The sequence below is a fragment of the Pseudomonas sp. BF-B-26 genome (assembly GCF_019956495.1).
Classification (GTDB): domain Bacteria; phylum Pseudomonadota; class Gammaproteobacteria; order Pseudomonadales; family Pseudomonadaceae; genus Aquipseudomonas.
Map to the genome: position 1 here is coordinate 57,467 of NZ_JAHBDP010000135.1, position 56,787 is coordinate 114,253.

Consider the following 56,787-nt stretch of genomic DNA (forward strand, 5'->3'; position numbering starts at 1 on the left):
CGGCGAAAAACTGCTTGGCCTTCTCGGCCCAATAACCGATGTACATGCCACGAATACAGACAAAGACGAACAGCGCTACCGTGCATAAAGAACCGACGGCACCCAGTTCTTCGGCCAGGACCGAGAACACGAAGTCGGTGTGGGCTTCCGGCAGGTAGAACTGTTTCTGCACGCTGTTGCCCAGGCCAACGCCCAGCCATTCGCCGCGACCAAAAGCGATCAACGCTTGAGACAACTGATAGCCGGCACCGAACTGGTCGGCCCACGGATCCGCAAAGTTGGTCAGGCGCGCCATTCGATACGGCTGCACTTGAATCAGCAACACCACCGCTGCGACCGCCAGGACAACCATCAAGGAAAAACGGAACAGGCCGACCCCGCCAAGGAACAGCATCGCAGCAGCAGCCCCCATCATCACGACGGTGGCACCGAAGTCCGGCTCCATCAGCAACAGACCCGCCATTGGCAGCAGAACGATGAACGGCTTGAAGAAGCCCATCCAGCTTTCACGCACTTCTTTCTGGCGACGCACCAGGTAACCGGCAAGGTAAATAACGACAAATACCTTGGCGATTTCCGACGGCTGAACGTTGAAGAAACTGAAGCCGATCCAGCGCATCGAACCGTTCACTTCACGGCCGATCCCCGGGATGATCACCATCACCAGCAAACCGAACGCACCAATCAGCATCAGCCAGCCCAGGCGTTGCCAGGTGGCGATCGGAATCATCATGGTGACGACGCAGGCGCCCAGCCCCAGCACGATGTAGATAAGGTGGCGGATCATGTAGTACAGGGCGCTGCCTGACTGCACAGCCGCCACTTCGGTCGAGGCCGATGCAATCATGACCAGCCCGAGGCCGATCAATGCCAGGCAGCCGGCGAGCATCGGGAAGTCGAGGTCGATGCCGCGCCCGGTGATGATCGGCGACGGGTACGGCTTGATGATGTTTCTCAGGCTCATACCAGATCCTCCACAGCGCGGACGAACTGGTGACCACGGTCTTCGTAATTCTTGAACATGTCGAAACTGGCGCAGGCCGGCGACAACAACACGGCGTCGCCCGTCTCTGCGATGGCGCGGCATTGCTCGACCGCTTCGATCAGCGAGTTGACGCGAATCAGTGGCACGGCATCGCCGATGGCCTGAGCGATCAGCTCGGCGTCACGCCCCATCAGCACCACGGCGCGGCAGTTGGCCGCCACCGGATCACGCAAGTCCTTGAACTCGGCCCCCTTGCCGTCGCCACCGGCGATCAGCAGGAGTTTGCCGTCAATGTCCGCGCCCAGGCCTTCGATGGCAGCCAGTGCGGCGCCGACGTTGGTGGCTTTGGAATCGTTGTAGTAGCTCACGCCATTCAGGTCACGGACCCACTGGCAGCGATGCTCAAGCCCGGCGAAGGTACGCAGGCTCGACAGCATGGCGTCGAACGGCAGGCCGACGGCGTGGCCCAGGGCCAATGCCGCCAGGGCATTGGACTGGTTGTGGGCGCCGCGAATTTTCAACTCGCGCACCGGCATCAGGTTCTGGAATTCGAAGGCCAGGTACTTCTCGCCGTCTTCTTCGCGGATACCGAATGCCTTGAAATCAGGTTTGCTCAAACCGAAGGTCCAGCATGGCTGACCTTCGCCAATCAGCGGACGGCTCAGGGCATCCTGGCGGTTGACCACAAACTGCTTGGCCCCCCGGAAGATCCGGTGCTTGGCCAGGTGATAAGCCGGCAGACCGCTATAGCGGTCCATGTGGTCTTCGCTGACGTTGAGCACGGTCGCCACTTCGGCGTTGAGTTGATCGGTGGTTTCGAGCTGGAAGCTCGACAGTTCCATCACGTACAGCTCGACGTCGTCGCTGAGCAGGTCCAGTGCCGGCGTACCGAGGTTGCCGCCAACGGCGACTCGCTTGCCGGCCGCCGCAGCCATCTCGCCGACCAGTGTGGTGACGGTGCTTTTTGCGTTGGAACCACTGATGGCGACGATCGGCGCCTTCGCGTTACGTGCGAACAGCTCGATGTCACCGGACAATTTCACGCCACGGGCGGCGGCAGCCTGCAGGGCCGGGGTCGCCAGCGCCAGGCCGGGGCTCACGTAGAGCTCGTCGGCGCGGCACAGGAATTCGACGTCCAGCTCGCCACAACGCACTTCCACGTGCGGATAGTCACGCTTGAGCGTGGCCAGTTCCGGTGGATTTTCCCGCGTGTCGGCGACAGCAAACGACGTGCCCCGGTTCGCCAGGAAGCGAACCAGGGACATGCCGCTCTTGCCGAGGCCGACAACGATGCGGAAGTGGTCAGAAGCGATCAGAGACACTCGTTCTACCTCAGCTTCAGGGTGGCAAGGCCAACCAGCACGAGAATCACGGTGATGATCCAGAAACGGACGATCACGCGTGGCTCGGGCCAGCCCTTGAGTTCAAAGTGGTGGTGAATCGGTGCCATGCGGAACACACGGCGACCGGTGAGCTTAAAGGACGCCACCTGAATGACGACTGACAGGGTCTCCATCACGAACACGCCGCCCATGATGAACAGGACGATTTCCTGACGGACGATCACCGCGATGGTGCCCAGTGCAGCGCCCAGCGCCAGTGCGCCGACGTCGCCCATGAACACCTGAGCCGGATAGGTGTTGAACCAGAGGAACCCGAGGCCCGCACCGATCAAGGCGCCGCAGAACACAATCAACTCGCCTGCGCCCGGTACATACGGGATCAGCAGGTATTCAGCGAATTTCACGTTACCCGACAGGTAGCAGAAGATCCCCAACCCGCCGCCAACCATTACGGTGGGCATGATCGCCAGACCGTCGAGGCCGTCGGTCAGGTTGACCGCGTTGCTCGAGCCAACGATCACGAAGTAAGTCAGGACGATGAAGCCCGCGCCCAGAGGAATGCTGTAGTCCTTGAGCATCGGCAGGATCAGGGTGGTTTCTACCGGTGTTGCCGCGGTCATATAAAGGAAGATCGCCGCGCCCAGGCCGAACACCGACTGCCAGAAGTACTTCCAGCGGCTCGGAAGGCCACGGGAGTTCTTCTCGATCACTTTGCGGTAATCGTCGACCCAGCCGATCGCGCCGAACAGCAAAGTCACCAGCAGCACGGTCCAGACATAACGGTTGCTCAGGTCAGCCCACAGCAAAGTACTGACGCCGATGGACGACAGGATCAGCGCGCCGCCCATGGTCGGGGTGCCGGACTTGGACAGGTGCGATTGTGGACCGTCGTTGCGAACGGATTGACCGATCTGACGGTTCTGTAACGTGCGGATCATCCACGGGCCGTAGCACAGCGACAAAACCAACGCGGTCAGCACACCGAGAATCCCGCGCAGGGTCAGGTACTGAAAGACCGCGAAGCCTTTGTAGAACTGTTGCAGATACTCCGCTAGCAGCAGCAGCATTAATGTTTCTCCAGGCTGGTCCCGCACAAAGCGGCGACGATGTTTTCCATCGCGGCGCTGCGCGAGCCCTTGATCAAAATGGTGGTGTTTGTGTCTTGCTCGGCGCCCAGGGCCTTGATCAGTTCAGCCTGAGTGCTGAAGTGAAAGGCCTGTGGACCGAAAGCGTTCACGGCGTGAGCCATCATTGGCCCGACAGCGTAGAGCGCGGAAACCTTGCCACGGGCGTACTCGCCCACATCGCGGTGCCCCTGCTCCGCCCAATCGCCCAACTCGCCGATATCCCCGAGCACCAGAACGGTGCGGCCGGAAAAGCCGGCGAGTATATCAACGGCGGCGCACATGGAGGTGGGGTTCGCGTTATACGTGTCATCGATCACACGCATGCCATTGCTGGCCAGTTGCGCGACGGTGCGGCCCTTGACCGGTTGCACCGCGCCCAGACCGGTGGCGATGCCGAACAGCGACACGCCCAGCGCATGGGCAGCGGCGGCGGCGGCCAGGGCATTGGCAACGTTATGGGTGCCGAGCAGGTTCAGTTGAACGCGCTCCATACCTTCAGGACTGTGCAGGTTGAACGCCGGGCAACCGCGCGCGTCGCGGTCCAGATCGCTGGCGTAGAAATCGGCACTGACATTGCTCAGGGCGAAGGTCAGCACTTTGCGACCGGCAGCGCGGGTCTTCCAGATGTCGAATGCCTTGTCGTCAAGATTGAGAACGGCGACGCCATCGGCATCCAGCCCTTCAATAATCTCGCCCTTGGCTTCAACGATTTTTTCCGGCCCGCCGAACTCGCCGACGTGGGCGGTCCCGGCGTTGTTGAGCACGGCCACATGGGGCTTGGTCATGCCGACGGTGTAGGCAATTTCGCCGAGACGCGAAGCACCCAGTTCGATCACCGCTGCGGTATGTTCCGGTGCGAGCTCGAGCAGGGTCAGCGGAACGCCGAGGTCATTGTTCAGGTTGCCGCGGGTCGCCAACACCGGACCGCGCGTGCGCAGGATGCTGGCGAGCATTTCCTTGACCGTGGTCTTGCCGCTGGAACCGGTGATCGCTGCGACAGGATGGATGTAAGCCGCACGATTCAACGCGCCGAGTTGCCCCAGCGCCTGACGCGTATCTTTGACCAGCAATTGCGGCAGTGCGCTGTCGGCGACTTCGCGCTCGACCAACGCCGCTACGGCGCCTTTTGCCGCTACGTCATTGAGATAGTCGTGACCATCGAAACGCGGGCCGGTCAGGGCAATAAAGAGTTGGCCTGGTTTGATCGCGCGGCTGTCGATGCTGACGCCGTCGAAGCTGGCATCGGCAGTGACCAGGCGGGCATTCAGCGCGCCGGTCAGTTCGCTCAGTTTCAAGGCTTTAAGCATGGGCCACCTCCCACGTGGTCAAGGCGTGATCGGCCTCGACCAGATCGGAGAAAGCGTGGCGCTGGCCGTTGATTTCCTGATAGTCCTCGTGACCTTTACCGGCCAGGACAATCACGTCATCCGCCGAAGCGCTGGCGATCAATTGGGCAATCGCCTGGCCACGGCCGGCGACGAAGGTGACTTTATCCACAGCGGTAAAACCGGCGCGGATGTCGTCGAAGATCACTGCCGGATCTTCGGTGCGCGGGTTGTCATCGGTCACCAGCACGCCGTCAGCCAGACGCTCGACCACTTCAGCCATGAGCGGACGTTTGCCGCGATCGCGATCACCACCGCAACCGAACAGGCACAGCAAACGGCCTTTGGCGTGAGGACGCAGGGCCATCAAGACTTTTTCCAGCGCATCCGGAGTGTGGGCGTAATCGACCACGACCAGCGGCTGAGTACCGCCGCCGAGGCGCTGCATGCGTCCCGCCGGGCCTTCGAGTTTTGGCAGCACGTTGAGGATTTCGTCCAGCGCGTAGTCCAGGCCCAGCAAGGCGCCGACCGCGGCCAGCACGTTGCTCAGGTTGAAACGACCGAGCAAGGTGCTGCGCAAGTGATGCTCACCCTGCGGCGTGACCAGCGTGGCGCGCACGCCTTCGTCATCGAACTGTGCTTCACGGCAATAAAGGTAGGCACTGGAGTCTTCCAGGCTGTAGGTGATCAGGCGCGACTCGAGTTTGTCCGCAGCCAGTTGGCGGCCGAATTCGTCGTCGAGGTTAACCACCCGGCACTTCAAATCGTTCCAGGTAAACAGCTTGGCCTTGGCTTCGCCGTAGGCTTGCATGGTGCCGTGGTAATCCAGATGATCGCGGGACAGGTTGGTCATCACCGCCACATCGAACGCCAGTGCGGTCACGCGTCCCTGATCCAGACCGTGGGAAGAAACTTCCATGGCGACGGCTTTGGCACCGGCCTTTTTCAGGTCGGCGAGGGTTGCCTGCACGGCAATCGGGTTCGGCGTGGTGTGCAAGCCGCTTTCGAGCGCGCCGTAAAAACCGGTGCCCAACGTGCCGACGATGCCGCAGTGCTGGCCGAGCAAATCCATGGCTTGCGCAACCAACTGCGTCACGCTGGTTTTGCCATTGGTGCCGGTCACGCCGATCAGGTTCAGGTGGCGACTAGGGTCACCGTAAAAACGCCCGGCGATGTCCGACAGCTGCGCCGCCAGGCCTTTGACCGGAATCAGCGGAACATCGGTAATCGGCAATACGGTCGCGCCTTCGACTTCATACGCCACAGCGGCAGCGCCGCGTTGCAGGGCGTCGGCGATGTGCGCGCGTCCGTCGAACTTGCCGCCAGGGACGGCGAGAAACAGATCGCCAGCCCGCACGTTGCGGCTGTCCAGGGTCAGTTCGCGGATCAACAGATCGCGGCCGGCGTGGGCGAAAATCTTGTTCAGACTCAGAGACATCAGCCTCGCCCTCCATTGGCTTTCAGCGGAACGACCGGTGCTGCGTTCGCTTGTTGAGTAGGTGGCAGGTTATCCGGGGTGATGTTCATCAGGCGCAAGGTCCCGGACATCACTTTGCTGAACACCGGGGCCGATACCAGACCACCGAAGTAACCGGCCTTGGTCGGCTCATCGATCACCACCACAATGGCGTAGCGCGGATCGTTCATCGGGCCGAAGCCGGCGAACAGCGAACGGTAGGAGTTCTCGGCGTAGCCTTTGGTGCCGACCGACGTTTTACGTGCGGTACCCGACTTGCCGCCCACGTGATACGCCGGCACTTGCGCACGGAATACACCGCGCGGGGCTTCGATCACTTGTTGCAGCATGGTTTGCATGGTCTTCGCGACAGCTTCCGGCAATACCTGCGTGGTTTGCGGCGCCTTGTCCGTTTTGATCAGGGTCAGCGGCGCGAGGCGACCGTTGTTGGCCAGGGCCGAGAAGGCGTGGACCAACTGGATCGCGGTCACGGAAATACCGTAGCCGTACGACAGCGTGGCGGTTTCAGCCTTGCGCCATTCGCGGTAGTTCGGCAGGTTGCCGACGCGCTCGCCTGGGAAGCCCAGGCCGGTGTCCTGGCCGAGACCGACTTTTTGCGCCAGACGGAAAATCGTTTCGCCGCCGATATCGAAGGCGACCTTACTCATGCCGACGTTACTGGAGTTGATCAGGATGCCAGTCAGGTCGAGCACCGGGCCTTCGGATTTGGAGACGTCCTTGATGGTGTATTTACCAATCTGCAAGGTGCCTGGATAAACCTCAACGGTATCGGTCGGCTTCCAGCGCCCGGTTTCAATGGCGGCGCTCATGGAAATCGCTTTCATGGTCGAACCCGGTTCGAACACGTCGATCATGGCGCGGTTACGCATCATCGCCGGTTGCAGGTTGCGACGGTTGTTCGGGTTGTAGGTCGGCTGGTTGACCATGGCGAGGATCTCGCCGCTCTTCACGTCCATGATCACCAGGCTGCCGGCCTTGGCGCCGTTCTCGATGATCGCGTTACGCAGTTCACGGTTGGCCAGGTATTGCAGACGCAGGTCAATGGACAACGCCAAGGGCTTTCCGGCCTTGGCGTTTTTGGTGACCTGAACATCCTTGATAAGTCGGCCACGCCGATCCTTGATCACCTGCCGCTTGCCAGGGACCCCGGCCAGCCATTCGTCGTAGGCCAGCTCGACGCCTTCACGACCGTGATCATCGATGTCGGTAAAACCGACCATATGGGCAGTGACTTCACCGGCCGGGTAGAAACGACGAAATTCTTCGATGCCATAAACGCCCGGCACTTTCAGGTCGAGCACGGACTGGCCCTGCTCGGGGGTCAGCCCGCGCACCAGGTAGATGAATTCTTTGTTGGCTTGCGCCTCGAGACGTTCGGCCAGGGCTTTCGGGTCCTGCCCCAAGGCAGCCGCCAGTGCAGGCCACTTCTCTTTGGCCGTTTGCATTTCCTTGGCATTGGCCCAAAGGGTGGTGACCGGGGTACTCACGGCCAAAGGCTCGCCGTTACGGTCGGTGATCAGACCACGGTGAGCCGGAATCGGGATATGACGAACGCTGCGCGCATCACCCTGACCTTTAAGAAAGGCACGGTCGACCACCTGCAGATCGATAATGCGCCAGGAAATCGCCGCGACCATGACGCCGAGCAAACCCAGCACCAGGCGGAACCGCCATGGAAAGAGTGCGCCCTCGAGTTTCATCATGGCGCCACCATCTGCACTTCAGCTGCGCCTGGAATGCGCATCTTCAGTTGCTCGGTCGCCAGGACTTCGATACGGCTGTGGGCGGTCCAGGTGCTCTGTTCGAGAATCAAACGGCCCCACTCCGCTTGCGCCTTGTCGCGCACGCTCAACTCGTTGTACAGGGAGTTCAACAGTTGACGGTTCCAGTGGGCGCTATAGGAAACGCCGATGGCCGACACGAGCACGCCAATAAACAGCAGAAACATGAAAAAGCTTCCGCCGGGAAGTGGCTTGGCGAAAAGCTTGCTCACCGCAGCTTCTCCGCGACGCGCATGACGGCGCTACGGGAACGTGGGTTGGCTTTGAGTTCGGCCTCGGAGGCGGACTGCGCTTTGCCATGGATTTTGATTATTGGTTCGAAGGCGACGTGACGTACCGGCAGGTTGCGCGGCAAGTTGTCGGCTTCGCCTTTCACCAGTTTGCGCATGAACAGTTTGACGATGCGGTCTTCCAGCGAGTGGAAGCTGATGACCACCAGGCGGCCACCGACTTCCAGGCATTCCAGTGCGGCTTCGAGGCCGGCTTCCAGATCACCCAGTTCGTTGTTGACGTGAATTCGCAGGCCCTGGAACGCACGGGTCGCCGGGTTTTTGCCCTTTTCCCATGCAGGGTTGGCGACTTTCAGGACTTCAGCCAGATCGGCAGTGCGCTCGAACGGCTTGATGTCGCGACGCTCGGCCACGGCACGGGCCATCCGGCCGGAGAAACGTTCTTCGCCGTATTGCTTGAACACCCGGGCGATTTCTTCCACCGGGGCGGTATTGACGAATTCGGCAGCGCTGATCCCGCGGGACGGGTCCATGCGCATGTCCAGCGGGCCATCGTTGAGAAAACTGAAGCCGCGCTCAGGGTCGTCGAGCTGCGGCGAGGACACGCCGAGGTCGAGCAAAACGCCGCTGACCTTGCCGGCCAGACCACGTTCGGCGACTTCCGAACCGAGCTCGGCAAAGCTGCGCTGTACAACGACAAAGCGGCCGTCTTCGGCCGCTAGCGTTTGCCCGGTGGCAATCGCTTGAGGATCTTTGTCGAACCCGAGTACCCGACCCTCGGGGCCGAGCTGGCTGAGGATCAACCGGCTGTGTCCGCCGCGCCCGAACGTACCGTCCAGATAGCAGCCATCAGGACGTACGGCGAGAGCCTCCACGGCTTCGTCAAGCAGTACGGTGATGTGGTTAAAGCCGCTATCAATAGTCACAGGATCAAATCACGCAGTTCATCAGGCATGGCGCCCGGTTGTTGAATGGCAGCCAGGTCAGCGGCAGAAACCGCATCCCAGGCATCCTCGTCCCACAATTGGAACTTGTTCAGTTGGCCTACCAACATCGCGCGCTTATCCAACTTGGCATATTCACGAAGACGCGGTGGGACCAGAAAACGACCACTGCCATCGAGCTCGAGGTCGACGGCATTACCAATCAGTAAACGTTGCAGGCGGCGGTTCTCTTCGCGAAGCGAAGGCAGTGCGCGCAGTTTGGTTTCAATAATTTCCCACTCATCGAGGGGGTAAACACACAAACACGGATCAACGGCATCAATTGTGACGATTAACTGACCGGAACTACGCGAAACGAGCTCGTCACGGTACCGGCTCGGCATAGCGAGACGGCCCTTTGCGTCGAGACTGATAGCGTTAGCTCCGCGAAACACGTCAGCGTTTCTCCAAATATTAGCGTTTTGAGCTCAAAAAACCCACTTCATGCCACTTTCCGCCACTTGCGCACACTATAGGAATGCGGCCACCGCACCGTCAAGGCGCGGATTAAAGGAAAAGCCTTACAGAACTGAGATTTAGGAGCGCAAAAGGAGGGGCAGCGAGAATCTGACGTGTCGTTCTGTTCAATAACTTGAATCAGCACTGAAGGCTGCGTTCGAAAGTTAAAGTAATTTGTTAAGAGTAAGATTTTTTCGGTATTAGGAAAGTGCTTCTGCTGTTGATTCTGTAAGGAGGGGAATTGCTACTACAGGCGCCCTGCTCAATCATTAAAGCAGGGAGGGGAAAAAGGTGGAGAGTCGATCTGTAAGCCGGGTTCTGTCTTGAACAGTCATTCGTCTACGATGGCCATCACTGGACATCTTTAGCAACCTACCCGGTCCCAGCGCGGGCCACGCCTTGGGACCCTATTTGGTCTTGCTCCAAGTGGGGTTTACCTAAGCCACGAACTGTTGCCAGACGTGCGGTGCGCTCTTACCGCACCTTTTCACCCTTACCGGCGCCGAAGCGCTTAGGCGGTTATTTTCTGTGGCACTTTCCGTAGGCTCACGCCTCCCAGGCATTACCTGGCACTTCGCCCTATGGAGCCCGGACTTTCCTCCCCCCCCTAATTTTCATAGAGGGCAGCGACTGTCCGATCGACTCTCCGCCGCGAAGATTAACGGCAGAGCAGCCGAAGGACAAGCGCTAAACGCCTTGGGCTGCGCCTGCACGTCGGTTTCTACTCGCCCTTCTGTTTATCCAGCGCAACCTGATAGAGCACATTCTTGCGCTCGCCGGTAATTTGCGCCGCCAACGCTGCGGCTCGCTTGAGCGGCATTTCTTCAAGCAACAGATTCAGAATGCGCATCGCTTCACTGCTGACGGCGTCCTCGGTCTCGGGGGCAGACCAACCCGCCACCAACACCACGCACTCGCCGCGCTGCTGATTGCTGTCTGACTCGACGAACTCGCGCAACTCAGCCAGAGGCAAGCCTTTAAGGGTTTCGAAAGTCTTGGTCAGCTCGCGCGCCAGCAACGCCGGACGCTCACCACCAAACACCAACTCCATGTCTTGAAGGCACTCAAGGATCCGGTGCGGGGCCTCATAAAAAATCAGCGTGCGCGGTTCTTCCTTTACCAACTCAAGACGGGCGCGCCGACCGACTGCCTTGGCCGGCAGGAAGCCTTCGAAGATGAAACGGTCCGATGGCAGACCCGCCGCCGACAACGCGGCGATCAACGCGCAGGCGCCCGGGACCGGCACCACATTGATCCCCGCCGCACGGGCCTGGCGCACCAGGTGATAACCCGGATCGGAAATCAACGGCGTGCCGGCATCTGAAATCAGCGCCACATCGTCGCCGGCAAGCAAACGCGTGATAAAGCGGCTACCTTCATCCCGCTCATTGTGTTCATGGCAGGCCGCCAGCGGCGTAGGAATGCCGAAATGTTGCATCAATCGCTGGGAGTGACGGGTATCTTCGGCGGCGATCAGGGCGACGTCGCGCAGGATTTTCAGCGCACGCGCACTGATGTCGTCCAGGTTGCCGATGGGCGTCGCCACCACATAAAGCGAGCCAGCAGCGGAATTCAAAGCACCTGGAGCAGTCAAAGCGCACACCTCATGATCGGTAAAAGCCGCCATTGTAGCGCGTCGTGACGTTCGCGATACGCGCAAGCAACCCTCGGTTTTGCAGCCTTTTGTGCAGTGCCGCAACATTTGCACGAGCTAAATTGATCGATTCACACCAGTAACATCGCGCCCCGGCCAGTGCTTGGGTACAATTCCACGCTAATTTGATCGAGTATCAGGAACACTACATGATCGCTTGCCTGCGGCTGTTCACTGCCCTCTGCCTTGCTGCCTTGCTGGCGGCTTGCGCCAGCTCGCCCTCCTCCAGCCTTGGCGAACTTCCACGGACCCCGGATGCCAGTATCGAGCAACTGCTCGCACAGGCCGCTCAAAGCAAAGACCCGGAAAAAGCCTCCCTGTTGCGCCTGAGCGCGGCAGACCTGGCCTATCGTCAGGGGAATGCCGGCCAGTCCGCGCAAATCCTGCAACAAGTCCCGGTCGAAACCCTCAAGCCTGGCCAACAGGTGTTCGCCAGCACCCTGGCGGCTGAACTGGCCATGGTTCGCAATCAGCCCAAAGCGGCGCTGACAGCCTTGAGTCATCCGAGCCTGCAACGCCTGAGTGAACTGCCGGTTGAGCAACAGGTTCGCACCGGCACTGTTCATGCCCGCGCCCTTGAAGCCGATGGCCAGACGCTGGCCGCCGCACGGGAGCGCATCTTCATCGCACCAATGCTTGAAGGTGAAGCCGCCAGCAAAAACCACGAAGCGATCTGGACCCTGATCGCCTCGCTGCCGACTGATCAATTGCAGCCGAGCACCACCGACGACCTCGGCGGCTGGATGGGCCTGGCACTGGCGGTGAAAACTGCCGGCACCCTGGAACAGCAGCAAGCCGCGATCGACAACTGGCGCGCACAGAATCCAAAGCACCCGGCCGCCATTCAATTGCCGCTGCCACTGACCAAACTCAAGGAACTGGCCAGCCAGCCCCTGAGCAAAATCGCCCTGCTGCTGCCACAAGACGGCCCGCTGGCATCGGTTGGCAAAGCACTGCGTGAAGGTTTCATGGCTGCTCACTACCAGGCCCAACAAGCCGGGCAGAAGCCGCCAGCGATCGAGTTCTATGACAGCTCGCGCCTGACGTCCCTCGACGAGTTCTATCGCAAGGCTCAGGCCGACGGCGTGCAACTGGTCATCGGCCCACTGGAGAAACCGCTGGTCAAACAGCTCAGCGCTCGCCCGCAACTGCCGATCACCACCCTGGCACTGAATTACAGCGAAGGCGCACAAGGTCCGGCCCAACTGTTCCAGTTCGGTCTTGCGGCTGAAGACGAAGCCCGCGAAGTGTCCCGCCGCGCTCGCGCCGATGGCCTGCATCGCGCAGCCATCATGGTGCCGAAAGGCGAATGGGGCGATCGCGTCTTGAAAGCGTTCAGCCAGGATTGGCAGGCTAACGGTGGCAGCATCGTCGCTACCGAACGCGTCGACCAACCGGTTCAACTGGCCCAGCAGATCGCCGATATGTTCCAGCTGCGTCAGAGCGAAGGTCGTGCCAAGAGCCTGCAAAGCACCGTTGGCGGACAGATCGCCGCCCAGCCTTCGCGTCGCCAGGACATCGAGTTCATCTTCCTGGCTGCAACGCCTCAGCAAGCCCAGCAGATCAAGCCGACCCTGAACTTCCAGTACGCCGGCGACGTGCCGGTTTATGCCACTTCCCACGTGTTCAGCGCCAGCGGCGATGTGAACCAGTACAACGACATGAACGGCATTCGCTTCTGCGAAACCCCATGGTTGCTGGAGGCTAACGATCCACTGCGCAAGCAAGTAACCGCTCAGTGGCCGCAAGCTGCTGGCAGCCTGGGCCGTCTGTACGCGATGGGTGTTGACGCCTATCGCCTGGCACCACGCCTGGGGCAACTCAAGGCTCTGCCGGACAGCCGCATCGAAGGTCAATCGGGCAGCCTGGGCATGACTCAGAACCAACGCGTGGTCCGCCAGTTGCCGTGGGCACAGTTCGTCAGCGGCCAGGTTCAACGCCTGCCGGACACCCCGCACTGATGCCCGACCGATCACGCCAGCAAAGCGGCAAAGATGCCGAGCGCCATGCGCTCGAGCATCTTCAACAACAAGGTCTGCGCCTGCTGGCGCAGAACTGGTTGTGTAAACGCGGCGAGCTTGATCTGGTCATGCTTGATGGCGATACAGTAGTATTCGTTGAAGTCCGCTACAGAAAAAACACTCAATGGGGTGGCGCGCTCGGTAGCATCGATGAGCGCAAACGGCAGAAACTGATAATTGCCGCGCAATATTTTCTTCAGCGCGAGTCGCGTTGGGCCAATTCCCCTTGCCGTTTCGACGTGGTTGCCATCGACAGCAACCTCGATCAGTTGAACTGGTTGCAGAATGCCTTCGACAGCTGATCGCGTGCGCCCCGAACCGGACACTTTCACCCAACACTTTTGCTCTTTGCTTTGCGGGCTGCACATTCATGTGCCGAGTAGCCGCGCTAATTAAGGTCACACAGATGGACATGCAATCCCGAATTCGCCAGCTTTTTCAGGCCAGTATCGATACCAAGCAAATGGCGATGGACGTACTTGCACCGCACATCGAGCAAGCCAGCCAGGTGATGGTCAACGCCCTGCTCAACGAAGGCAAAATGCTGTCCTGCGGCAACGGCGGCTCTGCCGGTGATGCCCAGCACTTCTCGTCCGAGCTGCTCAACCGTTTCGAGCGTGAACGTCCGAGCCTGCCAGCGATTGCGCTGACCACCGACAGCTCGACGATCACCTCGATCGCCAACGACTACAGCTACAACGAAATCTTCTCCAAACAGATCCGCGCCCTTGGCCAGCCGGGTGACGTATTGCTGGCGATTTCCACCAGCGGCAACTCGGCAAACATTATTCAAGCGATCCAGGCCGCACATGATCGCGAAATGGTTGTCGTAGCATTGACCGGTCGCGATGGCGGCGGCATGGCGTCGCTGCTATTGCCCGAGGACGTCGAGATTCGCGTACCGGCCAACGTCACCGCACGTATTCAGGAAGTCCACCTGCTGACGATCCATTGCCTTTGCGATTTGATCGACAGCCAACTGTTCGGGAGTGAAGAATGACCCCTAATCGCCTAGGCCTTCTGGCCTTGACACTGTGCCTCGGCATCAGCGGCTGCACCTCGGTGGTTAACGCCAGCCGTGAAGCACCGATTGAAGATGACCGCGGCACCCGCACCTTCGGCAGCAAGATCGACGACTCTCTGATCGACACCAAGGTCGGCGTGAACATTGCCAAGGCCGATCCAGCCCTGGATAACGACTCGCACATCGTCGTCACCAGCTTCAATGGCGTCGTGCTGCTTGCCGGGCAAACTCCGCGTGCCGACCTCAAGGCCAAGGCCGAACAGGCCGCTGCGGCTGTTCAGCGCGTGAAGACAGTCCATAACGAACTGCAAGTCCTGCCACCTTCCGGCTTCCTTGCCCGCCAGAACGACACCTGGCTCACTTCCAAGATCAAGACCCAGATGCTCACCGACCCGAACATTCCGGGCTCGCGCATCAAGGTTGTCACCGAGAACGGCATCGTCTACCTACTGGGTCTGCTGACCAAACAGGAAGCTGCCCAAGCCACCAATTTGGTGCAGGGTGTTTCCGGCGTGCAGAAGATTGTGAAACTGTTCGAATACATCGACTGACACGCAACACGCAGGCACAAAAAAGGCGATCCTTTCGGATCGCCTTTTTTATTACTTCACCACTTTCAAACTGGGTCGACCGCTGGGACGCGGCGGCTCACTGTCGGGTGGCGGAATATCGTCATCCGGCTCGATCTCTTCCTCGTCTTCCATAGGCGATTCCAGATCGAACACCATGCCCTGACCGTTCTCCCGGGCGTAAATACCCAGGATCGATGCGATAGGCACGTACAGGGTGTGTGGCACGCCACCGAAACGCCCTTCGAAGCTGACCGCTTCGTTGTCCATGTGCAAATGACGCACGGCTGCCGGCGATACGTTCAGGACAATCTGTCCGTCACTGGCAAAACCCTGAGGCACCTGCACCGACGGATACTCGGAATTGACCAGCATGTGCGGGGTGCAATCGTTGTCCACAATCCACTCGTAGAGCGCGCGGACCAGATAAGGTCGACTGGAGTTCATAGCGGCTCCTTAAGCCTTAGCGCATATCGCGTTCGACACCAGACAGACTCGCCTGGAAAGCCTCACGCGCAAACGAGCGCTCCATATAATCAAGCAGCGGCTTGGCAGGCCGCGGCAGTTCAATACCCAGAATCGGCAATCGCCAGAGTATTGGCAATAGGCAGCAATCCACCAGACTTTGTTCCTCACTGAGGAAAAACGGCTTGTCGGCGAACAACGGCGACACGCCAGTCAGGCTTTCGCGCAGCTCTTTACGAGCCACGACACGGGCTGCTTCCTTGGACCGGGAATCCAGGATCAGATCCACCAGACCACACCAGTCACGCTGAATACGATGAATCAGCAGACGGCTGTTGGCACGCGCCACTGGATAAACCGGCAGTAAAGGCGGGTGCGGGTAACGCTCATCCAGATATTCCATCACCACGGTCGACTCCCACAACGCCAGGTCACGATCGACCAGGGTGGGCAAGCTGCCGTAAGGGTTCACTTCAATCAGTTTAGGCGGCTGGCGACCAGCTTCCACGTAAATGATCTCGGCGCTGACACCCTTCTCTGCAAGTACGATACGCACTCGGTGGGAATAGTGGTCGGCGGGGTCGGAGTAACAGGCCAACCGATTGGTCACGCCCATGGCGGTCCTCCTCGCTTGTTGAAATTATCGGAAACGGAAAAACGCGCGCGCCCAGAGAGCGCCTCTCGTAACGCCTGGATCACCAGGCTCGTTACACCTTCAGAGACGCCCTTGGGCGCGCGCGATTGACAGCAATTTTACAGCAATATCAATGGACGTCTTTCCAGTATTCACGCTTGAGCAAGTATGCGAATACGAAGAAGAACGCCAGGTACAGCAACACATAGGTACCGATGCGCTGATGCTGCAGCTTCACCGGGTTGGCCGAGTAGGCCAGGAAGGTCACCAGATTCTTGACCTTCTCGTCGAACTGCTCTTCGTTCAGCGTGCCGGTTTTCGGCAGTATGGTCAGCTGGTCGCAGGCTTCATGCGTCAAAGCCGTGCCGGTCAGCGGATCGTATTGCTTCTTGCCGTCATCGACGATTTGAACTTGTTTACAGCCTACCACCTGACGACCCTGCAGGCCGACCAGAACGTTAGGCATCCCGACGTTCGGGAATACCTTGTTGTTCACGCCCCAAGGACGCGATGGGTCTTCGTAGAAAGATTTCAGGTAACCGTAGAGCCAGTCAGTGCCACGAACGCGGGCGACCAGGGTCAGGTCGGGCGGCGCCGCACCGAACCAGGTCTTGGCGTCAGCCGGCTGCATGCCGATGCTCATGTGGTCGCCGATCTTGGCGCCGGTGAACACCAGCTTCGAGAGCATCAGGTCGTGCGGAATGCCCAAGTCATCGGCAACACGTTCGTAACGCTGGAACTTGGCGCTGTGACAGCCCATGCAGTAGTTCGCGAATGTACGCGCACCATCCTGCATGGCAGCCTTGTCGGAAACGTCGATATCGACCTTTTCGAGCTCAGGACCACCGTGTTCGGCCGCGAAGGACAGCACAGGCAAAGCAGCAAGAATCAGTACAGCAAATAGCTTTTTCATCAGCCAGTCACCCTTTCCGGAACCGGTTTTGTCTTCTCGAGCCTGGTGTAGAACGGCATCAGAATGAAGTAGGCGAAGTACAGGAAGGTACATACCTGCGACAGCAACGTCCGCTCGGGGGTTGGGGCCAATACGCCCAGCACGCCCAGGATCACGAACGAGATGCAGAACACCCAAAGCCAGATCTTGCTCAGCCAACCCTTGTAGCGCATCGACTTGACCGGGCTACGATCGAGCCATGGCAGGACGAACAGCACAGCAATGGCCGCACCCATGGCGATAACGCCCAGGAGCTTGTCCGGAATCGCCCGCAGAATCGCGTAGAACGGCGTGAAGTACCAGACCGGAGCGATGTGTTCTGGTGTCTTGAAGGCGTTCGCCACTTCAAAGTTCGGCTTCTCGAGGAAGTAACCACCCATTTCCGGGAAGAAGAACACGATCGAACAGAAGATGAACAGGAACACCACCACGCCGACGATATCTTTCACGGTGTAGTACGGGTGGAAGGCAATGCCATCCAGCGGTACGCCGTTTTCGTCTTTGAATTTCTTGATGTCCACGCCGTCCGGGTTGTTCGAACCGACTTCGTGCAGCGCCAGAACGTGCAGCACCACCAGACCGAGGATCACGATCGGCAAGGCAACAACGTGCAGGGCGAAGAAGCGGTTCAGGGTAATACCGGAAATCAGGTAGTCACCACGGATCCACTGAGTCAGGTCGTTGCCGATGACCGGGATCGCACCGAACAGCGAGATGATCACCTGGGCACCCCAGTAGGACATCTGCCCCCACGGCAGCAGGTAACCCATGAAGGCTTCAGCCATCAGCGCCAGATAGATCAGCATGCCGAAGACCCACACCAGCTCACGCGGCTTCTGGTACGAACCGTAGAGCAAGCCACGGAACATGTGCAGATAGACCACGATGAAGAACGCCGAGGCGCCGGTGGAGTGCAGCAGACGCAGGATCGAGCCGTACTCGACATCGCGCATGATGTATTCGACGGATGCAAACGCCTCTTCCGCCGACGGGGTGTAGCTCATGGTCAGCCAGACACCGGTAACGATCTGGTTGACCAGAACGAGCAGTGCGAGGGAACCAAAGAAATAGAAGAAGTTGAAGTTCTTCGGGGCGTAGTACTTGCTGAGATGGTCTTCCCACATTTTGGTCGCGGGAAAGCGCGCATCAACCCAATCCATGAACTTGCTCATCACGCTTTCTCCGTATCGACGCCAATGACAATGATGTCATCGGTCTCATAGGAATGCGGGGGAACTGGCAGGTTCAAAGGCGCAGGTTGCGACTTGTAGACGCGGCCAGCCAGATCGTAGTGGGAACCGTGGCAAGGGCAGAAATAACCACCTACCCAATCCTTGCCCAGATCCGCAGGTGCCACTTCTGGACGGAAGGTCGGCGAGCAACCCAGGTGCGTACAAATACCGATCAGCAGCAGAACCTCTGGCTTGATCGAACGCGTTTCCGGGTCGACGTAAGTCGGTTGTGTCGAGTTCTTGGAGGTCGGGTCAGACAGCTGGCCCTCGATCTTTTTCAGATTCCCCAGGATTTCCCCGGTACGGCGGACAATGAACACCGGCTGACCGCGCCACTCAGCAATCATCTGCTGGCCTGGCTCGATTTTGCTGACATTCACCTTCACCGGTGCACCTGCGGCTTTCGCCTTGGCACTGGGAAACCATGACCCCACGAACGGGACCGCAGCCCCCACCGCTCCTGCAGCACCCACCACGGATGTGGCTGCTACCAAGAAGCGACGCCGGCCTGCATTCACGCCGTCATTGCTCATTCAGTCCTCTCCCATCAGCTTTGTGGCCTGTTAAATCAGGCGTCTACTAAGTAAAAATCTGAACTTATAAAAATTTTGCCGAATGGTAATGAAAAGCCCCAATTCTGACAAGGTAATTACCGAGGGGCTCCACTGCCAAGCCTTGCAGTATAGGGCTTCTACGGCTGTGGCAAGTTGTCACAGAGCAATTCTTTGATAAATCGCGCCCATAAAAAAACGCCCAGCTTCGCGAGGAAACTGGGCGTTCTTTTTGAACGTAAAAGCGAATTAACGCTTCGAGTACTGCGGACGCTTACGCGCTTTACGCAGACCAACTTTCTTACGTTCAACTTCACGTGCATCGCGAGTAACGAAGCCAGCTTTGCGCAGAGCGCCACGCAGGGTTTCGTCGTACTGCATCAGTGCGCGAGTGATACCGTGGCGGATTGCGCCAGCTTGACCACTTACACCACCACCGATCACGGTGACGTAGATGTCGAATTTCTCGACAGTCTCAGTCAGTTCCAGCGGCTGACGAACTACCATGCGGGCAGTTTCGCGGCCGAAGAAATTTTCCAGGGTGCGGTTGTTGATGGAGATGTTACCAGTACCCGGACGCAGGAAAACGCGTGCGGTTGCGGTCTTGCGACGGCCAGTGCCGTAATTTTGAGTCGCCGACATAATGAACTATTCCGTTAAAACTTCAGTTCTTGGGGCTGCTGAGCAGTATGAGGGTGTACAGCGCCCGCATAGACTTTCAGCTTACGATACATGTCGCGACCCAGCGGGTTCTTAGGCAGCATGCCTTTGACCGCGGTCTCGATCACGCGCTCAGGGGCTTTAGCAATCAGCTTTTCGAAGTTGATCGACTTGATGCCGCCCGGGAAACCGGAGTGGGAGTAGTAGATTTTGTCGGTGGTTTTAGCACCGGTTACACGAATCTGCTCGGCATTGATAACGACGATGTAATCGCCGGTGTCAACGTGAGGAGTGTACTCAGCTTTATGCTTGCCACGCAGACGGCTCGCGATTTCGGTGGCCAGACGACCCAGGGTCTGACCTGCAGCGTCGACGACAAACCAGTCGCGCTGTACTGTTTCCGGTTTAGCAGTAAAAGTTTTCATTCTTTATAGCCTCAGGGGCCGCCCTGTAAATTAGACGGCGGATCTTACTGAATAGTGCGTACTTTGACAAGTCAAAGGCAGCCGGATACAGACGCTTTCGGGGGCTCGGGTCGGCGCGTCCGTTCAACGGCAAGATTCTTCGGCGGCGGCGCATCACTTCCACTGCAGAAAGAGGTGCGCAATTATGCAGATTGCGAAAAATAATTCAACCTGCTTTTATGATTGTTTTGCCCAAGGAGCACCCGATGGATTATCGACAGCTAGGCCGAACCAATCTGAACGTGAGCGCCATCTGCCTCGGCACCATGACCTGGGGCGAGCAAAACAGCGAGGCTGAAGCCTTCGCCCAGATTGAACGGGCCAAGAGCGCCGGGATCAATTTCATCGATACTGCCGAGATGTACCCGGTGCCGCCCAAGGCCGAAACCTACGCCACCACCGAGCGCTACATCGGCAATTACTTCAAAAGCCGTGGTGATCGCGCCGACTGGATCCTGGCCAGCAAGATCGCCGGCCCCGGTAACACCATCGACTACATCCGCGACAAAAACCTGCGGCACAACCGCCAGCACATCACCGAAGCCGTGGACGCCAGCCTCAAGCGCTTGCAGACCGACTATATCGACCTCTACCAGCTACATTGGCCGGAGCGCAGCACCAATTTCTTCGGTCAGCTCGGTTACAAACACCAGACCGAAGCCAACCTGACGCCGCTGGAGGACACCCTCGAAGCACTGGACGAGCAAGTCAAGGCCGGCAAGATCCGCCACATCGGCCTGTCCAATGAAACGCCATGGGGCACGATGCGCTTCCTTGCCCTGGCCGAAGCCCGTGGCTGGCCGCGCGCCGTGTCGATCCAGAACCCGTACAACCTGCTCAACCGCAGCTTCGAAGTCGGCCTGGCGGAAATCGCTATCCGCGAACAGTGCGGCCTGCTCGCCTATTCGCCGCTGGCGTTCGGTTTCCTCTCGGGCAAATACGAAGGTGGCGCGCGTCCGCCTAAAGGTCGCCTGAGCCTCTACAGCCGCTTCAGCCGCTATTTCAACCCGCAGTCGGAAGCCGCGTGCAGTCGTTATGTGGCACTGGCGCGTGAACACGGCCTGGACCCGGCGCAAATGGCGTTGGCGTTTGTCACTCAGCAGCCATTTGTGACCAGCAACATCATCGGCGCGACCACCATGGAGCAACTGGAGAGCAACATTGCCAGCTTCGAGCTGAAACTTTCCGATGAAGTGCTAGAAGGGATTGAGGCGATTCACAAGGATCACCCGAACCCGGCACCTTGATCGCCAGATAAAAAGCCTTCGCGAGCAAGCCCGCTCCCACATTCGACCGCATTCCTTCAGGAGAACTCGGTTAAATGTGGGAGCGGGCTTGCTCGCGAAGGCGGCCTGACAGTCACCGCATAATCAAAGCGACCGCGCAATAATCTCCTTCATGATCTCGTTGGTCCCCGCATAAATCCGCTGCACCCGCGCATCCGCCCACGCCCGGGCGATCGGGTACTCCCACATGAAACCGTAACCGCCATGCAACTGCACGCACTCGTCGAGCACTTTGCATTGCAGGTCAGTGCCCCAGTACTTGGCCATCGCCGCGGTCGGCACGTCGAGCTTGCCTTGCAGGTGCAGTTCCAGACAGCGATCGACGAAGACCCGACCGATCTGAATCTCGGTCGCCATCTCCGCCAGCTTGAAGCGGGTGTTCTGGAAGTCGGCGATCGCCTTGCCGAATGCCTTGCGCTCGCGGGTGTAATCCAGCGTCCATTGCAACGCAGCTTCAGCCGAAGCAAGCCCGCCGATAGCAACGGTAAGACGCTCCTGCGGCAATTCCTGCATCAGGTACGCGAAGCCCATCCCGGCCTGCCCCAACAGGTTTTCCTTGGGCACCCGAACGTCCTGGAAGAACAGTTCCGAGGTGTCCTGAGCCTTCATGCCGACTTTTTCCAGACGCTTGCCCTTGGCGAAGCCCGGGGTGTTGGCTTCCACCAGAAACAGGCTGGTGCCTTTCGCGCCAGCCTTCGGATCGGTCTTGGCCACGACAATCACCAGGTCAGCGAGAAAGCCGTTGGTGATGAACGTCTTCGAACCATTGATCACATATTCGTCGCCATCGAGCACCGCGGTGGTTTTTACCCCTTGCAGGTCAGAACCGGCACCCGGCTCGGTCATGGCAATCGCCGTGACCATTTCGCCAGACACCAGTTTCGGCAGGTATTTGTGTTTCAGCGCTTCACTGCCGTAATGCAGGATGTACGGCGCGACGATGTCCGAATGCAGGGAAAAACCGATACCGGTCAGGCCGAGACGACCGATCTCTTCGATCACCACCGCGCTGTAGAGAAAGTCCGCCCCCAGGCCGCCGTACTCTTCCGGCAGATGCGAACACAGCATCCCCGCCTCCCCTGCCTTGTTCCAGAGTTTGCGGTCGATATAGCCTTGCTTTTCCCATTGCCCATGGAACGGCACGGCCTCTTTTTCGAGGAACGTTCGCACGCTGTCGCGAAAAAGTTCGTGCTCGGAGCTGAACAAGGTTCTGGGGATCATGCGGCACCTGTCGTTATTGTTAGCCGGAATTGACCTTCAGAGACTATGCCTCGCATCCGGCACAGGACACTGGACACATCCGACAAAAAATAAGACGATCCAGCCGTCTGGTGACCACTTTCCCCTATAAGAATAAAGTTGAATTATGTCTAACCAAGTCTCCACGCCCTTACGGCGCGTCAGCATCCTGGCTATCGACCGGGTTTTCGCTTCCACCCTCATGCAAGCCAAGGATTTCTTTCACCTGGCCAGCCTGCGTTATGGCAAACAACTGGGCCAAGGCCTGACTCCGGCGTTCGAAACCCGCCTGGTCAGCCCCGACGGCAAACCGGTGAACAGCTTCAGTGACGTGATCATGCCGGTGGACGGCGGCCTGGAAAACGCCGACATCATTATCCTTCCAGCCTTCTGGGACGATTTCGACACGCTTTGCCAACGTTACCCACAAGTCCTGCCCTGGCTGCGTCAGCAACATGCTCGCGGCGCAGTGCTGTGCGGTGAAGCCACCGGGGTGTTCTGGCTGGCCGAGGCCGGATTGCTCGACGGCAAGGAGGCGACCACTTACTGGCGCTTCTTCAATGCGTTTGCCGAACGCTTCCCACGGGTTCAGCTCAATCAGGACAAACACCTGACCGACGCCGACAACCTGTATTGCGCGGGCGGCACCACTTCGGCCTGCGACCTTTACATTTACCTGATCGAACGCTTCTGCGGCGCCAACGTGTCCCAGGCCGTGGCCCGCGACATCCTTTATGAAGTGCAGCGCAGCTACTCGCCAGGACGAATCGGTTTCGGCGGTCAGAAGCTGCACCAGGATGTGATCATCCTGCAGATCCAGCACTGGCTCGAAGAACACTTCGCCGACAAATTCCGCTTCGAAGACGTGGCTCGCGAACACGGCATGAGCATCCGCAATTTCATGCGGCGCTTCCAGACCGCCACCGGTGACAAGCCGCTGCATTACCTGCAACGACTGCGCATCGAAACCGCCAAGGGCCTGCTGTCCGGCAGCCGCAAGAGCATCAAGACCATCAGCTACGAAGTCGGTTACGACGATGCGAGTTTCTTCGCTCGGCTGTTCCGTCAGCACACGGAGTTGTCGCCGAACCAGTATCGGCAGCAATTTCAACAAGCAGCCTAACGGTTGATACAGGCGCCGCCACGCAATTGCCAAGCGGCGCCTGCTTGCGAATTAAACGGCCTATACCAACAGTGTTTAAAGATAACGATAAAGTGATTATTTCCCTTACATGAAAAACGGAATGCAGAGCACCGGACAAGTACTTTGTACTCTTGCGAGCTGCTTACTGAAAACCCCAATATATTCTTCCCGCCAGCTGAACTGCACTTCAGGGAAGATCAACCATGACAATAGAAACAAGTTCCCAGCCTCCCTCATTTAACGATAAGACCGAAAATCTCCAGACTAAAAAGAACTGGGCTGGCCGATTCCCCAATCCGCCGGACTTGTGCTTTGACTACCGAGCGTTAATCGAACAGGAACATGGCGTCGCAAAGGCAACCAATCCCACGCATAAAATATGCATCATCGGCGCAGGTGTTACCGGACTGACTGCCGCCCGAGAACTCTATCGTTGCGGTTTTACCGACGTGACACTGTTAGAACAATCGACACGCATTGGCGGTAGACACCTGACCGTCCATGGCCGCCATTCAATTAAAGAAAGCCATACTCCTTTCGAAATGGGTGCCATGCGCATGCCATTCTTCAATAAGGAAAACGAACCACCCAAAGAAGGTCGATCGCTGATGGCTTACTACGCCAATGCATTTGACCTGGCGCTATCGGATTTCCCCAACCCGGGAAGCCCGTGGGTGAGTTCGACCGGTATTTATCTCCAGGAAGGCAGCCTGGGCGGTCGTGCGGATCCGTACATGTTGATCTGGACGAATGAAGACGGCTTGACGCCTCCACCCGACGAGGCGCTGCAAACGGTTTATGCCAAGTGGAAAGCCTTTGCCGCCAGGATGACTCGCCAGGTTGCGCCGATCTACGCCACGCAGGAATGGGAAGCTGTCTGGGCCGCGATCGTCGAAAGGTACGAGCGTGTTTCGTTTCGTGAGCTGGTCTGTATGCCGGTGCTGGACCACTGGGATAAAGACAAACCTGGAGATTTTGGCGGAGTCGGAATGACCTCGCACGAATCAACCCTGTTCTATTCGATAGGCATCGGCGACGGTAGCTGGGGCGCTTTTTATGACGTGTGCGCGCTCTACCCGCTGCGCACCGCCATTTTCGGATTCAGCAGCCGCCTGCAACTCGTTCACGGCAGGGTCGATTCGTGCGGCGAACCGCTTCCCGCGCCGTACTTGCACAGCGATGCTGTACTCGATGCGAAGGGCCTGCCTTTCGACAGTCCGCGCTATATCGGTCTTGCGGCGCTGGACGAATGCTTGCTGTTCATGAACACCGACAGCGCGCACACGTCGTTCTACGAACATTGTCTTGAAAGGGGTGACGGTTTTTTCACCGATTCTTCAGTCAACAAACTGAAGAAACTGGATGATCAAAAAATACGTGTCTATTACACATGGAAATTCAGCCAGCCCAGTCAATCGCAGGAACTGTTCAATGACTTTGACGCTGTCATCATGACCCTGCCTTCATGGCTGATCGAAACGGGTGTCCGGCTCGAAAACTTCAATCAGCATATGTTGCCGTTCGACATGATCAACGCTTACAAAACAGCACACTGGGAAACCAGTTGCAAAGTGTATGCGCCGTTAAGTAAGTCTTTCCTTTCAAGCAACACCACAATCCCCCAGGCCATTGTGACCGACAGTTTCATTCATGACGTGTACAGCTATCGCTATAACGAGAACTATCCATACGACTGCATATTATTAAGTTATACATGGGAGGATGACGCGACCAAACTGGCGCTGTTCAACGACCAGGAACTGGTGGCGAAGTGCGTAGAGGAACTCGACCGGATATTGATGAATTGCGCCAATATCCAGGAGAGGATTTCTCCCTATATTCAAACTGAACGGGCCTTGGTCCAACGCTGGATGACGGACCGAAACGCCTTGGGCTGCGCAAAGTTATACAGGCCCGGCACTTATTACGACGCAGTGAGCCTGATGAAGTACAACCGGGATTTCTCACATCTGTCCGGCCTTTATTTTTGCGGAGAATCGTTTTCGGTCGATGCCGGCTGGACAGAGCCTTGCTTTCGCGGCGCCGTGGATGCGGTGATTCATATCTGCAATAAAACCGCAGCGGTATTCAACGGCGGATTCTGCATGAGCGACTACCCGCAATACCGCATCCGCAACTGACGCCCCGCTCCATCGCCCAGAACCAATGCGCCCTGCGCGTTGGTTCTGCCTGTGTCAAACCGCTCTATTACGCCATCTTGCGCCCCGGCAGGGAAACCCGGGCGCTCTGCCCTGCGCGATCTTCGGACACGGACTACAGCCCAAACGGAAGCCGCTGACTTACGCAAAAAAGCCATTTCAACTCTTATAAACACGCAATTAAACAGCGTGAATAACAATAAAAAGAGGTCATCCCGAATGAGCGAGCCAACAAGTCCTGTTCGTGTAGCAGTTGTGCAATTCGACCCACAAGTCGGCATAGAAAAACGTGCAGGTAATTTGCGTCATGGTCTGGAATTGGCACTGGAGGCGGTAAATGGCGGTGCCAATCTCATCGTGCTGCCCGAGCTTTCCAGCACAGGTTATTTCTTCAGCAACCGGCAAGACGCGTTCGACCATTCGGAGGCCATTCCCGACGGACCGAGTGTGAAAATCTGGATGGACTTCGCCCGCAACCACAAGGTCTACCTGGTTACCGGATTGACTGAGCGTGACGGCATGCGGCTGTTCAACACCGGCGTTCTGATCGGACCTGACGGTTTTATCGGCAAGTATCGCAAAGCCCATTTGTGGAACCTGGAGAAGCTGTGGTTCACGCCGGGCGACCTGGGCTTTCCGGTGTTTGATACGCCTATTGGTCGTATCGGCCTGTTGATCTGTTGGGATATCTGGTTCCCGGAGGTGCCGCGAATCCTGACCCAGCAAGGCGCGGACATCATTTGCAGCCTGAACAACTGGGTATGGACACCGCCACCGCTGTTCGACGAGGCCGGCAAGTGCATGGCGTCGTACCTGACCATGACCGCTGCACACGTCAACAATGTGTTTATCGCCGCCGCCAGCCGGATCGGGGAAGAACGAGGAGCCCGATATCTGGGCTGCTCACTGATTGCCGGTACGAATGGCTGGCCGATTGGCCCCGTGGCGTCAGCGGATCAGGAACAAATCCTGTATGCCGATATCGACCTGACCAGCTCTCGAAGCGCGCCGATCTGGAACAATTTGAACGACCTGCATCGCGATCGTAGAGCCGATCTCTACGATCAAATGCTCGGTTACACCCAGCACCCTTGCCTGCCGCGCTGACAAGGGGGTAACCGATGAACATCACAACCGAAAAAAACCGGCCTGGCGCCAGATCGCCACTGGATCTTGCGATCATCCTGCTGATGATCGGCACGGCACTGCTGATTATCTGGCTTTCATTCACCCACCGTTCCGCCTGGGAAGCGCATTGGCCAAGCTACAGCGACATGGTCTCGAACCTTCCCGAACCGGCTGCCTGGTTGCGCTGGGTGCTGGGCGACATCAGCGAGGTGGCGTTCTACAAACACGAGTTCGCCTCTATCGGGTTGTTGGCCGGAGCCTATCTGGCCTATTGGGCGAATCGCACAGAAAAAACCTGGCAAGGTTTTGCCATTTCCTATGGGACCGGATTGTGGCCGTGGCTGGTGACCAGTTCGTTGCTTGGACTGTTGCTGAGCAACCTGCTGTGGGGCTGGACGGTCACCGCCACCAGTTGGCAGCCGACGTTTGCGGCGTTTGTTTCGCTGCCGGCGGCGATGGTGCTCATGTTTGGTGGTGGCTGGAAGGTCACGATCAATGGCGCAATCATGGGCGCCGTGCTGGTCACGCCGACGTGCCTGCTGTTCGTCAACTACGTGTGCAATCCTCTGGGCTTGCCTGTGGTCATCGGCAATGTCTTGGGCATGGCAGTCGCCAGCGTCTTCGCTTTTGTGCTTTGCCGTTACCTGCCAAGCCTGGTGAAGTCCGAGCCCGGCGAGAAGCCATCCGCCCCTTCGCCCGCAACCGTCAACACAAAAACGCCCGACTACGGGGTGATCTGGAGCTTGCGCCGGGTGCTGGCCGATTTTTCGGAAGCGCCGTTCTTTGGCAATGAGCTGGCCAGCCTCGGCCTGTTGCTGGGGGTATTGTTGGCTTACACCTGGAATCCGATGAGCCCGGTATATGGGTCGGGCCTGCTGCCCCAATTGATCGGTGCCCAGGCGTTGACCTCAGCGCTGGGGGTGGTGATCTGGCGTCGGCAATGGATGTCACGCGGCTGGTATCCCACCTACGTTCCATTGGTGTCCGTGGTGCCGGCGGCCGTTCTGACGTACGGCGGCAGTTGGCAGGTGATCCTCTCGAGCGCACTGCTGGGCGCGCTGATTGCACCGCCCCTGGCTTACGCCATTGCCCAGCGAGTGCCTGCGTACATGCATGCCTACATCGGGAATGTCCTGTCCATGGCCATCAGCACTTTGCTGATCATTCCGATTATCGGACTGCTGATCGCCAACTGACGCACGCTGCCAGCCGGCTGTATCCCGGACTCAAAATGCATAACCCTGTGGGAGCGGGCTTGCTCGCGAAAGCGGTGTGTCAGTCGACATCAACATTGAATGTCAGTCCGCTTCGCGAGCAAGCCCGCTCCCACAGGAGTTGTGGTGGGCCAGATATCTGCGGCCAGGTACACAGGATTTCTTCAGTGCAAAAAAAGGCCTGCAATGCAGGCCTTTTCATTTTCCGAAATCCTACGGCTTATGTGCCCGGGACAGGAATTCGTGGGACTGCATTTCCAGCAGGCGACTCAGGGTGCGCTGGAACTCGAAGTTCAGGCGACCGCCGGTGTAGAGGTCTTTGAGCTCGACTTCAGCAGAAATGATCAGCTTCACGTTGCGGTCGTAGAACTCGTCGACCATGTTGATAAAGCGTCGGGCGATGTCGTCGGTAGTGACGCTCATTTGCTCGACACCGCTGAGCAACACGGCGTGGAAGATCTTGCCCAGTTCGATGTAATCGTTCTGGCTGCGCGGGCCGTCACAGAGTTCGCGGAAGTCGAACCAGGCCACGTCATCGCACGTGCGCAAGGCACGGATTTCGCGGTTCTCGATCATCAGCACATCGTTCTCGATGGCTGCCGTGCATTCCGGCGTCAGGGCGCGGAAGCTCTTGCGCAGGCTTTCGTGGGACTCCGCGTCGAGCGGAAAGTGGAACAGCTCCGCTTGCTCAAGGTGACGCAGACGGTAATCGACGCCGCTGTCGACGTTGACGATCTCGGTGTTCTGCTTGATCAGCGCAATCGCTGGCAGGAAGCGCGCACGTTGCAGACCGTCCTTGTACAGACCATCCGGCACAATGTTCGACGTCGCGACCAGGGTCACGCCGTTCTTGAACAGCTCTTCCATCAGCGTGCCGAGGATCATCGCGTCGGTGATATCGGACACGAAGAACTCATCGAAACAAATCACCCGGGCTTCGTCGGAGAAGCGCTTGGCGATGATGGTCAGCGGGTTCTTCTCGCCGCCGAGGGTCTTCATCTCTTCGTGCACGCGCTTCATGAAGCGGTGGAAGTGAGTGCGGACCTTTTCCTTGAACGGCAGCGCTTCGAAGAAGGTGTCGACCAGATAGGTCTTGCCACGGCCGACACCGCCCCAGAAGTACAGACCCTTGACCAGTGCCGCGTCTTTCTTGCCAAACAGTTTGCCGAACAGGCCCGGTTTGCTGTGCGAGGCCGCGACCAGATCGTCGTACAGGCGCTGCAAGTGGCGCACCGCAGTTTCCTGCGCGGCGTCATGGAAGAATTCCGGGCGTTTCAGATCAGCTTGATATCGTTCTAGGGGCGTCATAATTCGTTAGCAAGGCAACAAAAACGGGCCGTCACTGTAGCGACGGCCCGTGGGAATGGCAATCAGCCCTTGGTCGGGCCGAGCCGCTGATTTATTCCTGAACCGGTGTCAGGGCAACTCGCAAGGTCTCGATGGCAGCATCACGAGCGGCGCTGTCAGCAAAGGCCGGGCTGTCGGCAATGCACTCGTCTTCCAGCCAGACGCTGAAGCTCAGGTCTTCGTTGCGCACGTCCAATGGCTGACCCGATTGCAGTTGCTTGGTCACCTGGCCGGCGGTTTTACCGTCGGCGAAGTGGCGCGACAGCAGCAGCTGCTCGCCGTCGGCCGCCAGCAGGCGGAAGCGGAAACTGCCGTCGTCTTCACGGAAACTGACGAAACGCGCGGCTTTCGCGGCTTTCTTCTTGGTGGTGGTCGCGACTTGGGTCTGTGCGACGAAAGAACGCAGACCCACCGCTTCACGCAGTTCGTGGAGGAACGGTGTCGCTACCGAGCGGGCCTTTTTGGCGCCGATCTGCAGGATGTCTTCCAGGTCTGCCGGGCGTTCGATCAGCTGGTGGTAACGCTCGCGGGACTCACCCAGCTCGCTGTCGAGCAACTGGAACAGGCGATTCTTCGCCTCGCCCCAACCCAGGCCCTGCAACAATTCGCTGCGGAATTCGTCGGACTGCGCCGGGGTAGCGAAGGCCTGGAACAAGGTGAACAGGTGCGAGTTATCCGGATCCTTCGCCTCGCCCGGCGCACGGGAGTCGGTGACGATCCGTGAAATCGCGTCCTTCATTTCCTTGGCGCTGCTGAACAACGGAATGGTGTTGTCGTAGCTTTTCGACATCTTGCGACCGTCGAGGCCTGGCAGCGTGGCGACGCTTTCTTCGATCAGCGCCTCGGGCATGGTGAAGAATTCTTTGCCCTGGCCGAACAGGTGGTTGAAGCGCTGGCCGATGTCACGGGCCATTTCCACGTGCTGGATCTGGTCACGACCGACCGGCACCTTATGGGCGTTGAACATCAGAATGTCCGCGGCCATCAGCACCGGGTAGCTGTACAAACCCATGGTGATGCCGGCGTCCGGGTCTTCGCCGGTTTCGACGTTCTTGTCCACCGAGGCCTTGTAGGCGTGGGCGCGATTGAGCAGGCCCTTGGCGGCGACGCAGGTCAGCAGCCAGGTCAGCTCCGGGATTTCCGGGATGTCGGACTGGCGATAGAAGGTTACGCGCTCCACATCCAGGCCACCGGCCAGCCAGGTCGCAGCGATTTCCAGACGCGAGCGCTGAATGCGCAGCGGGTCATCGCATTTGATCAGGGCGTGGTAGTCGGCCAGGAAATAGAACGAATCGGCATTGCTGTCACGGCTGGCGATGATCGCCGGGCGGATGGCGCCGGCGTAATTGCCCAGGTGCGGCGTGCCGGTGGTGGTGATGCCGGTGAGGATACGGGTACGAGTCGTCATGGGTAATCGCTTGTCAGACTGCAATCAATTCGAAAGACGCGGCAGGATCAGATCCTTGAGATCGGTGAGCTTGCCATGAAAAAAGTGTCCGCATTCTGCCACTTTCAGCAGCTCATGGGGGCGATCGAGTGCGTCGGACCAGTCGTAAACGAGCTGCGGATCGATGACTTCGTCGGTTTCCGGCTGGATCAGGGTCAGCTCGCCTTGCTGCGGCAGTTGATCCTGATCGCCCAGACGCATCACCGCCGGCGCGACCATGAACAGGTGCTTGAGCGGCTCACCCTTGGCTTCCAGACGTCCGCCGAGACTTGCTGCAACAAAACCGCCGAAGGAGAATCCGAACAGCGTCAGCGGCAACTCGGGGTGTTTGACTCGCAGCCATTCGGCCACGGCCTGGGCGTCGTCGACTTCGCCGGTGCCCATATCGTGGGTGCCTTCGCTGGCACCGACGCCACGGTAGTTGAAACGTAAAGTAATCAAACCGGCGTCACGCGCAGTGCGCTGCAAGGTCGAGACGACTTTGTTGAGCATGGTGCCGCCCTGCACTGGGTTCGGATGGCAGATCAGCGCAATGCCGCGTGGCTGCTCGTTATCCAGGTAAAGGGCTTCCAGTTGGCCGACCGGGCCATCAATCACTACAGGGGTTTCGCGCATAAGCAAGGAAGGAACTCCGTGACCTCGAATCGGGTCGACTCGTCTAGCAAATTGTCTGTGCCAATCTATTGCGAGTGAATCGCGGTATACAGCGCAGGTTCGAGCCGTTAACGTAAAGCAAAGCCGTTTATAGAGGAAGGACTCGTGGAACACTCGCTCTTAGTTTGGTTGTTACCGACTCTTGCCCTGGTTGTGGGTGTCGCCATTGGTTTCCTGATCGCTCGCCTGGTGCCGAATGCCGCGCCTAGCAGCACGCAACGTCAGCTGGATGACATTCAGGAACGTTTCGACAGTTATCAGAACGAGGTGGTTACCCACTTCAACAGCACTGCAACACTGGTCAAAAAGCTGACTCAGAGCTATCAGGAAGTGCAGGATCACCTCGCCGAGGGTGCCAACCGCCTGGCCCTGGACGAGCAAACCCGCCAACGCCTGCTGGCCTCGCTGCACGCCGATGCAGCAGCCGCCCCACGGGAACGCCTGACGCCGCCGCGCAATCAGGAGCCGCCTCGCGACTACGCCCCCAAAGCCCCGAACGCGCCGGGCATGCTCGATGAGCATTACGGCCTGAAGAAGTAATCAGGTTTCGCGCGACATGAAAAAGCCCCCGGATGAGTGATTGTCCGGGGGCTTTTTTGTTGCTGATGATTTAGTTGCCAGTTCGGGCCTCTTCGCGAGCAAGCCCGCTCCCACATTTGGAATGCACTCCCCTGTGGGAGCGGGCTTGCTCGCGAAGAGGCCCTGACTGACGACACAAAACGCTTATGGATACTGCTGAACCGTACCTTACTGTTGCTGACCACCATACTCCTGGCCAGGAATCGCCTTCAGGTTGACCTCGACCCGGCGGTTCTGCGCCCGGCCATTGGCGTCACCATTGCTGGCAATCGGGTTATCCGGCCCGGCACCGCGAGCCGACAGGTTGGTACCGCTCACGCCCTGAGACGTCAGGTAAGTCGCCACGCTCTGGGCCCGGCGCTGGGACAGGTCCATGTTGTGCTGGCGGCTGCCGGTACTGTCGGTGTAGCCGACGATTTCGATCTGGTTCTGGTTGAACTCCTTGAGTGAGCCCGCCAGATTGTTCAGCGGCTGATAGAAGCTCGACGCAATGTTCGCCGAATCGGTGGCGAAGGTGATGTTACCCGGCATGATCAGTTTGATCTGATCACCCTGGCGCTGCACTTCCACCCCGGTGTTGGCCATGCTGGCGCGCAGCTTTTTCTCTTGCTGGTCGGCGTAATAACCGTAACCGGCAGCGGAAGCACCCACCACGGCGGCGCCAATCAGCGCGCCCTTGCCACGGTTATCGTGATTGATGGCGGCACCGGCCAAAGCACCGGCCAGAGCGCCGAGGCCACCGTATTTAGCGGTTTTGCTCATGCCCGTGGAACCACCGTCGGCCTGGCCCTGGTTGTCGTAAGGGTTAGGCGAGGCGCAGCCAGACAGCAAGGCCACAGCCGTAGCGACAATAATCAAACGCTGCTTGGTGAACATGAAGAGCTCCTTCTTTTTGCATTCTGTGGTGCAACGGACAAGGCATTAGCCTTTGCGGGCGTTGGATTGTTTCGGCGGACAAAAATTCCGTCCGTAACAATTAAGCCCGTACAAAAGGGTTCTCGCGCATTTCATCGCCCAGACGTGTGTCCGGACCATGCCCGGTCACCACCGTCGCCTCTTCATCGAGGGTGTACAGCCGCTGCTTGATCGACCGCACGATGGTCGCCTGATCGCCACCCCACAAATCCGTGCGCCCTACTCCGCGACGAAACAACGTGTCACCGGCAATCAGCAGCTTAGCCTCTGAAAACCAAAAGCTCATGGAGCCCGGCGTATGACCCGGTGTGTGCAACGCCACACCGCAGCCGCATGCCAGTTCTTCATCATCGGCCAACCAGCGATCCGGCGGCGGCACTGGCGTGTAGGGCACACCGAACATCTGGCACTGCATTTCCAGGTTGTCCCACAGAAATTGATCTTCTTTATGCAGGTGCAGGGTTGCGCCGGTTTTCTCCTTCAACTGACCGGAAGCCAGGAAGTGATCGAGGTGCGCGTGAGTGTGAATGATGCTGACCACCTTCAGGCCCAGTGCGTCGAGCCGCGCAAGGATCAGTTCGTGATTGCCGCCCGGATCGACCACGATGGCCTTTTTGGTGATCGGATCGCCGATGATCGTGCAGTTGCACTGCAACGGGCCGACAGGGAAGGTTTCGCGGATGAGGGCGGTATTCGGGGTTTGCATGGGGTTAATCCTGGTGCCAAGGCTGGGTACTGCGGTTATGATCCGCAAAATTGATAGGTTATCCTCGCGCCGCGCCCATTTTGAAACAAGCCGGCAGGACGCCAATGCCTGGTTCAAACGACTCTTGAAGCGTTTTTTGTAACGCTCAGCTCAAAAAGGATAATCCCATGCAAGAAGACTATCTCCTTCGTCAGGACATTAAAGGTATCCAAGCCTGGGCACAGGTCTGAACCATGCCTGAGATCCCGGTAGACTTGCGCTGTAAAACGGCCTGCGCGTTTGTGGCAGGACGCGAGCACCTCAAAACTCAAACGCCTTGCCAGGACTTTGTCGCGGCCAGAGAGTCCAACGAGGTGACCTGCATTTCATTGGCCAATGGGGCCGCCTCCCGAGCCAGCTCCGAAATCGGCGCCCAGGTAGCGGTCACGGCCACCCTGGCCTTTGTCTGCAAAAACTTTGAAAGCCTCTGGCAAAACATGGACAAACACAACGCGAAGGCAGCCCAGCGACTGGTTAATCGCTGCCTGGACGCGTTCAGGCGCAAATCTGCAAAGCTCGGCGGCGAGATCAACGACCTGGCCTGTAGCTTGTCATTCGTCGCTTACTCACGAGGCCGTTACCTGGCAGGCCACTTGGGCGATGGTGTCATCGCAAGCGCTGATGCGGACGGACACCTTCAGGCACTTTCTCATCCGGAAAATGGCGAGCCAGCCAATAGCACCCTGTTTCTGACTGACCATAAAGCGGCGTCGCGGCTCAGGTTGTACCGTGGGCAAATCGAAGCCACGACTGGCTTCGCGATCATGAGCGACGGCACTGCAGAAAGCCTCTATGACAAAGCCAGCGGCGTCCCCGCCCCAGCGATTCAAAAGTTGCTGGAGTTAAATGCAACGCTGCCCAGAAAAAAAATGAAGGAAGTGCTGGCTGACAACCTGCAACAGTCCATTGCCAGTCAAACCGAAGATGACTGCTCCCTGGGCTTACTGTCGATCCTGAAGCCCTGAATCGACGTGAGGCAAACTCCCCGCAGTGACTGCCTCCGAGGAGAAATGACCGAAACCTCTGATCGCAAGGCCCACCTTGTGTCGGAGGTATTCAGATGGCGATTACTGCAATACACCCAACTCTTTCGCCCTGGCGACCGCTTGCGTGCGCCGTTCAACCCCGAGCTTGCTGTTGATATGGCTGGCATGGGTTTTCACCGTGTGCAGCGAAATAAACAACTGATCGCTGATTTCCTGATTCGAACAGCCTTGGGCAATCAGTCGCAGGACGGCCATTTCCCGCGTACTGAGTTGTTCCGCTGCGGCGGACGACTCCGCGGGACGGGCTGCCACTGTTGGAAGTTGTTCTGAAAGGCTCTGTGAAACGGGCGTCGGCACACCGAGTTGAAGTTGGTTACGCAGCCAGTCCGGATGTTCCGCCAACAACCTGTCAAACGGTTGCAGCACGCCACCGGCCGCCGCTTCCAGCGCCTGCCCCAGAGCCTTGCGGGCCTCGGGTTCGCGTCCGCTCCCCAGCAACAATGTCACTTTTTGAGTCAGTGCCATCACACTGAGCAGCTGCCTTCCGGTTTGCTGCCCATGCTCAAGCAACGCGTTCAATCGTCCTTCGGCCAGCATCGGCTGCCCCTGAATGACCTCCAGCAAGGCCTGCTGCAACTCGATATGCAGCGGCAGTTGCGGATGGAACTCCGGAGGGGCTGCCGCGTGTTCGCCGTTGTAGGTCTGGCCCAAGCGAGCGAGCCAGGCTTCGGCCAGATCGGTACGTCCCTGAGCCAGCCAGAGTTCGCATTTGACCAGGGTGATCATCGCCAGGTAGTAGATCGGTGGCACGTCCCAGATGTGCATCAGGCGTTCGGCTTCGGCGAGTTCGGCAAAGGCTTTGGCGAATTCGCCGCTGCTGCCCTCAAGCCTGGCAATCACGCAGTGACCGATCAATACGCTGATATCACGACAGGCGCGTGCTTCATTCAAACCGGCTTGCAACCGGGCCCGCGCGGCTTGGGGCTGCAAGCGCAGGGCTAACAAAAAGCCTTCGTACAACGTCAGTCGCGCGCGTACGGCATAGAGCCGTTGCGGGGATAACGGTTGCAGGCGTTGCAGCCCCTGGCGCACTTCATCCAGCGCACGCAGGATTTCCCCTCGCGCTTGCAGCACGCGAGCGCGGTCGTAATGGGCCAGCGCTTCGAACAGCGGATTGCCGACCCGTTGCGCCAACTCCAGAGATTCACGGTTCAATCCGCGGGCACGCCACAAGTCGCCGTCGGCAATGGCCAGGTTGGACAGGGTCGAGAGGCACATCAGGCGCTGCCCGTAGCGTTTGGCCGGCAGACTCTCTTGCGCTTCGGTGCAATAGAGCAGGGTCAGCTCACGATTGCCGCGCCCGCGAGCGATGACACCGCTCAGGGCCAGCCATTGCGCCAGCATGGATTTCTGTGCAGTGGCGGACGGGGCCGGCAGGAAGCGGCTCAAATGACTGGCCAGCTCCTCGGCGGCGTCCAGCTGACAGGCCAGCCCCAACGCCCAGCTGTACAGCACGATCAGCCGTGGTGTGCTGATCAGCAGGCTGTCGGGCAAGTCCATTTTCCAGCGCAGCAACATGCCGACGTTCTGTTCGGCCAGCAGTTGTTCTTCGGACAGGTTCTGCACCAGGTTCGCCGCGACGTCCAGGTGCCCGGCGCGCAATGCCTGCTCCACCGCTTCATCGAGCAGCCCCTGGGCATTGAACCAGCGACAGGCGCGCAGGTGCAGGCTGGCCGCCGGCACCATCGCTTGCGCGGTAGGCCGGGTGCGCAACAGGTCGGAAAACAAATGGTGGTAGCGATACCAGTGACCGTTTTCATCCAGTGGCACCAGGAACACCTGATGGGCCAGCAGAAAACGCAGGATCTCGGCACTGTCATGGGCTTCGCGAACGGCATCGCACAGTTCGCTGCAAAAGCGCTCCTGAGGTGCCGTGTCGTAAAGGAATGACTGCACCTCGGCGGGCAGACAATCGATGACTTCTTCCAGCAGGTAATCGCGGATCAGCCCTTCCCCGCCATGCAAGGCCTGCGGAAAAGCACCCTGGGAGCCCGCTTCAGACGCCGCCAGCAGCCAGAAACGCAGCCCGGCGACCCAACCTTCGCTGCGCTGGATGAGGCTCTCCAGTGCTTCGCCGCGCAAAGAGCTGCTGTGCCGATCAAGCAGGGTCAGGGCCTCTTCGTGAGTCAGGCGCAAGTCCTGTTCATTCAACTCGAGCAGTTGCCGCGACAGCCGCAGGCGCGCCAGATGCCAGTCCGGCCGCTGCCGACTGGTGACCATGACCAGCAACCCGTCAGGCAGGTGATTGAGGAAAAATTGCAGGCAGCGATCGAGAACCGGGCCCTGCGCCAGATGGTAGTCATCCAGCACCAACAGCAGGGGCGTACTCGCAGACAGGTGCACGGCCAACTCATCGAGCAAACCGTCCAGCCATTCTTCAAAGGCAAACGGCTGGTGCCGCTGGCGCATTTTCAACAGACCCAGGGACCGGCTGCCCAGTTGCGGAAAAAAGTCCTGGAGGCCTTCGAGCAACCGCTCAAGAAAACGTCCGGGATCGCTGTCTCGCGGGCTCAACCCCAGCCACAGACTTTGCCAGTGAGCCGGCAAGCCCTGACAGAATTCCACGGCCAACGAACTCTTGCCAAACCCCGCCGGTGCGCTGACCAACAACAACCTGCCACCGAGGCCCGCACTCAGGCGCTCGCACAGACGAGGCCGCAGCACATGGCCGTCAGGCAACGGAGGCCGAAAAAAACGCCCGTCCAGTGCGACGACGGCAACGCTTGCAGGGCCCAGGTGTGGGGACAAATCAGTCATGGCCGGCTCTTGTTTGAATGGCGGTTGGCGGCGTTGCAGATGTCCGCAGCCTAGCGGTAAACGAAGAGGGATTGAAGGTTGTTGCTACAAATGGCTACAAAAAGACCGTAGGAGCATGGCTTGCCCGCGATTGGCGGTGACGCGGTGTATCGATAATCATGCGGAGGTAATACGGACGCCATCGCGAGCAAGCTCGGCTCCTACATTGATGTGAACTGCAAAAAAAACGCCCCGAACCAGTCGGGGCGTTTTTCGAGGATGCTGCCTCTGTTCAGGACTATTTAGCGAACACCATCCTGGCGCAGAGCGGCCGGAGTGAAGTCGCTGGTGGTGGCGGTAAAGCCGAAGTCATAAGCCGATTTCTCTTCGTTCTTCATGCCCAGCGCCAGGTAGCGGCCCGATTGCAGGTCGTACAAGGTTTCCAGGGTGTACCACGGCACTTGAACGTTGTAGTAGTTCTGGGAATGAGCTTCCGCCACACGCCACAGTTGATTACGACCGTCGTAGTGATCGATCACGGCCGCTTGCCAGGTGTCTTCGTCGATGTAGAAGTCACGCTTGGCATAGATGTGACGCTGACCTTCCTTCAAGGTGGCCACCACATGCCAGACCCGGCGCAGCTCGTAACGCGCCAGGTCCTGGTTGATGTGACCGGCCTTGATGATGTCGTCGTACTTGAGTTGCGGCGAGTCGAGCTTGTAGCTGTCGGAGGCGATGTACATCTCTTTCTTGCCTTCGAGCTTCCAGTCGTAACGATCCGGGGCACCGTTGTACATGTCCAGGTTGTCGGAGGTACGCAGGCCATCGGCTGCGGTACCCGGCCCGTCATAGGACACTTGTGGTGCGCGACGCACACGACGCTGACCGGCGTTGTAGACCCACGCCGAACGCGGTTCCTTCACCTGGTCGAGGGTTTCGTGCACCAGCAGCACACCACCGGCCAGACGTGCCGGCGCGGTCACCTTCTGCTTGAAGTAGAACAGGATGTTGCCCGGGTTCGCCGGATCGTAATCCTTCATCTTGTCGCGGAACACGAACTGGTCCTGGAAGTACACCAGGCTGTACGAGCCGTTAGGCTGCGGCGTGGCCTGGGTCACCAGACGGGTCACGCTGCCACCGCGATAGCGGGTGATGTGGTTCCAGATGACTTCGACGCCGGTCTTCGGAATCGGGAATGGAACGGCAGTTTCGAAGTTCTCCAGACCGTTGCCGCCGGACACCAGATTAGTGGCGGTAGCGTTTTTCTTGATGGAGGCAAACACGGCATCCGGCACGGTCGCGCCGCGATGGGACGGGTAGACCGGCATCTTGAAGGTTTCCGGGTAGCGCTTGAACATCGCGTATTGGCCCGGTGCGAGTTTGTCCTTGTACTGGTCGACGTTCTGCGCGGTGATGGTGAACAGTGGTTTTTCACTGGCAAACGGGTCGGACAGGAAACCTTTGCTGTCGGCGGTGCCGGCATTTTTCGCCATCGGCTTCCAGGCCGGGATCGATCCGTCAGCGTTACCCGCCATCTCGGCGCCCATCGGGGTCAGGCTTTTGCCCAGTTTGTCCGCTTCGGCCGCGGGGACCGCCGCCATGACGCCGGTCGCCAGCAGCGAAAGCCCCAGAACACCGACGTGGAACAGACTCTTTGTTATTTTCATAAGTGCGTTCGTCCTGATAATGCAGTGCTTAGAAGTTCACGCCGAAGCTGAGCGCAACGAAATCGCGGTCATCGACGGTGGTGTACTTGCCATCAAAGAAGTTGGTGTAAGCCAGGCTCGCGGTGTAGGTGTTCTGGTACTCGGCATCGACGCCCAGGCTCACCGCTTTGCGACCTTCCTCGAAGTTGCCGCCAGGGCCAGGCGAGTAGCCTTCCACGTCATGAGACCAGGCCACGTTCGGCTTGAGGTTCACACCGGCGAATACGTCGTTGTATTCCCAGATGGCACGACCACGGTAGCCCCAGGAGTTTGCAGTGGTGAACCCGTCGTTTTCGCAATAGCGACTGACGTTGTTTTGCGGGCCGCCTGCCAGGGTAGAGGTGTTCAATGCCACGCACTGACCACTTGGCAATGGACCAGGGCCGTAGCTCGGGTCACGGCCGTAACGCGCTTTGGAAGAGCTTTCCAGACCGCCAACGTGAGTAAAGCCAACCTCGCCCACCAGGGTCAGTCGCTCGGCGCCCATCACCTGGTCGAAGAAGTGAGTCAGGGTCGTCTGGAGCTGGGTCACTTCCTTGCGGCGATAGCCTTGTTGATCCTGCCCTGGCGTCCCCTGAAGCACGGAAACGTTAGGGTTCAGAGGCGTCAAACCGGAAAAGAGAATGTCGGTGGTGTTGAGCTGAACCGGAGCATTCGGCCGGTAGCTGACTTCACCACTCCACGCAGTACCTGTCGGTAACGTGGTGGAGAAGCTCAAGCCATACAGGCGAATATCTTCAGGGTACTCGACGTAGTAGCTGGAGTTACCAGCCACCACCAACGGCAGCAAGGTCGGGGCCAGGCCTGCCGCGACACCGGCCGGAACACCCGCAGCCCTCAGTGACCCCACCAGGCCCGCCGCGCTGTAAGCGCTCGCCGGAGCACCTTTGCCGCTGAAAATCGGCGCACGGCTGTGGTAATTCATGAAGTAGGCGCCGAACTCGGTGTCCAGCGGATCGAACATGTATTTGAAGGACACACCGAATTGACCGCTGTCACGGGCGTCGCGGTCCGGACCGCGACGAACGATTACACCTTCATCCGGGTTGCCCCAGGTCACGCCTTTGGCAGCCAGGGTATTGATGCTGGCATTACGCAGCGAAGCCGGCAGCCCCGCAGCCGTCAATGCGCTGTTGAGTCCGTTACGGGTGCGCAGTACGGCCAGGTTGTTATCACAGCCATCCGCAATCACGTCCGGTTGCGAGAAGAAGGTGCCGCAGTTGTCGACAACGGTCTGGTCCCATTCGAGCTGGTAGAAGGCTTCGGTCGAGAGGTTCTCGGTGAGACTCTGGGACACGTAGAACATGTTGACCGGGATCAGGCCTTCCTTGATCTCGGCACCTGGACGACGGAACGCGGACACGTCGATCGGGTTGATCGAGTTGATGCCGCCGCCGATGAAGGTACTTTCACCCCAACTCACTACTTGCTTGCCCAGACGCACGGAGCCCGGCTGATCGGCAACGGAGTAGTTGTGGTAGACGAAGGCGTCGAGGATCTCGCCGCCGGAGGACTTGGCGCCTTCCTTGCGGTTGCTGTCGCTGATGTCCTTGAACGGACGGCTTTCGTCCTTGAGTTCAAAGTCGTACCAGTATTTGCCACGGACGAAAACGCCGGTATCGCCATATTTCAATTCAAGGTCATGGATGCCTTTGAAGATCTTGGAGAACGTTTCGCCGCTCTTGAAGTTCAGGTGACCGTCGTCGGAAGTCTGGGACAGGCCGCGGCCGCCGTTGTTGACGCCTATGAGGTTCTTGTTGGCATTTTGAGTAGACCAACTGGCACCGACCGACAGGGACGAGTCGAACTGACCTTCGATTTCACCAACGTTGAAACTGACGCCGAATGCTGGCCCGGCGAGCGTAGAGGCAAGACTGACCGCCAGGGGCAGTTTTGCCCTGCGCCAGAACTGGTTTACTGATGTCATCGACGCTACTCCATGTGCATTATTGTTATGGCAGTGAGCACTTCTAAAAACGCTGTGGATAACTGGGAGCCAAGGTAGTCCCTAAGTCATTCCAAAGTTGCATCGCCCCGGTTTGTGCGTTTGCTCCGTTCTTAAAAATCCTTGAGCGGACTATAGCCAGCAGGTAGTACTGCTTGATCCCTCTAAAGTGTGATTTGCAGCTGCCAGCCACTCTGGAACAGTCCTTTGCCAAGCCGACACCCGTCGGCACGGCAAGAATGGCTGAAATTTCAGATTTGACAAGCCAAGCGCTTGCTTGGTGGGGCTGGCGTGCCCTTTTGGGCACGCCAAGTGACGCTTAAAGCGTCGAGAGGAAGGTGCTGTTGTTGGCTTGCCATTCGGTGATGTCGACGCGAATACGCTTCTTGTCGAGTTTACCGACGCTGGTCTTGGGAATTTCAGTAACAAGGGCGATCTGACTCGGGATGGCCCACTTGCTCAGGTGCCCCAGTTCCACGAACGGCTTGAGGTGTTCCTTCAGTTCTTTGGCCCCGATCTCATGGCCTTCGCGGACCACCAGCAGTGCGAACGGACGTTCGCCCCACTGCGGATCGGCGATGCCCACCACTGCTACTTCGCGTACCGCAGGGTGGCGGCTGATCAAGTCTTCAAGGTCCAGGGAGGAGATCCACTCGCCGCCGGTCTTGATCACGTCTTTGATCCGGTCGCGAATGTCGATCACACCCATGCTGTCCAAGGTCGCGACGTCACCGGTGTGCAGCCAGCCCCCGGCCCAGAGCTCGGCGCCCTTTTGCGGTTCGTTGAAATAGCCTTCGGTAAGCCATGGCGCACGCAGCACCAGTTCGCCCTGGGTCTCGCCATCGGCGGGCAGGAAGTTGCCGTCGGTGTCGACGATCGCCGCCTCCACCAATGGCCCCGGTACACCGGCCTTGATCCGGTACGTGGTGCGTTCGTCTTCGGTGCCGGCCATCAGCTCATCGTTGAGGTGGGCACACGACACCAACGGCCCGGTTTCCGACATGCCGTAAGCGGCGGTCAGTTGAATGCCCTTGGCCTTGGCCGCGTCGTACAGCGCACGGTTCAGCGCACTGCCACCGATGACGATTTTCCAGCCACCGAAATCCGTGCCTTGCGCCGCTTTGGAATTGAGGACCATTTGCAGGATGGTCGGCACGCAATGGGAAAAGGTGACCTTCTCCTTGCGCCACAGCTCCACCAGGTACTCAGGGTCATAGCGACCGGGATAGACCTGCTTGAGCCCGAGCATGGTCGCCACATACGGCAGCCCCCAGGCGTGTACATGGAACATCGGGGTAATCGGCATGTACACGTCGTTGGTGCCCAGCAACCGCACGCTATCGATGGCGCCCATGATGGTCGACACACCCATGGTGTGCAGCACCAGTTGCCGATGGGTGAAGTACACACCTTTGGGATTACCGGTGGTGCCGGTGGTGTAGAACGTGGTCGCGACCGAGTTTTCGTCGAAGTCCTGAAAGTCGTACTGCGTGCTCGCCGCCGCCAGCAACTGCTCATACTCGCCGATGAGGTTCGGCAGGTCGGCGGTTTTCTCCGGCAGGTCAGTCAGCAACAGGGTTTTCTCCACCGTGGTCAGGTGCCCGGCAATGGCCTGGTACAACCCGACGAACTCGCTGTTGACCAGCACAAAGCGGTCCTCGGCGTGGTTCATGGTGTAGAGGATCTGTTCCGGTGACAGGCGCACGTTAATGGTGTGGATCACCGCCCCAATCATCGGGATGGCGAACATGCATTCCAGATAACGATGGCTGTCCCAGTCCATCACCGCCACGGTATCCCCGGCCTTGACGCCGGCCGCCGTCAGCACGTTGGCCAGCCTGGCGACCCGTTCGATCAGGGTCGGATAGCTGTAGCGCAGCTGGTCGCGGTAAATGATCTCGCGGGTTTTCTCATAACGAGCGCCGGACATCAGCAGCCGTTTAATCAGCAGCGGATACTGGTAAGCGCCTTCGGCTGGGGGGATAACGCGAGTCTGCAACATAAGAGTCCCTTTTCTGACTGCACGGTCGTGACTGAAAGTAAGCACTTTAGTGCCCTTGGACGCCAACCAAATCAGCCAAAGGAATGATTTGTAGAACCGGACAAATGCTAGCTTTGCGCCACTACCTGAGGTGTTTCGTGGGGAATTCGGGATCTGCGCTGTAAAACGTTGTAACGCATGCGCGCAACACTTGTCTGTGACCCTACGTACGATACGGACACGATGAGCCGATCGGTTGGCAGCCAAACCGCCCAACCCTCCACCTCATCTACAAGAGAAGGATCTTGTCACTAGACCTGTCTGGTCACACGCCATCGGTATCGCATACAACAATGAGTATTGAACTGACCGCCCCCGAGAACTCCCGATCGACACAAGCGCCCCTGGTTTCCATCGTGGCACCCTGCTTCAACATGCAAAGATTTCTGGAAGACGCCATCAAGAGCATCTTCGCCCAGGACTACCCGAACTTCGAAGTCATCATCGTGGATGACGGTTCCAGCGACGACAGCCTCGCCATGCTCAAGCGATTACAACAAACCTATGACTTCCAACTGTATTCGCAACCGAATCAGGGCGTGAGCGCGGCGCTCAACCACGGCTTGCGATACGCCAAAGGCGTCTATGTGTCGACGCCGGACCTGGACGACATCATGCTGCCGGAGTCAGTGCGCATTCGCGCCGAATACCTGTGCAAGCACCCGAATGTCGGCTGCGTAGGTGCGCTGATCAGCTACATGGACAGCGACGGCAACACCCTCAAGCAGCAACAACGCGACCGGATACACACCTACAACTTCGATCAGGTCCTCAGAGGTGCTGTCGTGGTCGGCGCGCCTGTTGCGCTCTATCGCATGAAAGCGATGCGAAGTGCCGACTTCTACGCGCCGAAGCTGCGGGTTCAAGACTTTCAGATGACGTTGCGGATTGCCCGGCTGGGATATGAGATCCATGAATTGCCAATCTGCATGACCCGTTATCGCCGCCATGCCAACAACCTGTCGAGAAAATACCGGATGCTGCTCCAGGCAGACCTTGAGGCAATCGCGCCGTATGTGAACCATCCCGGCTATCAGAGCGCCCGCACCAGACTGGTGAACAAGGCCCTCAAATATGCCGTGGTCGAAGACAAGACAGAAGCCTGGCAGCTGTTACGCTCGATTCCCTGGCGGCACCTCAATAGAACCAGCTTCAAACGCTTCACGCGGCTGGTATTACATCGCTAGCCGTCTCACCGAGCCTCAGTGCATCTCGGTAAACGCGAGCTTCACACCGATGGCGATCAGTACCGCGCCCATGGTCCGATCGAACCAGTGGCCCATCCGGGCAAAACCTGCGCGCACGCGCTGCTGGCTGAACAGCATCGCCACCAGGCAGAACCACACCGCGGTGGCCACCGCGAGGTAGAGGCCGTAGCCCGCCTGTACCGTCAGCGGCGTGTGCGGATTGATCACCACGGTGAACAGCGAGAGGAAGAACAGCGTCGCTTTCGGGTTCAGACCGTTGGTCACGAAACCCGAAGTGAAAGCGCCGCGAGCCGTACGCTCGCCCGCTTCCTTGTGCAGATCGTCAGCCGCAGGTTGGGCCGGCCGAGCTCGCAGGGCCTTGAAGCCGATGTACAGCAGGTACGCGGCGGCCGCCCATTTCAGGGCATTAAACAACACGATCGACTGGGACACGATCAGGCCAATGCCGAGCAACGAATAGCCGACGTGCAGGAAAATGGCCGTACCGACACCCAGCGCCGTCCAGGTGCCAGCACGACGACCATGGGTCACGCTCTCACGCACCACCACGGCAAAGTCCGGGCCAGGGCTGGCCACGGCCAGCAAGTGAATCAGGGCAACAGTCAAAAACTCTGTCCAGTACATGGGGGTTCCTTTTGGCCAAGCGTAACTGTTTGTTTCATCTGGTAGGCTCGGCAGATTACGCCTTCAGTTCATTGCACAAAAGGTACAGTTGATGACGAACACTCACCGCGCCGTTTTCCTCGACCACCCGTCCCTGGACCTGGGCGACCTCGACCTCAGCCCGCTGCAAGAGTGTTTCAGCGACTTACAGCTTTTCGCCCAGACCGCGCCGGACCAGGTGATCGAACGCCTCAAGGGCGCCACCGTTGCCATCAGCAACAAAATCCTGATCGACGCCGCCGCCATCGCTGCCAGCCCCGAGCTGAAACTGATCCTGATCACCGCCACCGGCACCAACAACGTTGACCTCGCCGCCGCCCGCGCCCATGGCATTACTGTCTGCAACTGCCAGGGTTACGGCACGCCGTCGGTGGCGCAGCACACGATCATGTTGCTGCTCAATCTGGCCACGCGCCTGGCCGATTATCAAAAGGCTGTCGGCGAAGGTCGCTGGCAGCAGGCGAAACAGTTCTGCCTGCTGGATTACCCGATTGTCGAACTGGAAGGCAAAACCCTCGGCCTGCTCGGTCACGGCGAACTGGGCGGCGCGGTCGCACGACTGGCCGAAGCCTTTGGCATGCGTGTACTGCTCGGCCAGATTCCCGGGCGCCCTTCCCGGCCGGATCGTTTGCCACTGGAAGAGCTGCTGCCGCAGATCGACGCGCTGACCCTGCACTGCCCGCTCAACGAACACACCCGCCACTTCATCGGAGCCCGTGAGCTGGCCTCGATGAAACCCGGTGCGTTCGTGGTCAACACCGCACGCGGCGGCCTGATCGACGAACAGGCGCTGGCCGATGCCTTGCGCAACGGTCACCTGGGTGGCGCGGCGACCGACGTGTTGAGCGTCGAGCCACCGACCGCCGGCAATCCGCTGCTGGCCCACGACATTCCACGGCTGATTGTCACCCCGCACAACGCCTGGGGCAGCCGCGAGGCACGCCAGCGGATCGTGGGTCAGTTGACCGAAAACGCGCAGGGATACTTCAGCGGTAAAGCACTGCGGGTCGTCAGTTGATAGACTGCGGCACTTTTTTCACAGGAGCAGAGTATGGATCCGCGCAGTGAAGTACTGCTTCGTCAGGCCGAGTTATTCCAGGGTTCGGTGTTGTTGGCCGGTTTACCCGCCGACGATCTGCTGGGCCGACTGCCCGATGCCCACGGTTGGTGCTGGCATGCCGGCGACCAGGCCACGCTGGACGCCCGTTTCGCCGAGCGCAGCCATTTTGGTGTGAACGCCCCCGAGCGTGAGTTTGAAACCGCCGTGGTTTTTTTGCCCAAGTCCAAGGACCTGACCGATTACATCCTCAACGCCCTCGCCTCGCGCCTGGCCGGTCGCGAGTTGTACCTGGTGGGGGAAAAACGCAGCGGGATCGAAGGCGCCGCCAAACAACTGAACCCCTTCGGCAAACCGCGCAAGCTCGACAGCGCGCGGCATTGCCAGCTGTGGCTGGTTACCGTGGCCACGGCGCCACAAGCCAAGTCGCTGGAAAGCCTGGCGCAGACCTACGAATTGCCGCTGGCTGAAGGCCCATTGAAAGTCATCAGCCTGCCGGGCGTGTTCAGCCATGGTCGACTGGATCGCGGCAGCGCACTGTTGCTGGAACATCTGGACAAATTGCCGAGCGGCCATTTGCTGGACTTCGGTTGTGGTGCCGGTGTGTTGGGAGCGGCCGTGAAACGTCGCTATCCACACAACCAGGTCACCTTGCTTGATGTGGATGCGTTTGCCGCCGCCAGCAGTCGCCTGACATTGGCTGCCAACGGTCTGGAAGCTGACGTGATTACCGGTGACGGTATCGACGCAGCACCGATGGGTTTGAGTGCGATTTTGAGCAACCCGCCGTTCCATGTCGGTGTCCACACCGATTACTTCGCCACCGAGAACTTGCTGCGAAAAGCGGCCAAACATCTGAAAAACGGCGGCGAACTGCGCTTGGTAGCCAACAGCTTCCTGAAGTACCAGCCGCTGATCGAAGAGCATCTCGGGGTGTGCGCAATCAAGGCCGAGGGACAGGGTTTCAGAATCTATCGGGCCAAACGCGGCGGATAAATAAGTGCTTGCCTAACGGATTTTGCCTAGGCAGAATCCGCTCCGTCCTAGGGGAGTAGTCTCCCACGAGCGCCATGCTCGTCCGGCATACGTCAACATACTTGGTCAACAGACCATGGCGTATGCGACCCAAGCGTCCGCATCAGACGGATCGCAGGGTTTGACAAGACCTATGACACGAACACCTTACCCGGGGCGGGAAGGCTGTACGTGTCATAGCCGTGTCGACCCGCCCCTTAGGAAAACCCTGATGCTGGATTCACTTCTCGTTCCCACCGCAATCGTTGCCTTGGCCGAAATCGGCGACAAGACGCAACTGCTCGCGCTCATTCTCGCCGCTCGCTTTCGCAAACCCTGGCCGATCATCGCCGGTATCGTCGCGGCTACCCTGGCCAACCACGCAGCAGCCGGCGCGGTAGGCGCCTGGGTCGGTAGTTTCTTCTCGAATGCGACGCTGCACTGGATCCTCGCCGCGAGCTTCACCGCGACCGCATTGTGGACCCTGGTGCCGGACAAGATGGATGACGACGAAGCCAGCACCGCCCGCAAGTTCGGACCGTTCCTGACCACGCTGATCGCGTTTTTCCTTGCGGAGATGGGCGACAAGACTCAAGTCGCCACGGTGATGCTCGCGGCGCAATACCCGGAACTGTGGCTGGTGATCATCGGCACTACCGCCGGCATGTTGATTGCCAACGTGCCAGTGGTTTTGGCGGGTAACTTTGCCGCGGATAAATTGCCGTTGACGTTAATTCGTCGCCTGGCGGCGTCGGCATTCTTCATCCTCGCCATTGTCGCGGTGTACAAGGCGATGCAGAGCAGCGGTTGGGTGTGATGCAGTAGGTCTATAGACCGTGTCATCGTTCTTCGCGAGCAAGCCCGCTCCCACACTGGATCTCCATTGTTTGCAAATTTTGTGTTCACTGGAGATCGAATGTGGGAGCGGGCTTGCTCCGGGCGGCGTTCCGACGAAGGCGTCAGTGGCAGCCCCGCATGACTATCAGGATTTCCTGGCTTTCTCGTACAGCGGCATGACTTTCGGAATCGCCGCCTGCAAGGAAGCAATACGACTCGACGACGTCGGGTGAGTACTCATGAACTCCGGCGGCGAACCTTCCGAGGCCTTGGTCATCTTGTTCCACAGGGTGATCGCGGCGTTCGGGTTGTAACCGGCGCGAGCGGCCAGTTCCAGGCCGATCAGGTCCGCCTCGTTTTCATTGGCGCGACTGTTGGGCAAGGTCATGCCGTAGTTGGCCACGGTATCCGCCAGCGCCAGGCTGTCCTGACCCAGACCGAACAAAGCACCGGCGCCCTGCTTGGCCATTTCGATGCCGTAAGCCTTGGACATCGCTTCACGACCATGCTCGCGCAGGGCGTGGGCGATTTCGTGGCCCATGATCGCGGCGATCTCATCGTCGGTCAGTTGCAGGCTGTCGATCAGCCCTGTGTAGAAAATGATCTTGCCGCCAGGCCCGCAATTGGCGTTGAGTTCGTCGCTCTTGATCAGGTTGACTTCCCATTTCCATTGGGCCGAATCCGGACGAAAAACCGGCGCCTGGGCAATCAGCCGGTCGGCAATCGCCTGGACACGCTTGGCCTCGTTACTGGTCTTGTCCAGCACGCCTTTGGTGTTCGCCTCTCCGACAGTCTTTTGATAAGACTGGGCGTACATCTGGTTGACCTCGTCGGTCGACAACATACTGAACATGTACTGCTTGCGCTCAACGCCCACCGCGCCACCGCTGGTGGTATTGACCGACTGACAACCGGCGAGCAGCAGACCTGCGCTCAGTGCACACACAACCAATGTCTTGTTCATCAAAAAAACCCCTGAAAACATGCCGCGTATCCTAGGCGTGGAATTGTATCGACGCCAGATACCACAGAGGTGTAGACGCACATTTAAGACAAAGCTCTCATGGCCGTAGGAAAAAAATCACATAATCGTGCCCACCACGGTCGATAACGGCCCGCAATGATTCGTTTGCGACATCAAACCCTCAAAAACAGCCAATTCGCCAACCTCCGCTCATGGCCATCGCCCCCCCAGCCGATACAGCACCGCAGACGTCCTCTTGCGTGCGGAGCCCCCATGAAATTCAAGTCGATCCAGTTTTCCGTGGCGGCCCTCGCCGGCGCCATCGTTCTTAGTGTCGTGGCAGCGCTGGTGCTGTACGCGCTGTTTTCCGGCGCACGGACACAAGACATGGTCCAGCAGCGGACCCAGGCACAATTCGAGCAAGTCATCGAACAACGCCTGACATCCCTGGCGCAAACCCAGGTCAGCCAGATCCAGCGCGAGCTCGAAGCACCACTGCTGATTGCCGGCGGGCTGGTGCGAGTCAACGCATTGATCGGCCCCCCGGGCGCCGATGGCCAGCCGCAGTTGAACCTGAGCCGTGAGCAATTGATCAGCCTGATCAAGGAAAACGTCACCAAGAACCCGAAAATTCTCGGCACCTACATCGGCTGGGAAAAAAACGCCCTCGATCACAACGATGCAGCCTACGTCGGCACCCAGGTGGTCGGCATCGACGCCAGCAACGGCCGCTTCCTGCCGTGGTGGTTCCGCAACGAAGACGGCAGCCTGGGCCTGGACAAACTGGTGGACGTCGACGACCAGAAAACCCTGTCCACCGGCGTGCGTGCCAGCGAGTACTACCTGTGTTCCAAAGAAACCAAAAAGTCCTGCGTGATCGATCCGGCGCCCTACAAGGTCGGCGACAAGATCGTCATGCTCGCCTCCTTTATCGAACCGATCATGCTCAACGGAGCCTTCCAGGGCATCGTCGGCGCCGACCTGTCGGTGAACTTCATCCAGGAAATGCTCCTCGGCGCGAATCAGAAGTTGTACAGCGGCGCCGGTGAAATGGCCCTGATTGGCGGCAACAGCCGGATCGTTGCCTACACCAAGGACCCAAGCAAATTCGGCGAGAAGGTCAGCGACATCCTCGACAGCCAGCAGATTGCCAACATGGCCAATCTCAAGCGCGGCGAAGTCACCTACACCGTCGACAAGGCCCAGGGCCGGATCGAGTTGTACCTGCCGTTCGGCATCGGCCAGACCGACGCTCGCTGGACCCTCATGCTGCAATTGCCGCTGAACGCGGTGATGGCCGACCTGCAAAAACTTCAGGGCGATCTGGACGCCCAGCGCAAGTCCGACACCTTCGGCATGGCCATGGTCGGCTTGTTGATTGCCGGTATCGGCTTGCTGGTGATCTGGTTGGTGGGCCACGGCATTGCCCGACCGCTGAAACAGATGGTTGCCATGCTCGACGACATCGCTCAGGGCGAAGGTGACCTGACTCGACGCCTGACCAGCGACCGTGCCGACGAACTGGGCTCGATCGCCAAAGGCTTCAACACCTTCCTGGCCAAGTTGCAGGTGATGATCACCCAGGTGGTGACTTCGGTGCAGAGCGTCAGTGATTCGTCGGAACACACCGCCGACATCGCCATTCGCACCAATATCGGCGTGCACAAGCAAATGGCCGAGATTGATCAAGTCGCCACGGCGGTGCATGAAATGACAGCGACCGCTCAGGACGTGGCGCGCAACGCGACCCAGGCTGCGCAAGCCGCCAGCCATGCCGATCAGGCAGCAGCGCAGGGCATGCAAATCGTGCGCGATACGTCGAACTCGATTGGCGTACTGGCGATAGAAATCGGTAAGGCCGTCGGCGTGGTGCAAACCTTGGCCAAGGACAGCGAGAACATCAATGCGATCCTGACAGCGATTCGCGGGATCGCCGAACAGACCAACCTGCTGGCCTTGAACGCCGCCATCGAAGCAGCACGAGCTGGCGAACAGGGACGCGGTTTTGCGGTGGTGGCCGATGAAGTGCGCAACCTGGCGCAGAAGACCCAGAAAGCCACTGAAGAAATTCAGACCATGATTCAGCAGCTGCAACAAGGCACGCGCGATGTGGTGCGGGTGATGGAGGACAGTCAGAACCGTACCGACGAAAGCGTGCAGCACGCGGCGAAAGCGGCCGAGGCGCTGGAGACGATTACTCAGGCGGTGTCGGTGATCAACGACATGAACACCCAGATTGCCAGTGCGGCCGAGGAACAGAGTGCCGTGGCTGATGACATCAACCGTAACGTGATCAACATCGGGCAAGTGGCCAATGAAGTGGCAGGCGGAGCGGATGAGTCGAGTGCGGCGAGTGCGGACCTGACCAAACTGGCTGAGCAGCAGCGGCGGTTGATCAATCAGTTCAAGGTTTGATCCGAAGGCCCCTTCGCGAGCAAGCCCGCTCCCACACTGGATCTCCATTGTTCGCTGATTTTGTAGCCGCTGGAGATCAAATGTGGGAGCGGGCTTGCTCGCGAAGGGACCGGCACAGACAACCCATCAACCCGGAGTAAGACACTCCGGCCCATTGAGCTTCGGATCATTCACCAGATTCGCCAACACCCGTTCGCGCAACGCCGCGGGTTCACTGGCGAGTAACGCTTGCAAGGCATGCAATGGAGTCTCTGGATTGAGCCATGCCTCTTGCCCCACCGCATCGAGAATCAACGGCCGGCGCTGACTCGCCGCCGGCTGAGTGATCACCGCCGTACTCAGCCACACCTGCTCCTGCACCGGATACGCTTCCCAAATCGCCGCAAAGAACAGCGCCGAGCCCTCCCCCGGTGTCAGCCAATACGGACGCTTGCGTGTGGTGCCGCGCCATTCGTAAAAACCGTTGGCTGGCAGCAGGCAACGGCGTTCGCGCAGGGCCTGGCGAAACATCGGTTGTTCGGCAACGGTTTCAGCCCGGGCATGGGCTGGCGTACGGGACAAATCGGTCAGCCACGGCGGCGTCAACCCCCAGCGCGCGCGGGCCAACTCTCGCTGCCCCTCAACGCCAGCGCGCAGCATCAGCACCGAATCGTTGGGAGAAATATTCCACTGGGCCTGCTGATCGGCGGGGAAGCCAGGCAGGGCCGCGAAGGCGGGGTTCCAGCGAAACAGGGCATAACGTCCACACATGGGGCAACACGACTCTTGATAAAACGAACGTCAGCCTAACAGACCAGCGTGCCGGGAAAACTTTCCGGTTCATCGCCGGGCAGTGGCAGCGCGGCATTGTACGCGGTGATCAGCTCCCGGGCGTACTCGGCCTCGTCGTTATCGACCGACAGGCCCAGCAGGCCGAAGATCGGCAATTCGCCGCTGCCACCGAGCAAATCGCGCCCCACCAGATGCGCTTCAATGCCCTCGCTGGCCAACATGCTTTGCAGCAACTCACCTTCCATGAGGTTTTCCGGCTCGTAGATTCGCTGCATGGGGTGCCCCTTTCATTCGTTTTCGCTGTGAACTTCGAGCAACCATTCCTGACCGTCAGTCTGCAAGACAAACGTGATGGGGCGACAACACACCGGACAGTCCTCGATATAGGTCTGATCGCCACCGGACAAGTCCAGAACGGCCTCAGCCTCTTCACCACAATACGGACATTCGTAGCGCTCGGTTTCCAGCATCGCGGTCTCCCAGGTGACTTGTGCGTATAATCGCCGGTCTATTTGCAGGGCTATTTTTGTCTGGCTAACTTTTCAGACCGTGCCCCGTTGGTTTTCGATCAAAACCTTTACTTACCCTAGCCGTTTCTAACAAGAGAGCATGATGGGCGAATTCGATGCCATCCGACCTTACAATGACAGCGAAGTCCCTGCGGTGCTGGACCGGCTGCTCGGCGACAAGGCGTTTCTAGATATCCTCATCCACTTCCGCTTCCCGCGTTTTGCCGGTGCTTTCGGCTGGATGCTCAAACCTCTTATAGCTCATCGGCTGCGCCGTGAGTTCGCCGACGTTACGTCGGTGGCCACGTTGCAGGATAAAGTCGAGATGTACGTCGACCATACCATCGAGCGAGCCACGGACGGTGTGACGTACACCGGCGTCGAGCAGTTCAAGTCAGGCTGCGCCTACCTGTTCATCGCCAACCACCGCGACATCGTGATGGACCCGGCCTTCGTCAACTACGCCGTGTACCACGCCGGCCTGCCGACACCGCGCATCGCGATCGGCGACAACCTGCTGCAAAAGCCCTTCGTCAGCGATCTGATGCGCCTGAACAAGAGCTTTATCGTGCACCGTTCGATCACCGGTCGACGCGAGAAGATGGCGGCGTATCAGCTGCTGTCGGCCTACATCAACCACTCGATCCGCAACGATTGCGCTTCGATCTGGATCGCCCAGGCCGAAGGCCGGGCCAAGGACGGCGACGACCGCACCGAGTCGGCCATCCTCAAGATGTTCCACATGAGCCGCAAGGACGAGCCGTTCGGCGAAGTCATTCAGTCGTTGAACCTCACCCCGGTGTCGATCAGCTATGAATATGACCCGTGCGATCAAGCCAAGGCTCGCGAGCTGTTCATCCGCGCCACCACCGGCAGCTACACCAAAGTACCGGGCGAGGACGATGTGAGCATCGCCAAGGGCATCACCGGCTACAAGGGCCGGGTGCATGTGAACTTCGCCTCGCCGATCACCGAGCTGTTCGACGACACCAAGCAATTGGCGATCGAGATAGACCGGCAGATCCTCGGCGGCTACCGCCTGTTCCCGGTGCATTACCTGGCCTACGCCCAGTGGAAAGACGCCGACCCGCAATTGCAGGTGCCGAAAGCCTCTGAAGTGTTTGCGGCCGACGAACTGGCCAAGGCTCAGGAGCAATGGCAACAGCGTCTGGACGCGTGCCCTGAGGAGCATCGTCCGTTCATGGTCCTGCAATACGCGACGCCGGTGCGCAATCAGTACCGTGTCAAAGCAGGTTTTCCGCTGTAAGGGTTTTGGCTGGATACGACAACGGCGCTCTATTTGACTGTCACCACATCACCTGTGGCGAGGGGACTTGTCCCCGTTGGGCTGCGAAGCGGCCCCAAAACCTGCGATCATATTTTTCAGACAGGCCAGGGGTACCGATTTACGACTGCTGCGCAGCCGAACGGGGATAAATCCCCTCGCCACAGAAGCGCCCTCGCCACTTGGTGTCAGCGCTTCAGAAGCGCGTACTGATCCACGACACCAGCAGCGCCAACCCCAGGCAGGCAAAACCGAATCGATAGAAAAACCGGTTCATGCGCAAGGTCGCCCCATCCAGCATCAACGTCGGCTCATCGATACGACGGCTCTGGCTTTGCGTTTCGAGAATGGCCAGCGCGCGCTGTTCGCGGCGACGAGTGGCATGCAGCAACCAGCCGCCCGGAAAGGCCAACAACAAGGCCAACAGGTTGATCAACTTGGCGGGATGGTTGGTAAACAGCGAAATCAAATGCAACGACATCACGGACCTCAGCAAAACAGGTGGCAGACGTCGAACCGACGACCGCGGCGCGAATTCTACCGAAAGCCTCACCTTGTGCCCTTGCTTTCCGACAAATAACGAACCATTTGACCGATTCCTGTCCTGTGTCACGGCGCCATCATCTGAACACTCCAGTCTGGCGCCCCTTGCAGGAGGTGCAAACGTGAAAAAGCCCGGGGCCATTGCTGGCTCCGGGCTTTTTTGAGTCCGGCGAACGTTTATTCGCCGAGAATCTGACCAATCGTCGGATCCTTGAACAGACGCGTCAATGCATCGCTCAATACATCGCTGACCAGCTTGGTGTTGGTTTCCTGATTCGGCGCCATACCAAAACGCTGATCCAGGGACGCACCATAACGACCGCTGTAGCGACGGTTGGCATTCTGCACATCGGAGCGGAACGTCGCGCCAATGGTGGCTTCAGTCACATACATGCCTTCTTTAGGCGACTGATACTTCAGCTCGGCCAAGGTCACGGTCAACTGCGGAGCATTCAGCGCATTGGAGGTTGGGGTGAAGCCCAACAACCGCACGGCCGCTTCGGCCTGAGCCTGCAACTTCGGCAGAATTTGCGCGCCCTGCACGGTGATCGCGCTGGTCTCAGGGTACAGGCCACCACGGGTGCCCAGAGTCGGCGACGGACGACCATCCACCACACGCACCACCACCGGCTGACCATGGCCGACCGGTGCCAGCTGAGTCGTCAGCTTGGGCTCCGGATTCAGTTGTTGCGGGCTGTGGGCGCAGCCGACCAGGGTCAAACTGGTCACAGTGATCAAACCGAACAACAGGCGTTGCAACATGCGCTTCTCTCCAGAATCAGTCACTAAGGCCCGCAGTATAGCGGTGCGCCACTGCGGCTAACTAGAGCCCTTCAGTGATTACTGAAATGTCTGACAAACCCTTGGGAAGCGGGTTCCTGTCACAGATATGTCACCGCCCATACACTTGCACGTCACGGTTTGCTAGCTATCTTCATAGGAGTCACCTACAGGGTACTTCGCCATGCGCTATCTCATCTCGCTGTTCAATCCACGTCCTCTGCATCGCTGCTTCGCCCTGCTCGACCACAACGGCCACTGTCAGGCGTTCAAACAGTGCAGCCTTCAGCCAATGGGCGATGACTGGGTCGAAATCGAAGAAATCCGTCTCAATTGGTTACACCACCCCCTGCCCCCTAGCGCCCGTGTCAGCCAGCGCCAGCCACGTGCGCGGGCTCAGCAAGGGTTGACCACCTGACCGAACACCTAATAAAAGTCATTAAACACGACCATTTCCCTGCGTTTCTTCGCTACAATCTCCCCCCGATTATAAGGACGTCTCCTGATCGGGCCTCGCAGCATCGTCAATGCGCTTGTATTGACACCCCGCACCGCCCTACAGAGAGCCGCCCACACAGATCGAGTGAAGCTGGCGCGCTTGCTGTTCCTTGAGCAAAAACCCCACTTTTCGCGAATCTGCAGAGCTGTCATTACGCTCGGACACTGAGCTGTTTGCCCGTTTTGCCTGTCATGTACCCCATGGCGGCAATCCATCCGGGCACGGTGCCAGGCTGGGGCAGCCCTTTTTTGAGGTTCACGTCTTCAAAAGAGCGTGAAAAAAACGGGTTTTCACAACTTCACAAGAGTGTGGCGAGCAAATGAATAGTTTTGCGTCTGAACATGCACCATTAGCGTCTGAAACAGCCCAACGACACAGGACCGAGTACGCCTCGAACACCGGATCCTGAAGCCTGTCCTCTACGGATTTGGTTGCACAAACGGATGTATCGACCATAAGTCGAATTGCCAGCCGCGCGTTGAAGTGAGTTCATGTGACTCTTTTAGACCCGGCCGGTAGCGTCCGTCGAAGTTGCAAAAAATTGCGAAGATTCGGACATGGCGATACTGCCATGAGTACCTGGGGCATCACTGACACGCCCCTGAACACCTGGCAGCCATGCCGACAATTTGGTGCTGCAGATTTTGGAGACGCGTTAAATGGCGCATAACGAAGCAGTCGACGTAGTACTGGTTGGGGCCGGCATCATGAGTGCCACCCTCGCTGTACTGCTCAAAGAGCTCGACCCCGCGATCAAGCTGGAAGTCGTCGAGCTGATGGATTCCGGTGCCGCGGAGAGTTCGAATCCGTGGAACAACGCCGGTACCGGTCACGCCGGGCTGTGTGAGCTCAACTACACGCCGCAGGCCGCCGACGGCACCGTCGACATCAAGAAAGCCGTGCACATCAACACCCAGTTCGAGGTGTCGAAGCAGTTCTGGTCCTACCTGACCAGGAAAAGCACCTTCGGCTCGT

General features: G+C 58.9%; 53 protein-coding genes, 1 other RNA gene, 1 pseudogene and 1 riboswitch (2 of these 56 only partly in view). Of the genes and pseudogenes, 20 read left to right on the forward strand and 35 right to left on the reverse strand.

Features of this window, described 5'->3' with window-relative positions; genetic code table 11:
* The 11 genes from ftsW to rsmI form a co-directional block, all read right to left on the reverse strand.
* Nucleotides 1–964, reverse strand: partial view of a putative lipid II flippase FtsW gene (gene ftsW, locus KGB03_RS29190; RefSeq protein WP_111451317.1) — the 5' portion only. 254 nt of this gene lie to the left of the window's left edge; the window shows 964 of its 1,218 coding nt (coding positions 1–964); the start codon lies at nt 962–964; its stop codon lies off the left edge, out of view.
* Nucleotides 961–2,307 (reverse strand): UDP-N-acetylmuramoyl-L-alanine--D-glutamate ligase, encoded by a 1,347-nt coding sequence (murD, locus tag KGB03_RS29195; RefSeq protein WP_223530674.1) that lies wholly within the window; start codon nt 2,305–2,307, stop codon nt 961–963. Before murD ends, ftsW begins: the two co-directional genes overlap by 4 nt.
* Before the next feature lie 5 nt (nt 2,308–2,312).
* Nucleotides 2,313–3,395: a phospho-N-acetylmuramoyl-pentapeptide-transferase gene (gene mraY / locus KGB03_RS29200; protein WP_046026697.1), complete on the reverse strand. Its 1,083-nt coding sequence runs from the start codon at nt 3,393–3,395 to the stop codon at nt 2,313–2,315.
* Entirely contained in the window at nt 3,395–4,762 is a 1,368-nt protein-coding gene (locus tag KGB03_RS29205) for a UDP-N-acetylmuramoyl-tripeptide--D-alanyl-D-alanine ligase (RefSeq protein WP_223530676.1), read from the reverse strand. The genes mraY and KGB03_RS29205 overlap by 1 nt, the downstream gene beginning before the upstream one ends.
* Nucleotides 4,755–6,218, reverse strand: coding sequence for a UDP-N-acetylmuramoyl-L-alanyl-D-glutamate--2,6-diaminopimelate ligase (locus KGB03_RS29210; protein ID WP_223530678.1), 1,464 nt, complete (start codon nt 6,216–6,218; stop codon nt 4,755–4,757). Before KGB03_RS29210 ends, KGB03_RS29205 begins: the two co-directional genes overlap by 8 nt.
* Nucleotides 6,218–7,957, reverse strand: a complete 1,740-nt coding sequence (locus KGB03_RS29215; protein WP_192407547.1) for a peptidoglycan D,D-transpeptidase FtsI family protein — start codon at nt 7,955–7,957, stop codon at nt 6,218–6,220. The genes KGB03_RS29210 and KGB03_RS29215 overlap by 1 nt, the downstream gene beginning before the upstream one ends.
* Nucleotides 7,957–8,250: a cell division protein FtsL gene (ftsL, locus tag KGB03_RS29220; RefSeq protein WP_033053422.1), complete on the reverse strand. Its 294-nt coding sequence runs from the start codon at nt 8,248–8,250 to the stop codon at nt 7,957–7,959. Before ftsL ends, KGB03_RS29215 begins: the two co-directional genes overlap by 1 nt.
* Nucleotides 8,247–9,194, reverse strand: a complete 948-nt coding sequence (gene rsmH, locus KGB03_RS29225) for a 16S rRNA (cytosine(1402)-N(4))-methyltransferase RsmH (protein WP_074880092.1) — start codon at nt 9,192–9,194, stop codon at nt 8,247–8,249. The genes ftsL and rsmH overlap by 4 nt, the downstream gene beginning before the upstream one ends.
* The gene (gene mraZ / locus KGB03_RS29230; protein ID WP_008147486.1) at nt 9,191–9,646 is read right to left on the reverse strand and encodes a division/cell wall cluster transcriptional repressor MraZ; all 456 of its coding nucleotides are present in this window, start codon (nt 9,644–9,646) and stop codon (nt 9,191–9,193) included. The genes rsmH and mraZ overlap by 4 nt, the downstream gene beginning before the upstream one ends.
* 355 nt (nt 9,647–10,001) lie before the next feature.
* Nucleotides 10,002–10,356, reverse strand: an RNA gene (gene rnpB, locus KGB03_RS29235) — RNase P RNA component class A.
* 75 nt (nt 10,357–10,431) lie between these two features.
* Nucleotides 10,432–11,337, reverse strand: coding sequence for a 16S rRNA (cytidine(1402)-2'-O)-methyltransferase (gene rsmI, locus KGB03_RS29240; protein ID WP_201120586.1), 906 nt, complete (start codon nt 11,335–11,337; stop codon nt 10,432–10,434).
* Nucleotides 11,338–11,513: 176 nt separating this feature from the next.
* On the opposite strand from rsmI, the gene KGB03_RS29245 reads away from it, so the two are divergent.
* The 4 genes from KGB03_RS29245 (at nt 11,514) to KGB03_RS29260 (ending at nt 14,960) form a co-directional block, all read left to right on the forward strand.
* A complete protein-coding gene (locus KGB03_RS29245) occupies nt 11,514–13,325 on the forward strand; it encodes a penicillin-binding protein activator (protein WP_223530680.1) in 1,812 nt (603 codons plus the stop codon).
* On the forward strand, nt 13,325–13,687 hold the full coding sequence (locus tag KGB03_RS29250) for a YraN family protein (protein ID WP_008147480.1): 363 nt from the start codon (nt 13,325–13,327) through the stop codon (nt 13,685–13,687). The genes KGB03_RS29245 and KGB03_RS29250 overlap by 1 nt, the downstream gene beginning before the upstream one ends.
* A 104-nt stretch (nt 13,688–13,791) precedes the next feature.
* The gene (locus tag KGB03_RS29255; RefSeq protein ID WP_192406234.1) at nt 13,792–14,385 is read left to right on the forward strand and encodes a phosphoheptose isomerase; all 594 of its coding nucleotides are present in this window, start codon (nt 13,792–13,794) and stop codon (nt 14,383–14,385) included.
* Nucleotides 14,382–14,960, forward strand: a complete 579-nt coding sequence (locus KGB03_RS29260) for a BON domain-containing protein (protein ID WP_008147477.1) — start codon at nt 14,382–14,384, stop codon at nt 14,958–14,960. The genes KGB03_RS29255 and KGB03_RS29260 overlap by 4 nt, the downstream gene beginning before the upstream one ends.
* A gap of 51 nt (nt 14,961–15,011) precedes the next feature.
* Here the strand turns inward: KGB03_RS29260 and KGB03_RS29265 are convergent, their stop codons facing one another.
* From KGB03_RS29265 to rplM, 7 genes are all read right to left on the reverse strand, one after another.
* The gene (locus tag KGB03_RS29265; RefSeq protein ID WP_008155980.1) at nt 15,012–15,425 is read right to left on the reverse strand and encodes a ClpXP protease specificity-enhancing factor; all 414 of its coding nucleotides are present in this window, start codon (nt 15,423–15,425) and stop codon (nt 15,012–15,014) included.
* 16 nt (nt 15,426–15,441) lie between these two features.
* On the reverse strand, nt 15,442–16,059 hold the full coding sequence (locus KGB03_RS29270) for a glutathione S-transferase N-terminal domain-containing protein (protein WP_008155978.1): 618 nt from the start codon (nt 16,057–16,059) through the stop codon (nt 15,442–15,444).
* A gap of 148 nt (nt 16,060–16,207) precedes the next feature.
* Nucleotides 16,208–16,990, reverse strand: a complete 783-nt coding sequence (locus tag KGB03_RS29275; RefSeq protein ID WP_111451310.1) for a cytochrome c1 — start codon at nt 16,988–16,990, stop codon at nt 16,208–16,210.
* Nucleotides 16,990–18,201 carry a cytochrome b gene (locus KGB03_RS29280; protein ID WP_008155974.1) on the reverse strand — a complete coding sequence of 404 codons (1,212 nt, stop codon included), beginning with the start codon at nt 18,199–18,201 and terminating at the stop codon, nt 16,990–16,992. The genes KGB03_RS29275 and KGB03_RS29280 overlap by 1 nt, the downstream gene beginning before the upstream one ends.
* Nucleotides 18,201–18,794, reverse strand: coding sequence for a ubiquinol-cytochrome c reductase iron-sulfur subunit (gene petA / locus KGB03_RS29285; RefSeq protein ID WP_008155973.1), 594 nt, complete (start codon nt 18,792–18,794; stop codon nt 18,201–18,203). Before petA ends, KGB03_RS29280 begins: the two co-directional genes overlap by 1 nt.
* A gap of 267 nt (nt 18,795–19,061) precedes the next feature.
* Complete coding sequence (gene rpsI / locus KGB03_RS29290; protein ID WP_003216038.1) at nt 19,062–19,454, reverse strand: 30S ribosomal protein S9; 393 nt, start codon at nt 19,452–19,454, stop codon at nt 19,062–19,064.
* A gap of 14 nt (nt 19,455–19,468) precedes the next feature.
* Nucleotides 19,469–19,897: a 50S ribosomal protein L13 gene (rplM, locus tag KGB03_RS29295; RefSeq protein WP_007905295.1), complete on the reverse strand. Its 429-nt coding sequence runs from the start codon at nt 19,895–19,897 to the stop codon at nt 19,469–19,471.
* 245 nt (nt 19,898–20,142) lie between these two features.
* Between rplM and KGB03_RS29300 the strand changes: the two genes are divergently transcribed.
* Nucleotides 20,143–21,183: an NADP(H)-dependent aldo-keto reductase gene (locus tag KGB03_RS29300; protein WP_223530682.1), complete on the forward strand. Its 1,041-nt coding sequence runs from the start codon at nt 20,143–20,145 to the stop codon at nt 21,181–21,183.
* A 123-nt stretch (nt 21,184–21,306) separates the two neighbouring features.
* Here KGB03_RS29300 and KGB03_RS29305 read toward each other — a convergent pair whose 3' ends face one another.
* Nucleotides 21,307–22,443, reverse strand: coding sequence for an acyl-CoA dehydrogenase family protein (locus KGB03_RS29305; RefSeq protein WP_129441357.1), 1,137 nt, complete (start codon nt 22,441–22,443; stop codon nt 21,307–21,309).
* A 244-nt stretch (nt 22,444–22,687) separates the two neighbouring features.
* On the opposite strand from KGB03_RS29305, the gene KGB03_RS29310 reads away from it, so the two are divergent.
* From KGB03_RS29310 to KGB03_RS29325, 4 genes are all read left to right on the forward strand, one after another.
* Complete coding sequence (locus tag KGB03_RS29310) at nt 22,688–23,584, forward strand: GlxA family transcriptional regulator (protein WP_192407545.1); 897 nt, start codon at nt 22,688–22,690, stop codon at nt 23,582–23,584.
* A gap of 224 nt (nt 23,585–23,808) precedes the next feature.
* A complete protein-coding gene (locus KGB03_RS29315) occupies nt 23,809–25,746 on the forward strand; it encodes a flavin monoamine oxidase family protein (RefSeq protein WP_223530685.1) in 1,938 nt (645 codons plus the stop codon).
* Between the two features lie 237 nt (nt 25,747–25,983).
* Nucleotides 25,984–26,871, forward strand: coding sequence for a nitrilase family protein (locus tag KGB03_RS29320; protein WP_223530688.1), 888 nt, complete (start codon nt 25,984–25,986; stop codon nt 26,869–26,871).
* 14 nt (nt 26,872–26,885) lie between these two features.
* Nucleotides 26,886–28,088: a threonine/serine exporter family protein gene (locus tag KGB03_RS29325; protein WP_223530690.1), complete on the forward strand. Its 1,203-nt coding sequence runs from the start codon at nt 26,886–26,888 to the stop codon at nt 28,086–28,088.
* Between the two features lie 231 nt (nt 28,089–28,319).
* On the opposite strand, the gene zapE is transcribed toward KGB03_RS29325, so the two are convergent.
* The 3 genes from zapE to KGB03_RS29340 all read right to left on the reverse strand — a co-directional run bounded on the left by zapE (nt 28,320) and on the right by KGB03_RS29340 (nt 31,515).
* The gene (gene zapE, locus KGB03_RS29330) at nt 28,320–29,414 is read right to left on the reverse strand and encodes a cell division protein ZapE (RefSeq protein ID WP_223530692.1); all 1,095 of its coding nucleotides are present in this window, start codon (nt 29,412–29,414) and stop codon (nt 28,320–28,322) included.
* A gap of 91 nt (nt 29,415–29,505) precedes the next feature.
* Complete coding sequence (locus KGB03_RS29335; RefSeq protein ID WP_218537983.1) at nt 29,506–30,861, reverse strand: tryptophan--tRNA ligase; 1,356 nt, start codon at nt 30,859–30,861, stop codon at nt 29,506–29,508.
* Nucleotides 30,862–30,885: 24 nt separating this feature from the next.
* On the reverse strand, nt 30,886–31,515 hold the full coding sequence (locus tag KGB03_RS29340; RefSeq protein ID WP_218537984.1) for an alpha/beta hydrolase: 630 nt from the start codon (nt 31,513–31,515) through the stop codon (nt 30,886–30,888).
* Between the two features lie 144 nt (nt 31,516–31,659).
* On the opposite strand from KGB03_RS29340, the gene KGB03_RS29345 reads away from it, so the two are divergent.
* Complete coding sequence (locus tag KGB03_RS29345; RefSeq protein ID WP_008155956.1) at nt 31,660–32,094, forward strand: YhcB family protein; 435 nt, start codon at nt 31,660–31,662, stop codon at nt 32,092–32,094.
* A 207-nt stretch (nt 32,095–32,301) separates the two neighbouring features.
* Here KGB03_RS29345 and KGB03_RS29350 read toward each other — a convergent pair whose 3' ends face one another.
* Nucleotides 32,302–33,009 (reverse strand): OmpA family protein, encoded by a 708-nt coding sequence (locus KGB03_RS29350; protein ID WP_218537985.1) that lies wholly within the window; start codon nt 33,007–33,009, stop codon nt 32,302–32,304.
* 100 nt (nt 33,010–33,109) lie between these two features.
* A complete protein-coding gene (locus KGB03_RS29355; protein WP_046048274.1) occupies nt 33,110–33,754 on the reverse strand; it encodes an MBL fold metallo-hydrolase in 645 nt (214 codons plus the stop codon).
* Between the two features lie 233 nt (nt 33,755–33,987).
* Between KGB03_RS29355 and KGB03_RS29360 the strand changes: the two genes are divergently transcribed.
* Entirely contained in the window at nt 33,988–34,758 is a 771-nt protein-coding gene (locus tag KGB03_RS29360; protein WP_223530695.1) for a PP2C family serine/threonine-protein phosphatase, read from the forward strand.
* Nucleotides 34,759–34,860: 102 nt separating this feature from the next.
* On the opposite strand, the gene KGB03_RS29365 is transcribed toward KGB03_RS29360, so the two are convergent.
* The 4 genes from KGB03_RS29365 to KGB03_RS29380 all read right to left on the reverse strand — a co-directional run bounded on the left by KGB03_RS29365 (nt 34,861) and on the right by KGB03_RS29380 (nt 43,228).
* Complete coding sequence (locus KGB03_RS29365; RefSeq protein ID WP_223530697.1) at nt 34,861–37,596, reverse strand: LuxR C-terminal-related transcriptional regulator; 2,736 nt, start codon at nt 37,594–37,596, stop codon at nt 34,861–34,863.
* Nucleotides 37,597–37,877: 281 nt separating this feature from the next.
* Nucleotides 37,878–39,242 carry a DUF1329 domain-containing protein gene (locus tag KGB03_RS29370; RefSeq protein WP_008155947.1) on the reverse strand — a complete coding sequence of 455 codons (1,365 nt, stop codon included), beginning with the start codon at nt 39,240–39,242 and terminating at the stop codon, nt 37,878–37,880.
* 28 nt (nt 39,243–39,270) lie between these two features.
* On the reverse strand, nt 39,271–41,208 hold the full coding sequence (locus KGB03_RS29375; RefSeq protein WP_223530700.1) for a DUF1302 domain-containing protein: 1,938 nt from the start codon (nt 41,206–41,208) through the stop codon (nt 39,271–39,273).
* 337 nt (nt 41,209–41,545) lie between these two features.
* Complete coding sequence (locus tag KGB03_RS29380) at nt 41,546–43,228, reverse strand: fatty acid--CoA ligase (protein ID WP_095130433.1); 1,683 nt, start codon at nt 43,226–43,228, stop codon at nt 41,546–41,548.
* A gap of 332 nt (nt 43,229–43,560) precedes the next feature.
* On the opposite strand from KGB03_RS29380, the gene KGB03_RS29385 reads away from it, so the two are divergent.
* Nucleotides 43,561–44,454 (forward strand): glycosyltransferase family 2 protein, encoded by an 894-nt coding sequence (locus tag KGB03_RS29385; protein WP_218537990.1) that lies wholly within the window; start codon nt 43,561–43,563, stop codon nt 44,452–44,454.
* A 15-nt stretch (nt 44,455–44,469) separates the two neighbouring features.
* On the opposite strand, the gene KGB03_RS29390 is transcribed toward KGB03_RS29385, so the two are convergent.
* The gene (locus KGB03_RS29390) at nt 44,470–45,099 is read right to left on the reverse strand and encodes a LysE family translocator (protein ID WP_192406209.1); all 630 of its coding nucleotides are present in this window, start codon (nt 45,097–45,099) and stop codon (nt 44,470–44,472) included.
* Between the two features lie 91 nt (nt 45,100–45,190).
* On the opposite strand from KGB03_RS29390, the gene KGB03_RS29395 reads away from it, so the two are divergent.
* The 3 genes from KGB03_RS29395 to KGB03_RS29405 all read left to right on the forward strand — a co-directional run bounded on the left by KGB03_RS29395 (nt 45,191) and on the right by KGB03_RS29405 (nt 48,026).
* Nucleotides 45,191–46,156 (forward strand): 2-hydroxyacid dehydrogenase, encoded by a 966-nt coding sequence (locus KGB03_RS29395; protein ID WP_223530702.1) that lies wholly within the window; start codon nt 45,191–45,193, stop codon nt 46,154–46,156.
* A 33-nt stretch (nt 46,157–46,189) separates the two neighbouring features.
* Nucleotides 46,190–47,191, forward strand: coding sequence for a class I SAM-dependent methyltransferase (locus KGB03_RS29400; protein ID WP_223530705.1), 1,002 nt, complete (start codon nt 46,190–46,192; stop codon nt 47,189–47,191).
* A gap of 38 nt (nt 47,192–47,229) precedes the next feature.
* A riboswitch (yybP-ykoY riboswitch) is annotated at nt 47,230–47,352 on the forward strand.
* 89 nt (nt 47,353–47,441) lie between these two features.
* A complete protein-coding gene (locus KGB03_RS29405) occupies nt 47,442–48,026 on the forward strand; it encodes a TMEM165/GDT1 family protein (RefSeq protein ID WP_008155932.1) in 585 nt (194 codons plus the stop codon).
* A 165-nt stretch (nt 48,027–48,191) separates the two neighbouring features.
* Here KGB03_RS29405 and KGB03_RS29410 read toward each other — a convergent pair whose 3' ends face one another.
* Nucleotides 48,192–49,010 carry a M48 family metallopeptidase gene (locus KGB03_RS29410; RefSeq protein ID WP_223530708.1) on the reverse strand — a complete coding sequence of 273 codons (819 nt, stop codon included), beginning with the start codon at nt 49,008–49,010 and terminating at the stop codon, nt 48,192–48,194.
* A 1,362-nt stretch (nt 49,011–50,372) separates the two neighbouring features.
* On the opposite strand from KGB03_RS29410, the pseudogene KGB03_RS31495 reads away from it, so the two are divergent.
* Together KGB03_RS31495 and KGB03_RS31500 are read left to right on the forward strand one after the other, a co-directional pair.
* Nucleotides 50,373–50,567: pseudogene (locus KGB03_RS31495) on the forward strand (HAMP domain-containing protein); the annotation flags it as partial.
* Nucleotides 50,568–50,681: 114 nt separating this feature from the next.
* Nucleotides 50,682–51,425, forward strand: a complete 744-nt coding sequence (locus KGB03_RS31500; protein WP_370693218.1) for a methyl-accepting chemotaxis protein — start codon at nt 50,682–50,684, stop codon at nt 51,423–51,425.
* A gap of 126 nt (nt 51,426–51,551) precedes the next feature.
* Here KGB03_RS31500 and KGB03_RS29420 read toward each other — a convergent pair whose 3' ends face one another.
* The 3 genes from KGB03_RS29420 to KGB03_RS29430 are packed head-to-tail and all read right to left on the reverse strand — an operon-like array spanning nt 51,552 to nt 52,666.
* Complete coding sequence (locus KGB03_RS29420) at nt 51,552–52,175, reverse strand: SOS response-associated peptidase (protein WP_223530712.1); 624 nt, start codon at nt 52,173–52,175, stop codon at nt 51,552–51,554.
* A gap of 35 nt (nt 52,176–52,210) precedes the next feature.
* Nucleotides 52,211–52,471 (reverse strand): putative signal transducing protein, encoded by a 261-nt coding sequence (locus KGB03_RS29425; RefSeq protein ID WP_008153386.1) that lies wholly within the window; start codon nt 52,469–52,471, stop codon nt 52,211–52,213.
* Between the two features lie 12 nt (nt 52,472–52,483).
* Nucleotides 52,484–52,666, reverse strand: coding sequence for a CPXCG motif-containing cysteine-rich protein (locus tag KGB03_RS29430; protein WP_008153387.1), 183 nt, complete (start codon nt 52,664–52,666; stop codon nt 52,484–52,486).
* A gap of 142 nt (nt 52,667–52,808) precedes the next feature.
* On the opposite strand from KGB03_RS29430, the gene KGB03_RS29435 reads away from it, so the two are divergent.
* Nucleotides 52,809–53,972, forward strand: a complete 1,164-nt coding sequence (locus KGB03_RS29435) for a 1-acyl-sn-glycerol-3-phosphate acyltransferase (protein WP_192406205.1) — start codon at nt 52,809–52,811, stop codon at nt 53,970–53,972.
* A 214-nt stretch (nt 53,973–54,186) separates the two neighbouring features.
* Here KGB03_RS29435 and KGB03_RS29440 read toward each other — a convergent pair whose 3' ends face one another.
* Nucleotides 54,187–54,471 (reverse strand): hypothetical protein, encoded by a 285-nt coding sequence (locus tag KGB03_RS29440; RefSeq protein ID WP_008153391.1) that lies wholly within the window; start codon nt 54,469–54,471, stop codon nt 54,187–54,189.
* A gap of 239 nt (nt 54,472–54,710) precedes the next feature.
* A complete protein-coding gene (locus KGB03_RS29445; RefSeq protein ID WP_033061281.1) occupies nt 54,711–55,295 on the reverse strand; it encodes a YajG family lipoprotein in 585 nt (194 codons plus the stop codon).
* A 202-nt stretch (nt 55,296–55,497) separates the two neighbouring features.
* Between KGB03_RS29445 and KGB03_RS29450 the strand changes: the two genes are divergently transcribed.
* A complete protein-coding gene (locus tag KGB03_RS29450; RefSeq protein WP_218537995.1) occupies nt 55,498–55,731 on the forward strand; it encodes a hypothetical protein in 234 nt (77 codons plus the stop codon).
* 740 nt (nt 55,732–56,471) lie between these two features.
* Nucleotides 56,472–56,787, forward strand: the beginning of a protein-coding gene (gene mqo / locus KGB03_RS29455; protein ID WP_218537996.1) for a malate dehydrogenase (quinone). Its footprint extends 1,193 nt past the window's final position; 316 of the gene's 1,509 nt are visible here — the first part of the coding sequence; the start codon lies at nt 56,472–56,474; its stop codon lies off the right edge, out of view.

Bases quoted from the DNA above. Each gene is read 5' to 3' on its own strand.
- mraY (WP_046026697.1), bottom strand. From the start codon at position 3,395: ATGCTGCTGCTGCTAGCGGAGTATCTGCAACAGTTCTACAAAGGCTTC.
- KGB03_RS29205 (WP_223530676.1), bottom strand. From the start codon at position 4,762: ATGCTTAAAGCCTTGAAACTGAGCGAACTGACCGGCGCGCTGAATGCC.
- KGB03_RS29210 (WP_223530678.1), bottom strand. From the start codon at position 6,218: ATGTCTCTGAGTCTGAACAAGATTTTCGCCCACGCCGGCCGCGATCTG.
- KGB03_RS29215 (WP_192407547.1), bottom strand. From the start codon at position 7,957: ATGAAACTCGAGGGCGCACTCTTTCCATGGCGGTTCCGCCTGGTGCTG.
- rsmI (WP_201120586.1), bottom strand. From the start codon at position 11,337: ATGGCGGCTTTTACCGATCATGAGGTGTGCGCTTTGACTGCTCCAGGT.
- KGB03_RS29245 (WP_223530680.1), top strand. From the start codon at position 11,514: ATGATCGCTTGCCTGCGGCTGTTCACTGCCCTCTGCCTTGCTGCCTTG.
- KGB03_RS29250 (WP_008147480.1), top strand. From the start codon at position 13,325: ATGCCCGACCGATCACGCCAGCAAAGCGGCAAAGATGCCGAGCGCCAT.
- KGB03_RS29255 (WP_192406234.1), top strand. From the start codon at position 13,792: ATGGACATGCAATCCCGAATTCGCCAGCTTTTTCAGGCCAGTATCGAT.
- KGB03_RS29260 (WP_008147477.1), top strand. From the start codon at position 14,382: ATGACCCCTAATCGCCTAGGCCTTCTGGCCTTGACACTGTGCCTCGGC.
- KGB03_RS29265 (WP_008155980.1), bottom strand. From the start codon at position 15,425: ATGAACTCCAGTCGACCTTATCTGGTCCGCGCGCTCTACGAGTGGATT.
- KGB03_RS29270 (WP_008155978.1), bottom strand. From the start codon at position 16,059: ATGGGCGTGACCAATCGGTTGGCCTGTTACTCCGACCCCGCCGACCAC.
- KGB03_RS29275 (WP_111451310.1), bottom strand. From the start codon at position 16,990: ATGAAAAAGCTATTTGCTGTACTGATTCTTGCTGCTTTGCCTGTGCTG.
- KGB03_RS29280 (WP_008155974.1), bottom strand. From the start codon at position 18,201: ATGAGCAAGTTCATGGATTGGGTTGATGCGCGCTTTCCCGCGACCAAA.
- petA (WP_008155973.1), bottom strand. From the start codon at position 18,794: ATGAGCAATGACGGCGTGAATGCAGGCCGGCGTCGCTTCTTGGTAGCA.
- rpsI (WP_003216038.1), bottom strand. From the start codon at position 19,454: ATGTCGGCGACTCAAAATTACGGCACTGGCCGTCGCAAGACCGCAACC.
- rplM (WP_007905295.1), bottom strand. From the start codon at position 19,897: ATGAAAACTTTTACTGCTAAACCGGAAACAGTACAGCGCGACTGGTTT.
- KGB03_RS29300 (WP_223530682.1), top strand. From the start codon at position 20,143: ATGGATTATCGACAGCTAGGCCGAACCAATCTGAACGTGAGCGCCATC.
- KGB03_RS29305 (WP_129441357.1), bottom strand. From the start codon at position 22,443: ATGATCCCCAGAACCTTGTTCAGCTCCGAGCACGAACTTTTTCGCGAC.
- KGB03_RS29315 (WP_223530685.1), top strand. From the start codon at position 23,809: ATGACAATAGAAACAAGTTCCCAGCCTCCCTCATTTAACGATAAGACC.
- KGB03_RS29320 (WP_223530688.1), top strand. From the start codon at position 25,984: ATGAGCGAGCCAACAAGTCCTGTTCGTGTAGCAGTTGTGCAATTCGAC.
- KGB03_RS29325 (WP_223530690.1), top strand. From the start codon at position 26,886: ATGAACATCACAACCGAAAAAAACCGGCCTGGCGCCAGATCGCCACTG.
- zapE (WP_223530692.1), bottom strand. From the start codon at position 29,414: ATGACGCCCCTAGAACGATATCAAGCTGATCTGAAACGCCCGGAATTC.
- KGB03_RS29335 (WP_218537983.1), bottom strand. From the start codon at position 30,861: ATGACGACTCGTACCCGTATCCTCACCGGCATCACCACCACCGGCACG.
- KGB03_RS29340 (WP_218537984.1), bottom strand. From the start codon at position 31,515: ATGCGCGAAACCCCTGTAGTGATTGATGGCCCGGTCGGCCAACTGGAA.
- KGB03_RS29350 (WP_218537985.1), bottom strand. From the start codon at position 33,009: ATGTTCACCAAGCAGCGTTTGATTATTGTCGCTACGGCTGTGGCCTTG.
- KGB03_RS29355 (WP_046048274.1), bottom strand. From the start codon at position 33,754: ATGCAAACCCCGAATACCGCCCTCATCCGCGAAACCTTCCCTGTCGGC.
- KGB03_RS29360 (WP_223530695.1), top strand. From the start codon at position 33,988: ATGCCTGAGATCCCGGTAGACTTGCGCTGTAAAACGGCCTGCGCGTTT.
- KGB03_RS29365 (WP_223530697.1), bottom strand. From the start codon at position 37,596: ATGACTGATTTGTCCCCACACCTGGGCCCTGCAAGCGTTGCCGTCGTC.
- KGB03_RS29370 (WP_008155947.1), bottom strand. From the start codon at position 39,242: ATGAAAATAACAAAGAGTCTGTTCCACGTCGGTGTTCTGGGGCTTTCG.
- KGB03_RS29375 (WP_223530700.1), bottom strand. From the start codon at position 41,208: ATGACATCAGTAAACCAGTTCTGGCGCAGGGCAAAACTGCCCCTGGCG.
- KGB03_RS29380 (WP_095130433.1), bottom strand. From the start codon at position 43,228: ATGTTGCAGACTCGCGTTATCCCCCCAGCCGAAGGCGCTTACCAGTAT.
- KGB03_RS29385 (WP_218537990.1), top strand. From the start codon at position 43,561: ATGAGTATTGAACTGACCGCCCCCGAGAACTCCCGATCGACACAAGCG.
- KGB03_RS29390 (WP_192406209.1), bottom strand. From the start codon at position 45,099: ATGTACTGGACAGAGTTTTTGACTGTTGCCCTGATTCACTTGCTGGCC.
- KGB03_RS29395 (WP_223530702.1), top strand. From the start codon at position 45,191: ATGACGAACACTCACCGCGCCGTTTTCCTCGACCACCCGTCCCTGGAC.
- KGB03_RS29400 (WP_223530705.1), top strand. From the start codon at position 46,190: ATGGATCCGCGCAGTGAAGTACTGCTTCGTCAGGCCGAGTTATTCCAG.
- KGB03_RS29405 (WP_008155932.1), top strand. From the start codon at position 47,442: ATGCTGGATTCACTTCTCGTTCCCACCGCAATCGTTGCCTTGGCCGAA.
- KGB03_RS29410 (WP_223530708.1), bottom strand. From the start codon at position 49,010: ATGAACAAGACATTGGTTGTGTGTGCACTGAGCGCAGGTCTGCTGCTC.
- KGB03_RS31500 (WP_370693218.1), top strand. From the start codon at position 50,682: ATGGCCGAGATTGATCAAGTCGCCACGGCGGTGCATGAAATGACAGCG.
- KGB03_RS29420 (WP_223530712.1), bottom strand. From the start codon at position 52,175: ATGTGTGGACGTTATGCCCTGTTTCGCTGGAACCCCGCCTTCGCGGCC.
- KGB03_RS29425 (WP_008153386.1), bottom strand. From the start codon at position 52,471: ATGCAGCGAATCTACGAGCCGGAAAACCTCATGGAAGGTGAGTTGCTG.
- KGB03_RS29430 (WP_008153387.1), bottom strand. From the start codon at position 52,666: ATGCTGGAAACCGAGCGCTACGAATGTCCGTATTGTGGTGAAGAGGCT.
- KGB03_RS29435 (WP_192406205.1), top strand. From the start codon at position 52,809: ATGGGCGAATTCGATGCCATCCGACCTTACAATGACAGCGAAGTCCCT.
- KGB03_RS29440 (WP_008153391.1), bottom strand. From the start codon at position 54,471: ATGTCGTTGCATTTGATTTCGCTGTTTACCAACCATCCCGCCAAGTTG.
- KGB03_RS29445 (WP_033061281.1), bottom strand. From the start codon at position 55,295: ATGTTGCAACGCCTGTTGTTCGGTTTGATCACTGTGACCAGTTTGACC.
- KGB03_RS29450 (WP_218537995.1), top strand. From the start codon at position 55,498: ATGCGCTATCTCATCTCGCTGTTCAATCCACGTCCTCTGCATCGCTGC.